Consider the following 57,671-nt stretch of genomic DNA (forward strand, 5'->3'; position numbering starts at 1 on the left):
AGATTAGAAATACCTTGGCATTATTTTCTTCCCCGGATTTAGTCCAATGGAATCAAAGAAAGGTGATTTTACAGCATCCAGATGTTTCAAATCATGGGTTTCAATATGTTGATTGGATGGTAAAAGGAAAGGATATCCTATTTCTTTCAAGAACAGCCTACGATGACGGAGTTGGTGGGGCTCATAATAATCATGATGCAAATTTCCTAACTTTTCATCGTATTAAGAAATTCAGAAAACTTTTATAATCTATTGTTTTATGACATTATGTAAAGGTACAATAGGGAAATACATTCAAATAATTTTATGTGTTTGTTGTTTCGCTTTAAATGCACAGTCTAAAACGCCAAATATACTGTTCATTTATACCGATGACCAGGCATATTGGACTTTGGGAGCATCCGGGAATAGCCAGGCTTTTACGCCGCATCTTGATCTATTAACAAAACAAAGTGCATTTTTTGAAAATGCATTTGTCACCACACCTGTATGCAGCCCAGCTAGAGTTTCTCTGATGACTGGCCAGTATGCATCAGAATATGGGATTTTGGATTTTATTCCTCAGCCTGGCCACAGGTTGTATGATCCTAATAATCCAATTGGGCTAGACCCTGACAGTATCACTTTCCCTGAAGTACTTTCATTAGCGGGATATAAAACAGGCTTAGTAGGGAAATGGCATCTGGGCGACTGGACAGAACCAGGTGCTGATCAGCGATTTCATCCCACTAACCAAGGATATCAATATTTTATGGGTATTACGGGTGGAGGTGAGTCGCCTATAGATCCCAATCTGGAAGAAGACGGGGTCGTCCGTAAAATGAAGGGATTAACAGTAGATATTTTGACTGATAGAGCCTTGCGGTTTTTGGAAAATAATAAAGAGAAAGCTTTTCTACTTAGTGTTCACTATAGATCGCCTCATAGTAAATGGTTACCGGTAGCTGATGAGGACTGGGCTCCCTATGAAGACCAGGATATGGAAATCCCAGATCCTGATTATCCCAATCTGGACATTGTTAAAGTCAAAACCAAGATGAAAGAGTATATGGCCAGTTCCTCTGGAGTGGACAGAAGTGTAGGCAAGCTAATTAAGCAATTAAAGGATTTGGACTTGTCTGAAAACACGATAGTGATATTCACATCTGACCATGGTTATAATATGGGGCATAATGGAATTGAGCACAAGGGGAATGGGTATTGGATCACGAAGGAAGAGCACCCCGCAACCGAAAACCTAGCTATCAATTCCCGCCCAAATCTATATGACCAGTCACTTCATGTTCCTGTAATAATCCGGTGGCCTGGTGTTATCAAACCGGGATTACGAGTAAAGGAGACCTTTACTAATATGGATTGGTATCCAACTGTGTTGGAAATGGCAGGAGCCAAAATTCCCGTAGGAAAGGTTTTGAGGGGGAGAAGTATAGTCCCAATTTTGAAAGGAGAAAAACTTGAAAACTGGGGTAATGATCTTTACGCTGAGTACAGTATGATTAATTATAGTACCGCTTTGATGCGTTCATATCGCACTACTGAATGGAAGTTGGTAAAAGACTTTAAGGATACTACTCGGGATGAACTCTACCATCTGTCCAAAGACCCAGAGGAACGGATTAATTTAATTGGGCAAAATTCAAATGAAATCAATGAAGTTATCAGCGAGTTGACTGAAAAAATCTATAGAAAAATGAAAGAGATTGGAGATCCCTTGTTAAAATCCATTCAAAGACCTTAACCCAAACAATCTGAAAAATCTTATTATTTTTAGTGCAGTTTAAGATTATTTGCTTTATCCTTATTATTTCATTTTAACAATTTTGTCATCTCTGCCGATTCAAAATCGGTTTTGTTGACCCAACCGGCGTTTGGGTTTTCGCCTTTCATTTGGCGCTCATAAAAATTTCGGTCCGCTTCATTTGCGTACAGATACTCATCAAAAACATGCCCATTTCCAAGTATGCGAGGATCCTTTTGTTTTTTTAATTCTTCAATTAATTGTGTTTCTAGCTTGTCCGTAGTATCTGATAATCCGGGCTGGTCTATTAGATTATTAATGCAAAGCGGATCATCGACTACATTGTATAACTCTTTATTGGGGCGTTTCCCAAAACAGAGATCCCAATACTTATTTGCCCCTAATATCCTTCGGTCATTCAATATTTGAGTTTTGGTGGCACCTCCATCCGTGTTTAAATAACCTGTTTCCGGATTTCCTGCAGGCCAGCGGTCTGTCTCAAAATTAAGTACAAGTAAATAATCTCCCTTGCGAATTCCTCTGATTGGATATCCCAAATCATTTGGTCTACCTACATCATGTCGCTCTTTCCCAATTAATACAAAGTCTCTGTCTTCCGATATATTTTCCCCACTATCAGAATACAAAATATCAGTTAAACTTCTTCCTTCAATTGGTTGCATTTGTGAATCAGATTGTTCAATACCGGCCAGCTCAAGAAATGTTGGTGCAAAATCGATAAAACTTACAAAATCATTAATATTACGACCAGGTTGTTTTACTCCATCTTTCCACATAATAGCAAGTGGCAAATGGTTGGAATACTCATAAGCTTGCCCTTTAACACGTGGAAATGGCATGCCGTTATCCGATGTTACGATAACAATTGTATTGTCTAGCATTCCCCGGTCTTCTAGAGTTTTTAGCATTCGCTCCAAATGTGAATCGAAGTATTCTATTTCGAAAGCGTAATCTAGCATATCTGTCCTAACTACTTCATTGTCTGGCCAAAAACCGAATACATCATCAACATCCTCGAGGTTTTTATTGCCCTTGTTTATACCACTGCCATATTCATATTCACGATGGGGTTCGAACCCTCCATACCAAAAACAAAATGGTTCGTCTTCTGATTTCTCATTTAAAAATTCCACAAAATTGGCCGCGTAATCTATATTCGACATTGAATTTGTGGGAGGGGTTGTTTTCTTTTCATTAAATTCTTTTCCCAAAACAAGTCGTTGTTCCCCATTTTTAGTTAATGCCACAGTTGGTGCTAATCCCTTGGCAGTTAAACCAACATGATAGCCGTTCTCACTAAGCGTTTCAGCATATGTCTTAAATTTAGTTGGAAAATAACTCCAATGATTTCCAGCCTCTTCCAATTGCCAGGAATTACGACCTGTTACAATACAAGAACGTGAAGGTGCGCACTTTGCATTGGGAGTATATGCGTTAGTAAAAAGTAAACCTTGCTCAGCAACTCTGTCGAACGCTGGCGTTTTTACCCAAGAGCTGCCATAAGCGCCCATGTGCTTAAAGGTGGCATCGTCGGCAATACAGAAAAGTATGTTGGGAGGTGGACTTTCAACTTGCTTTTTAGCTGGATCGCAACTTAATAGTATTGAAAAAAAGGCAATTGTTGAAATGAAGATAATTTTTGATGTATTCATTAAAAAATAATGTTTTTTCGATCCACTTAAGTTATAACTTTTTTGTATCAACCTGAGTTTGATTAATAATATTTAATCTTTAGGTAACAAAAAAGATAGATTATTAGTAAAGCTAAAGCATTGAAATTGAATTTATTAACCTAAACATCTAGTTGTGATATCTACGTTAAAGTTTCAGAAATTCTCAGTTTGGTTGATGAGTTTTACAAGGAAAATAATGAAATTGTCGATAAGGCCTAAATGGGTGGCGATGGAAGTGGCAAGAATGCTTTACAATATTAGTAAATATGGCTCGGGTTATTTAAAGGGACTAAATGGAGCAGCTTCACTATTGGGATTGTGCGGCCCATATCTTGCCCCTCCCTTCAAACAGTTCAAGGAATTGGAAGTGATCTCTAATAATTTGAAAGTAATTCAATCTAATATCGAAAAAATAGGGCTGTCTGGTCATACTCAGCAGTATATTTAAGGTTTTCGCATTCAGATATAAAAAATTAAACCACAAGCTTTTCAAAATAAACCTACTTTCTTTTGATATTATCAAATAATTAATTATCATTGCTTAATCGATAAAGCAGATAATGTGACGAATACTCATATCCAGTATATCCTCTTATCATTAAATGGCTTTGACGATATAATAAAATTCAGAATTTTACAATTAGCCAACGTTTAAGTAGCGTGAATATCCTACTTTTAAAAAAAATACCAAAACCTAAATAGCCAAACACAATGAACAGTTTAGATTTAATCGTATTCTTCATTTACATAGGAGGAATAGCCCTTTTCGGAGGCTCATTTTTTAAAAAGAGTAGAACCTCCTCATCCTATACCATGGGTAATAACGACATCCCGGGCTGGGTGGTTACCATGTCTATTTTTGCAACCTTCGTTAGTAGTATAAGTTACTTAGCCCTTCCAGGGAATGCCTATCAATCCAATTGGAATGCGTTGGCGTTTAGCCTTTCCCTCCCCATAGCCTCCTTGATTGCAGTAAAGTATTTTGTCCCGTTGTACAGAAAAATAAATAGTCCCTCGGCCTATACCTATATGGAACAACGTTTTGGCGCCTGGGCTAGAATCTATGTGTCCCTTTGTTACTTATTAACCCAGTTAATGCGTATTGGAACCATACTCTACCTTTTGGCCCTTACCCTAAATGCAATTGTAGGATGGGATATGATCACCATAATTATATTTACCGGTTTGGTAGTATCTATATACTCTATGTTGGGTGGAATTACGGCGGTATTATGGACAGACGCCATTCAAGGCATAATTCTAATTGTTGGAGCCTTGGTCTGTGTTGGTTTTATTCTCTTTAATATGCCCGAAGGTCCTGGACAGGTTTTCGACATTGCTGCCCAAAATGACAAATTTGGCCTTGGTAGTTTCAGCCTTAGCTTATCCGAACCCACCTTCTGGGTAGTACTTGTTTACGGTGTATTCATCAACTTGCAAAATTATGGTATAGATCAGAATTATGTGCAGCGTTATATGGCCTCAAAATCTGACAAAGAAGCTCAAAAATCCGCACTGATCGGCGGCTTGATCTATCTCCCTATTTCCATGATTTTTCTTTTTATTGGCACCTCGCTTTTTGCCTATTATGATTCAGCGGCCACCCTACCTGTAGAGCTACAGGATATAAATAAAAGTGATAGTGTATTCCCTTATTTTATTGTTAATGCCCTTCCTGCAGGAATAACGGGACTGATGATCGCCTCTATCTTTGCCGCGGGTATGAGTACTATTTCTACTAGTTTTAATAGTTCTGCTACCGTTTTTCTTACGGATTACTACAACAAATATTTTAAAAAGACCGCCTCCGACAAGGAAGGAATGCGTGTACTTTATATATCATCGGCAATTATAAGTGTAATTGGAATCGTTATTGCCATAGCCATGATTAACGTAAAAAGTGCCCTGGATGCTTGGTGGAAACTATCCTCTATTTTTAGTGGAGGTATGTTGGGACTGTTACTTTTAGGTCTATTCTCTAAAACTAAAAATATCAAAGGTGCCCTTTCTGGAGTACTAGTTGGAATTCTTATCATAATATGGATGAGTCTTTCCGGTACACTATTCGGAGAAGATTCCCTTGGTGCTTCCTTCCATACGTATCTGACCATTGTTTTTGGAACTACAGCCATATTCATAGTAGGCTTCCTCGTATCCATATTCAATAAAAATACCGACGAAATCTATGAGAAGTAAACCAACTATTAGTTTATTTTGAAAATTTAGGTTGGACCTGAACAAAGCATTGTTGTCCCGATTTACGGAAGATTATGCCAATAATGAATTTTAGTAAGAATTTCGTAATTTTAACAACTTGGGAACTTTTGTTTTAAAAAACTATAACCTACTGTTTACTATATAGTTACAATTAAGGTTTGCTCCAACTTACTAATTTTAATCTAAGACTAACATGAAACCTAAAACATCATTAAAGGATATTGCTAAAATTGTGGGTGTATCCATACCCTTGGTTTCATATGTTCTAAGTAATAAAGGAAAGGAGAATAGGGTATCCGAAAAAACTGCCGTAAAGATAAGACAGGTCGCAAAGGAACTTAACTATCATCCTAATTGGAATGCAAGGAGCCTTAAAACCAATAAAACAAGGTCTATAGGAGTAATTGTAGCAGATATTTCCAACCCCTTCTTCTCTAACTTGGCGAGAACCATTGAAGACGAGGCCTTTTCACAGGATTATACAGTAATCTTTGGATCTTCGGACGAAAAGGTGGAGAAATTCAACAAGGTTTTGGATTTTCTTAAAATGAGGCAGGTCGATGGATTTATTATTGCCGCACCAGAGGGATCGAAAGATATTATTGCCGAACTTACCAAAGCGGACATCCCTTTCGTGTTGATCGATAGATTCTTCAATGATCTTAATACCAATTACGTCACGGTCGACAATTTTAAGGCCTCCATGCAGGCAACCAATTATTTGTTGGGAAAAGGAAATAAGAAAATTGGAGCTGTGCTATACGAATCAACTCTGAACCATTATCAGGACAGACACCTAGGGTACCTAGAAGCTCTTAAACAAGCCGGACTGCCAGAGAATACCGAATTCATAAAAAGAATCGATCACAGGTCCTTAAAATCAGAAATGAAAAAGGTGGTAATGGAATTGGTACAGGATGCCGAAGTAGATGCCATCTATTTTCATACCAACACCTTGGCAGAAGAAGGGTTAACGCAAATGTTGAGCTTGGACAGGAAAATACTCAAGAAAATTAATGTGGTCGTATTTGATCAAAATTCATCTTATAACTTCTTGGAAGACCCAATCCCTTATCTACATCAACCTATAAAGAAAATTGGTCAAAAGGCATTGAGGATCCTTGTTGGACAGATAGAAGACCCAACCCAAGCAATTCAACAAATTTCCTTTGAGACCCAACTGGAAACAAGTACTTTAAAAAGGGAATAAAATCGCTCAGTACCAAAACCGAGACTGCTTAAAACAGTATTCCCTTCTCCCACAATGAAAGAAACATTAGCATCAGTTTCCCATTCCAAACTCCTACTATACCAACAAGGCATTAATTTGGCATGACGCCCATCACCATTAAATTAAATGATTTGGAAAATCCTTAACCTCTTCACAACAAATTTGTTCCATTACCTGTTGTAATTCTGTTTTTAAAAGCGATATGGTATGGTCCCCACCTTTAGCACCCAAAGCTGCAACTCCGTACATAAAGGAACGTCCCATAAAGGTAAATTCCGCTCCTCTTGCCATAGTCCTGGCAATATCCGGTCCACCCCTCAATCCACTGTCCATCATCACCTTTATTTGCTTTCCGTATTTTTCGGCAATTCTGGTCAATGGTTTAATCGTAGATTCCCCGGCATCCAACTGTCTACCCCCATGATTGGAAACAATAATACCATCCAATCCCAATTTAATGGCACTTTCAGCATCGGCTTCGTTGGCAACCCCTTTTATCACCAATTTGCCCTTCCACATATCCCTGATAGGTTTTATCTTCTCTTCATTCAACCTTCCTGAAAAGGTCTGGTCCATAAATTTCCCCAATTGTGCCAAATCCAATCCTTTTGGCATATAAGGTTTAAGGGTTTCGAAATTAGGTTGCCCATATTTTAAAGTATTCAATGCCCAACTAGGTTTACCAAGTACCTGAAGAATATTCTTTACCGACATTTTAGGTGGCATGGCCAAGCCGTTCCGAATATCCCTTGGACGAAAACCAAAAGTGGGCACATCGCATAAAATTACCAATACTGGACATTCTGCAGCCTCGGCCCTTTTAATAATATCGTTTCTAACGCTATCCTCTGTTGGATGATAAAGCTGAAACCAGGCTTTACCTTCTGTAATCTCACTAATGCGTTCAATACTACTGGTCGTCACCGTACTTAAAATAAACGGAATATTATGTTCAAAGGCCGATTTCGCCAAAATTTCCGGAGCGTTGGGCCACATAAGTCCTTGCAAGCCAACGGGGGCAATCCCAAAAGGAGCATCGTAAACATGTCCGAAGAGCTCGGTCTTCATACTAGACCCGGTATGTTTACTTAGGTAATAAGGCAAAAGCTCTATGTCCCGTATTTCAGCAGTGTTCTTATGTAGGTTTACATCTTCGTTACACCCACCATCCAAATACTCAAAAGCAAACTGCGGAATCCTTTTTTTTGCTTTGTTCCTTAAATCAACAACGGATGGATATTTAGTATTGATTTTGATTTCTTTTGTATTCTCCATGGATTTTTAATCTACAATTGTTCTTATCTATTACTCTTTGGTACAATCCTTAGTCCCCTAATCCCTTAAACTAAATCTGTTGGGAATAGGTATTTCATTTATTATTTGCTTGCTAATTCTTTGAGTGAAACGCTCAATAACTCTTTCGCCAATTTTTCCAATTCCACTTCATTACCTATAAAGTGAAAAGTCTGATGCGTATGGGTGCTTCTCTCATTGGATTTGAGATCTAATGCGGGTGATGAACTCTCCAATTCATAGAAGGGGCCTAACTGTCCACCATCCTCAAGCGGGCCATCGTTATAGGCATTTGCTGCATCCCCAGAATAGGGAAACTGCTGTAACTCCCATTGTGAATTTACATAATCTGTGACCCCCTCGGGCAGACTAAACTTGGCAATGGTTAGCACTTTATTTTTGGCATCATAACTTCCTAAAACCGGTAACGCCCTTTGTGGGGAGATACCAATTTTTCCACGTTCCTTTCCATCCGCCTTGAAGAATAAAACACTATCATAGACCTGAAGTCGCTCTTTTGGAATCTTCCCAAAATAATCGTCTGTTACCTTGTTCCCTAAAAGGTCATCATCCCCTTTCTTAAAAGGAACAATTATAGTGGTTTCGTCCGAGGAATTAAACATGCTTAAAATCCAAATAGATAGAAGACCTGTTTTCTTTCCCCAACTTTCAGCCCCCATATTAGTAATACTATTTTCGGAAGCAAAGCCCACCATTTTAAGGGTTTCAGGAATTGAGAGTCCAAGAATTCCAGAGGCCTCTTCCTTATCCAAAAGTTTAATATTCCTTTGAACCTTCAATTCAAAAATCGCCCCCGTATAATTCACCAGTTTCATTTCCCTTTCGAAAAAAGCATAATTTTCACTATTGTCTATCAAATGGAAAGTTTCAGTATCCAATTCCTTGGGAACATACCAATTATCAAATTCAAACTCAGTATCTTTTTCGAAGTAAAGGGAATACTGCCCCCCTTCTGGTCCCAACCAAAAGCGTTCTTCCCCACCGGTAGGATTAAAATGCTCGTTTATTTCTCCAGATACAATCAAATCATAATTGATCCAACCAAAGCTTTTTCCTGAATTGCCATTAGCCGTACTCGTCATAACGCGACCTTGAAGTTCAGGGGAAATCAATATGCTCGACTCCCCATTTTTCAGAACTATTAAATCCTTAAAATGTTCCAACAAAAACTCCTTGTCGTACCCAAAAGAACCTTCTGAATAACCTTCCTTTTCTATCTCAATCGAATTAGCACTTTGCTCCTTTTTAGTTTTGCAACTTATTAAACATAGGAGACAACAGAGCATGACTGTTCTAACGATATTTCTAAACTCCAAAAAGTAAATTTTACGTACCATCCTATGATCTTTATTTTCTTTGTCTAAGGTTATAGTTTAAAAACCTTCTCCATCAGCATCCATTTTTCCCCCGGTTTAGCAAAAGGCAATGATTGTTGAAATTTCCCCATTATTTCCTCCCACTTTTCATTTTCTGGGTACTTGGCATCGATTTTCGCCTTTTTTTCAAAGGAAAAGCTTTCATCGGCATCGATAATCATAAACATCCTGGTCTCCACCCGGTAGATTTCCATATCCTTTATTCCCGACTCCCTAAGGCTTTGGAGAATCTCTGGCCAAACTTCCTTATGGTAATCATCATATGCCTTGATCAACTCAGGGTCCTCCTTAAGATCTAAAGCCAAACAATATCTTTTCATTTTTATAATTTTATAGTTGATAATTAATTAATGCCATAATTAAGATTTGCACTTAACTTTAGGCTGCCAGTTCATACTTTTTAAACACTCGTAAACCATACCAGGCTATATATACAAAACAGAGTGTTGGCAGAATAAAGGAAAAATTCACCTCTGTAGCCCCCATAATACGAATATCATTTACGGCGTTTCCTCCAGCATCAATAATCATTCCCTGCAACTTAGGCATTAGAGCACCTCCAACAATTGCCATCACTAGGCCGGCGGCACCAATTTTAGACTCCTCTTCATTAAGTCCGTTCAGCGCAATACCATAAATAGTGGGGAACATTAGGGACATAAAGAATGTAATGCCTACTAGGGAGTACAATCCAAAAATTCCCTCAATGTAAATAGTCCCCAAACAACAGATGGTTGCTGCAACTGCAAAGTACATCAACAGTTTTCCAGGGCTCATAAAGCGTAACATATAGGTTCCAATGGCCCTACCCACCAAGAACAGAATAAAGGCTATAAATTGGTAAGTAGCTGCATCCTCGCTAGACATTCCTATAGCTTCGGCATACTGATAAATATACGTCCAACACATGATCTGGGCACCCACATAAAAAATTTGAGCCACTACGCCCAGCACATATTTTTTGTTTTTTAACAAGCCGCTAAAGGTATCCCCCAAACTTGGGATACCCCCTTCTTCCTTGGCCTGCGGCATTTTACTAATTACAATTAAAACGAAGACGGCCAAAATTACGAGTCCCAATATAACATAGGGATCGCGAATAACCATCAAATCTGTAGTCCTGATCAAGGCTTTTTTAGCTTCATCCAATGAGGAATAATCTGCAATATCATCTGACTGTAAATTTTTAAGTACAAATTGTTGAGCAACCAATAAACCTAACAATAGCCCTACTGGGTTAAAAGCTTGGGCCAAATTTAGTCGCTGTGTAGCGGTTTCAGGAGCACCCATCGCCAAAATATAGGGATTGGCAGTAGTTTCCAAAAAAGCCAATCCAAAGGTAAGGACATAAAGCCCTAAACAAAAGAACCAGAATTGTTCCGTTATAGCAGCTGGGTAAAATAGCAAAGCTCCCCCTGCATAAAGGGCTAACCCAATTAATACACCCACTTTATAGGAGTATTTACGCACAAAAAGTGCCGCCGGCAACGCCATACAAAAGTAGCCGCCATAAAAGGCCATTTGTACCCAAGCCGCTTGGGAATTGGAAAGCTCCAATACTTTTTTAAAAGCCTGTACCATTGGGTCGGTAACCGCATTGGCAAAGCCCCATAGGGCAAATAAGGAGGTAATTAAAATAAATGGAATAAGTACCTTTTTAGATACTACTGGTGGTCTTTGGTCTTTCATTGGATTGTTGATTATTATATTTTATTTAATACTTAAATTTAAAATATTTCTTTAGGTTTTATGAAATTGATCGGTCCAAATGGGTGTAACCCCCATCTACAAATAGTAATTGTCCCGTAGTATGACTAGATCTATTTGAAAGTAAAAAAACAACTGTACTGGCAATTTCTTCGGCCGTGGTCATTCTTTGCCCTAACGGAATTTTATCGGTAATACCTTTTAATTTTTCTTCAGGATTATCAAAAGTTTTGATCCATCGATCGTATAATGGGGTATAGCATTCCGCTACAATAACGGCATTGACCCGAATATTGTAAGGCAGGAGTTCAACAGCCCATTCCCTTGTTATGGCATTGCGCCCTCCATTGGCCGCCGCATAACCGGAAGTCCCTCCCTGTCCCGTTACCGAGGTCTTGGAACCTATATTAACAATGGCTCCTTGGGTTTTCTTTAATTCAGGTAACGCAAAATGAGCCATTAAATAATAGTGGGTAAGGTTACGGTTAATAGATCTTAAAAAATCTTCATAATTGCCATTTTCGAGTCCAATACCGTCATTGATTCCGGCATTGTTGACCACACCATCAATCTTTCCATATTTTTCAATGGTACTTTCCACGGCAAGTCTACACTGCTCCGGATCTGTAAGTTCCGCCATGGCAAAAGAAGCTTTACCACCACTTTTTTCAATATCCGTAACCACGGCCAACATACTTTTATTATCCCTTCCTATTATCACTGGGATGGCGCCTTCAGCTGCCAACAGCACACTTATACCATGCCCGATTCCTTTGGAACCCCCTGTCACTATAATTACTTTATCCTTGAGTTGTAAATCCATGTTTTTATCATTTAATGTCCATTTTTATCAACAAAAAAGACACTCATATTCCTAATCTGTGCTAAACCGTCCGAATCTATAATTTTTATTCGCAATCTACTTAATTTTTCTGTATCAAATTTTTCAATTCTTTTGTTGCCAATGCTCTCTCCACTTGCCAACACATTCCAACGACCTCCTGAATAACCTTCAATTTGATACTTTCTAATTCTTTCTCCCTTTGCTATATCTTCCTGAAGCACCACGTGGTTTACTTCCATGGGTTCCTTCAATCTTAATTCTACAACATTTCCCTTACCGCTTGTGCTTGCCAATGGATCGGAAAATCTTCTTTTGATCTCATCTCCCCATTCCTTTAATCGTTGCACATCCGGTTCTGGTAGAAGTCCATCAGGGTCTGGGGTAAGCCCCATAATTAAAGTAGCATTTCTTCCCACCGATTTATAATACATCTCCATTAAATTTGCTAATGGAAATATGTGGGCCTCATCCCCAGGCTCCCAAAACCATTCGTGTCGGCCATTATAGCCTCGTAAAGGAGCATCGGCCATTGCAGGAACCCAAAATTTACCATGGGCATCCCCTTCCTTAAGCAATTGAAAATTGTTATCTGCAATATTCATTTTAGCGCTTTCCCCTGCACCGGTTGCCCTATAAGGAAAAGTAGACCAGTTTGGATAAGAAACCGTGCCCGATTCAGATCCTCCCCAACGGGCTTCTGCCAATTGCCCATTGTGATAGAACAAACAATTTGGCTGATACTGCCGTACAATTGGTAATACATCCGGAGCACCATTTTTTGGATGGTCCGCGCCACCATCGAACCAAATTTCAAACAATTCTCCATAATTGGTACAAATTTCTTTGACCATTCCTTCTACCATCTCATTGTACCATTGCTGTCGGTTTTCCTTGAAATCACCTTCCCCATTAACCTTAAAGTCGTTCACGCCCAAAAACGAATTCCACCTAATACCAAGATAAATCCCTGGCTTAATGCCATATTTTTTGCATGAAGCCACAAAATCTGCCACAACGTCTCCTTTTCCGTTCCGCCAATTCAGTGCCTTAACACTATATGGGTTTACCTTGGATTGAAACAATGCAAACCCGGTCTCATGGGTGGCCGTTAAAATGGCAAAACTGGCTCCTGCATCCTTGGCTGCCTTTACCCATTGATCGGTATCCAATTTTTCAGGATTAAAAATTTGATAATCCTTTACTGGATCGATTCTATTGTTTCCCTGCCCATATTTTACCCCATCAAATACATGTAGATCATAATGAAACACTACACCAAGCTCTGCCTCTTGCCATGCCAATTGCCGCTTGTTGGGGATCGGGGTTTCAACTTTGACTATAGGAATGAAGACGGTATAGGATTCATCTCCTTTTTTTACTGCTACCGACAATACTTTTGGCTCCCCGTTCTCTTGATAAATAAAAGGACGTTCCATTCTATCTGGGACAATAACAGTCCCATCTGCCAATAATATTTCTTTATTCTTAAGAACAAACTCATTAGCCTTTTCCCAATCTGTTCCATTCTTCGAGGTCACTAAACCTATATAGTTATGGGCATGAAAAACACCGTAGAATCGCTCCCAATCTTCATCATACCAAACCGACATATCCTCGGTATCCATATAATCTATTACCGGTTTTTCCTGAATTGAAAATGGTCCATCTGGATGGTCCGAAATAGCTACCGCTTGGTTCCTAACAAAATTCTTTTCGTTGGGCTTATCGCCTTTGACTATTAGATAATACTTGCCATCCCTGCCCCTAGCAATTGCCGGATTTACGGTAAGTGTAGTAATTGGTCCAGCTGGTTCCACCAAGGGTTTATCCATTCTGATCCAAGGTCCGTTCAAGGAGTTTGATACCGCGACCCCTGTGCGCTGGTTGGGTCGTAAAATCTTCCAGTTGGGGTGGGTATAACCAGTTTTAGCAGTTTCCACCAATTCATCATAGGTATAACCTTTGCCTCCCATATTGGTAGCTATATAGTACAAATAGTACTTCCCCTCAAAATATTTAATTTTTGGGTTGTGTGCAGTTATGGCATCCCAGTTACCCTTACCACTGCCGCGGAGCACAGTCTCCTTATATTTCCATGGTCCAGCCGGATTTTTACTTGTGGCATGGGCGACCTCCGAATGGGTAAGCCACCCATGAAAACCGTATTCTTTTTTCCAACGGGAATAAAAAAGATGATATTTCCCATCCCTCTCCTTGATGATGGAACTCCCCCAATTATAATACCCTTCCGTTTTAAAAATGTTGTCTTCGGAAACTTGGCCAAAATTATCGTAGAGATATAAATCGTCTTCCCCATTTTGAGCAAAACCCAAGGCAAGACCAAAACAACAAAGTAAGAGTAAACTTAGTTTCATGTCTTTTTTACTTATTGTTGGAATTCAAAACCTCATCGGGATAGGCTACCTGCTCTCCAGTATCTTTATGAGAAGGTATTTGAGCTTCCACTTTCCTTAAATAATCCGATAATATCTTTGCCAATTCCCGTGCTTTATCTGGTTGTTCTTTGACCAAATTTTTAGTTTCCCCTATATCCGCCCTTAGGTTAAACAACTCCATTCTTCCGTCAATATAGTAGTAAATAAACTTCCAATCGCCCACCCGGGTACTGCTGGAAGCTCCAATTCCTGGACCTGAAGGCCCCCATTCATTGGGGTAATGCCAAAATAAAGGGCGTTCACCTTGAGAACTGTTTCCTGTAAGCACAGTCACAAAACTAATTCCGTCTACTTGCTGCACTGTTTTATAATTTTTAACGCCTGCCAATTCCAGAATGGTGGGGTAAAAATCCTCAATTATGACTTGTTCCTCCGTCGCCGAATTAGGTGCTATTTTTCCTGGCCATTTTACCAGCATAGGCTCACGGATCCCTCCTTCATGTGCGGAACCCTTGCCACTACTCAAGGGTTTGTTGTGGGTGTGTTTTTCTCCTCCTCTGGCTACAGCGCTGAGTCCACCATTGTCCGACATGAAGAGGATTATGGTATTGTCAGAAAGATTTCTATCATCAAGGTGATCCATAATATCTCCCAAACTTTTGTCCATTCCCTCTACCAAGGCCGCATATTTAGCCTCCGTGGAATCCAACCCTTTGTCATAGTATTTTTGGACAAACCTGTTATCTGCCATTATAGGGGTATGCACTGCATAATGTGCCATATACAAAAAGAAAGGTTTGTTTTTTTCCAATGCGGAATCCATGGCCAGTTTTGCCTCTTGTGTTATGGCCTCCGTTAAAAATATATCCTTGCCATGGTATTTTTCCAATCCTGGTACCGCCCATACTTCCTTACCTTCTTTGCCATTTCCAAAATTTTCGGCACCCAAATAACTCGCTGGAGCTCCGGCCGCATGGCCTGCAATATTTACCTCAAAACCAAGATTTAATGGATCTTCCCCAGGGGTGCCTATAGCCCCTAAATGAGCTTTGCCAGCATGTATGGTATTGTAACCCGCATCCTTCAAGACTTGAGGCAAGGGTGTGGCGTACACTGCCTTCTCTGTACTGGCATCTGGACTCATCCCATTTACGTTCCATTGTGGAAATTGTAGTGTTTTGTGGTTAGTTTCCATGGGCTGCAATTTGTCCTTTTGCAGGGTCCAATTGGTTACCCTATGCCGAGCGGCATTCATTCCTGTCATGAGACTAACACGGGTTGGTGAACATACCGCAGTGGCGTAGGCCTGTGTAAATTTCATGCCCTCTTTGGCCAAACGCTCCATATTTGGAGTTTGATAAAGATCATTGTAAGGTGTTCTTTGGTTCCAGAATGGTACGGAGGTATCCTGCCAACCCATGTCATCTACAAAGAACAGTACAATGTTTGGTTGAGAAGAAACCTCCTGGGTTTTTTCCATTTGCTTTTCCTTACATCCAACCAAGAAAAGTGTAACTGACAAAAACAATAAGAAACATCTGTTCATAAACTTTTTATTTCCTTCTTAATCTAATTACTCTCTATCACAGCACCATCCTCGCGATATAAATCTACCTTACCATCCAATAAAACAGCAAGAACAGTCATATTTTCGTCCAGAACATGTTCTGGCAATTTTATATAGTTAATCCCTGGATAATGGCTCCAGAAAACCTTGCCAATTACTTGATGTGATAATTTAGTGCCCTCACCTACAACCCAAATCCGATTGATCCTGTTTTTTAGCCCACGTATCACCACTTCCCCATTGGAATTACCCTTAACAAACAAATAAAGAATATTCTGGTCCTTGGACAAGGTAGTAGGACCATAAAAATGTTCCTTGGGAATTCCAGAGCGTGTTCCGTAGATAGCCTCTTTATGCTTGTTGGTCCAACGACCCAATCCTTCCAATATGCCTACTTGTTCCTCAGGAATACTACCATCCCCTTTAGGACCTATATCCAGCAACAGATTACCGCCATTGCCAATGACATCAGCAAAAATCCCGATAATTTGATCGGTGGTTTTATAATTGTTATCATTTTTTTGGTAACCCCAGGAATCGTTCATGGTAAGACATAACTCCCAATATTTGTTTTTTGGCCTTGTGATGGGCATTCCTTGCTCCGGGGTGGCGTAATCCCCTTGTTCCCTTAGTCTGGAATTCAAAATGGTATTGGGATTTTTGTCAAATAACATTTGTCGAACCTTGGGCACTTCCCATTCCTCGGAATTGTGTTCCCAATCACCATCAAACCAATACAAGTCCGGGTTGTAGTTATCTGACAATTCCTTTAATTGCCCTTGATATAACTTTAAGAATTTATTCCATCTTTGGGGTTGGTCCATTGCATTGTATCGAATGGAATCTCTAGTAAAATGCGTATAGTCCTTATAGGACCAGTCCGGTAAGGAATAATAAATGCCCACTTTTAAATTATTTTTTCGAAGTGCGGATACAAACGGAGTTATCACGTCCTGTTTGGCCGCCGAACTTTTAACAGCATCAAAATCGCCATATTTGGTGTTCCAAAGGGCAAAGCCATCATGGTGTTTAGAGGTAATTACCGAATATTTGGCACCACTGCGTTTAATTAAATCGGCCCAAGCCTGGGGGTCATATTTTTTTGCGGTGAATCCCTTGGTTTGCTTCAAATAATTCTCGTGTGAAATATAGCCATTGTAAAAGGACCAGGATTCGTCGATCCCATTTACCGAATATAAGCCCCAATGGATAAAAATCCCCAATTTGGCGTCTTTAAACCATTGCATTTTCGCCTCATTATGTAATACGGTATCTTGAGCTTGTTCTTGGGCAAAATTTACCGTTATGGCCAATAGAAAAATGGAGGTAATCAGTTTCTTCATGTATGTAAATATGTAATCTGTTAAATAAATATATTAAAATCCCTAAAAAGGGTTAATCCACTTTTTTTAAATCGGAATCCAACCAAATTTTCTGGTTACTTTCCAAAGATATATTGGTATTGGCTTCACCGTAAACCAATTGGATTTCTATGCTATTTTTGGCCATAAGACCTACTTTCTCCAGACGGCCATTCTTCCAGTCAAGGTCAACCACAATATTACCGCGGGCCACCAAACCATGCATCTTGCCTGAACCCCAGTTCTCTGGCAAGGCAGGCAACAATCTAAGGAATCCTTCGTGCGACTGTAATAACAGCTCCGCTACACCGGCAGTATATCCAAAATTACCATCTATTTGAAATGGAGGATGCTCGTCGAACAAATTATCGGCAATGGAAATCTGCATCAATTTATTGATATTCTCCCGGGCCGACTTGGCATCCAGTAACCGTGCATTGAAATTGATCATCCAAGCCCTGCTCCATCCCGTACCTGCACCCCCGTGCTGAAGTCGGAAATCGATCGTCTTTTGAGCTGCAGCAAAAGCTTCCTTATTCTTTGAGGTAATGGCATCCCCTGGATGAAGTGAGTAGAGGTGCGACATATGGCGATGGCCCTTTTCCGGCTCCTCATACTCCTGGTTCCATTCCAAGATCCTACCATCTTTCCCAATGTTAACCCCTGGGTAAAGATCTTTCAATTTTGCCTTAACTTCCTTAATAAAATCATTATCTATCTGCAACACTTCTGCAGCTTCCAATGTGTTCTCAAAAGCCTCTGCTATAATTTGATGCCCCATTGCCGTCCCTAAGGACATAGCAGCTGGTTTACCATCCTCCGCCAAATAGGAGTTTTCTGGGGACATCTCCGGGTAGGAAATCCATTTTCCACTATTTTCATCTTTCTGAAGCCAATCCAAATAAAACTCGCTAATCGATTTTAGGTATGGATAAGCACGTTCTTGCAGAAACACCTTGTCCTGTGTAAATCTATAATGCTCCCAATAATGTTGGCCCAGCCAACCGCCACCGTGGATCCATGCGCCCCAATAGGGCATATCGGCACGCATCCATGGAGCCGCCCAAAGATCGGTAGCGTGATGTAGTACTGCTCCCCGACCTATACCATATTGCTCCTTTGCCGTAATTTTTCCCCGTTCCAACAACCGATCCCCATAATCGAAAAGAGGCATATGGAGTTCAGAGAGATTGGTTACTTCTGCTGGCCAATAATTCATTTGAAGGTTAATGTTGAGATGGTAATCCGCATTCCAAGGGGCTTCTATATGCTCGTTCCAAATACCTTGAAGGTTGGCAGGATTGGTTCCTGGCCTAGAAGAAGAAATTAACAGATAACGGCCATACTGAAATAATTTTGCTGCCAAATCAGGATCTTCGTTACCATCTTTAATTCTTTGTAACCTTAAATCCGTGGGCAGGGAATCCAGTTCACTACCCCCCAACTCAAAAGAAACCCGGTCATACAAGCTGGAATAATCCGTAATATGCCTGCTCAATATTTCTGAAAAAGTTTGTCCTTTCAAGCCTTTTAAGGTTGCATTATTTTTAGCAACATAATCATCCATGTAAAAGGAAGTATTACAAACGATAAATATAGTTGCCTCCTTTACTCCTTTTAAGGTCAAGGCTCCATTTTTGGCCAATACCTCGCCAGACGTATTTTCTACCTTAAGTCTTGTCTCGAATTTAACGCCATAATCTATCTCCAAGGGTTGGGATTCCTTTTCCCCGCCAAATTGGGTCACCATTCCCATCATACTGATTTCCGAATCGGAGGGGTTTGTTGTAGTTACGGTTTTATGTCCATGATCTTCCGGCCGATCCAATTTTAGGTCAAAATCCATTCCTTCTTTGGCAGTAGTAGTCAAATGGATTACCATGACGTCATCTGCCTTGGAAGAAAAAACCTTTTCGGAATAGGAAGCTCCCTTACTTTTATAGTCCACTTCTATTAAGGCATCGTTTAGGTTTAAAGACCTTCTATAGTCTTCAACATCTTTATCACCTTTAAAATCGATAAAAAGATCACCCATAGTCTGGTGTGACCTGATTACCGTTTTATAGGAAAACTTATCCATATAAGCGGCATCTACCTCGTGAGGTTTCCCTTCCCTTAACAAGGCTCTGAAATGCTCTAAATCTTCTGGGGAACCCTTGGAATTACCCCAATCCGGACCTCCGGGCCACATGGAATCTTCATTGAGCTGTATCCTTTCATTTTGAGGGTCTCCAAAAACCATGGCCCCTAATCGACCGTTACCCACTGGCAAGGCTTCCATCCATTTAGCCGCTGGTTGTGCATACCATAGGCCATTGGCTTCCCTGATATTTTTCTGCTCCTGACAACTGAAATTTATTACCCCAAGAAGTGTTAGTAAAAGCACCTTTATCCTATTCATTTCTAAATTCTTTAATTTTATTTCAACTCCCAATCATCCGTTCTAAAAGCGGACGCTGGTAAGCCCCCTGAATTGAAAAGATTGGGTAATGCCCCATTGGTAAAAGCAAACCGAACGGCCACTGGGTTTTTCACCTTTGAGGAGGACACCTCAACAGTATTGCCATTAATTTTGGCCTTTGCGGGGTAAAGTACTTGATCATCCCCTGCAATATAAAACTCGTGTAACTCCTTTCCTTTTTTCATTAATCCATCATCAGAATGATTAAAATTGAGAACGATTTTCTTGTTCTTAATCTCCATGGAACTGTAGACCGGTCCCGAATAATCCAGCTCCTCTTTTCCATAGGTTTTGGCCAAGGCCCATAGCGCCAATCGGTGTCCTACATCCTGCTTATTGATGGGGTGAATATTCTCTAAATTTCCAATATCATTGGTGACCACCATTCCCGTATTGGCTAAATTATTCATGGTATATAACTGGGCATCCCTAACATGGGCTGCATCCGTTGCTTTAGGGTCGTCATATTTATACGGGGCTATCTGCACAAAATAAAAAGGCAGTTCCTTACCCCATTCCTCCCTCCAGGATTTGATCATCAAGGGAAAGGATTTATAATAGGAAAGAGGGTCTACCCTATTGGATTCCCCTTGGTACCAAATACATCCGGCTATATTGAACTTGGTAATCGGGTGAATCATGGCATTGTAGGCCAAGCCAGGATTGTTGGGCCACCAAGCCACTTCATTTAGTTTTTCCGCCGCTTCTTTTAATTCGGCATCCTCCGTAATCAATTCCTTTGGTAACCAAACCTCTACGGGCGTTCCACCCCAACTGGAATTAATCACGCCTACGGGAACATCTAAGTTTTGGTATAATTCCCTGCCAAAGAAATAAGCTACGGAACTAAACCTCTCCATGGTTTCGGGTGTACACACCTCCCATTTTCCTTTTAATTGATCCTGAGGATTATCCGATATCTGCTGTGCAACTTGGAAAAAGCGTATCTCTGGATAATTGGCGTTTTTTATCTCTTCCTCTACATTTTCCAATCCGTTTTTTGGCGTCCATTGCATATTGCTTTGTCCAGATCCCAACCAAACCTCACCAATAAGGACATTTTTCAACTCCAATTTTTCATGACCTTCCACCATAACGCTATAGGTGCCCCCAGCTTTGGGAGTCGGCAATTGTAAAGACCAAGCCCCTTGGAAAGCCTTGGTGGTAACCTTCTCGTTATTCCAAGTACCATAAACAGTAATCTCCTCACTGGTCGAAGTCGTCCATCCCCAAATGGTAACACTCGATTCTTGTTGAAGGACCATATTATCGGAAAGAATGGAAGGAAGCCATATCTCTCCATAAGTATTCCCGGCCCATAGCCATAGTACTAATAGTATTATCTTTTTCATGTATTTACTGTTTCGTTATATTAATATGTTCTTTGATATATTTTGCCCAAACTTTATACCCCTCCGGCAATAAATGGATACCATCCTGGGAATATAAATCTGCCCTTAAAAACCCATTTTCATCAGAAAACTCACTGATTGCATTGTAATAGAATACATTTTTGTCGTTTCCAAAATCCTTGATCAAGGAGTGAATTTTATTGTATTTGTCCCGTCTATCCGTGTTTGGATCCAGTCCTGTGGGTAGGGGGCCAAATAACATTATTTTTGTAGCAGGCGAAAATTTTTCCTTGGTTACTTCCAAGACATTATGTATACCCTCTGCAATTTCCTCCGCTGTATTATCCTCAAAATTATTTACACCAATGGCCAGCACCACTACCTTTGGTAGAGCAGTTTCATATTTTCCATTATTTAGGCGGTACAATAGGTGTTGGGTTCGATCCCCAGAAATGCCGGCACCGATCCAGTTTAAATCGTTAAAATAAAGATCAGCAGCTTCTTTACCTGGGGCATAGGTGACATTAGGCCTATTTCCACCCCACCCTTGGGTAATGGAATTCCCAATGAGGAGTAAATCAATTTCTTTTGATGTCTGGCACAATGAATCTATATCATTGGCCTGGGCCCACCAATCTTTACCTTCTTTCCACCCTGCAGCGGAACGAAATTCGGCACTCGGAGCAGGTACTATAGCAAAATTCAACTTTTGATCAGTAGCCCTAAGTATAAAATCGACAATCGGACTGGGGTTCTCCAAACTATGGGGATGATGCCCCACTCCATCTTTATAAATAACATCAATAGCACCTCCATTCGCCTTTATTCCAGCTTCAAAAGGCGCTGTATTTTCTTCGATAGGCACAACAACATCTGCTGCTCCACATACGTGCATCATGGGATAACCACCCTTGGCGATAGCCTTTATTTTGTGTATGGGATTCCCTTTAAAATTGGAAATATCCTTTTGCGTATTCAGTGAGTACACCTTTTTAAATGCTTCCCAATCCGAGACACTTCCCTTGCCCTTTCCCAAACCTCCTGGCCAGCTCTTGCCATCCAATACAGGGGCATCGGCATATACACAAGCAACTTTTTTAGAATTTTTTGCTGCCCAATTATAAACAATCAATCCACCACGGCTCATACCCTCCAAAACCACTTTTTTAGATAGCCCGTCTTGCGTCATTAATTTATAAAAATCGTCCCACCGCTTCATTGCCTCGGGACCTCCAAACAAATTAGCTACATCGCAATAGGCGATATGAAAGCCTCTTTCCAATAAAGCGATATCAGTTTGCGGTTCATGTCCCCAGAACCTGGCACGCAATACCCAAGGAGCTCCAGTCGCCACTTTCTTGGGCCGGACAAGTTTGCAGGCGTTCCCCTTATATTCGAAATTGGAAAGAGAATAACCATTAAAATTTTCTGTTTCCAGAGCTTTTATTTCCTTTGATTTTAGCGCATCTATGGTTTCCATTTCCTTTTGCACTACCGCCTCATATAATCGCTTTGCAATCAACGTTGCCCCTAAAGAAGAAGGATGTATCATATCGGGCAATAAACCAGGCTGATTTATGAAAAGCTGATATAAATCCAACACTTCCGAATTGGTCTTAAACGCAACCGAACGGGTAATTGGTGTTATCTTATTTTTGATGACCTCGTTCCATATCCCAGTAGTATCCGTGGTAAATGCAGGTACAGGAAGTAAAAGAATTATCCTTGTATTCTTGTTTTCCTTTTTAAAACTATTGACCAATTCAATATAATCCGCCTCAAAATCGTCTAAATGAACCCGATTCTGCAGCTTACTATCATTGGTGCCCAATTTTATAAAAACAACATCCGGCTTAAATTCCAATGCATTGGAATAGGCCTCTGTTTCCCAATAGGGTTTGTCTCCCTTTTTTAAAAGGGTTCTTCCGCTCACCCCAAAATTCTGTACCTGATATGGGTTTCCTAGCATGGATTGCAATTGTGCCGGAAAGGAATTTTTGTCCTTATTGACTACACCTGAACCATAGGTAATGCTGTTCCCTACGCAGGCAATTTTGATGGGATCCTGAAGGGTAGCTCCAGCGGATTCCGTTATTATAAATAACCCTAATAGTATAAATTGTAGCAGCCTACTAACCATATCATTTTATATATCAAACCCCTTTCCAGGAGGATATTAATTCGTTTTAAATTCCCAAGTTACTTTTTTGTTGTAGCCATAAGGCTTCCCTTTTTCTGGAGCGCTTATGGCACCCCTTAGGTTTCCCTTGCTGTCTCTTTTCACTTGAATGTTGACCTTTGAATATTGACCTTTTTCAAAATCGAAGCTTAGACCATCATCATCATAAAGGGTAAACTCCCCTTCCTTTGTACCATAATGACGGATGATTAGATTTACCTTCTCTCCCAATTTAGGAGCCTGTCTCTGAACGGGTCGCATTGGAATTATTCCGCCATCCCTAACATATAATGGTATTTTTTCCAATCCGGGAGCTACTGTAATCACCTCATTTTCTCCGACAAATTTGCCATCGTAGAAATCGAACCATTTGCCTGCCGGAAGGATTACCTTTCTTTCCTTCTCCCCCTCAAACATCGGAGCCACCAAAATATTATCGCCCATCATGTATTGATCTTTAATTTCACTTTCAACGGCCACCTTATAAGGATTGTCGGTGGAATCCAGTTGACCTTCGGCCACATCGTGGTCATAAGAAAAACCATCCACCAAATTCATGGCCCTAAAGGGAGGCAAGCCTTCAAAATGATATTGGGAAAAGGTGGTGTAGATATATGGCAATAACTGCATTCTTAGATTGGCCACGTCCCTAACGGCTGCTTCCACTTCGGGAAAGGACCATGGTTTGGTACCATCTGCCCAGGCATTAAGCATGGCCATTGGCGAAAAACAAACGGATTGCATTCTGCGCAACCACTCTTCTGCAGTTTTTGAAGCACGTACCTCTGGGGTCCATAACACCCCTATAAAACTACTATTTACTAGGGCCGTTATAAAATCTTTATGACTGTAATAATCGTTATAAATTACATAAGGCAAGGCACTGGCCCCGGCATTGGATGCCCTGACCAAACCGTATGTTCTCTGATTCCTTTCCTTAAACCATTTAGCAGTCATATCCTGGATCAACAGACCGTAAACCTGTCTCATTTGTTCGCCACTATATCCAGAGGGGAATGTAGCGACGTCTGGCCATACCCAAAAATCATACCCATCAACCTCATCTATTTTATAACCGCTGACTCCTAAGTTTAAATGATTTTCAACAAAGTGTGCCTTAAAAATATCACGGGTTTCCTGAAGCATCAAATCTGGAACAATACCATTCCAAACGGTATGGGAAGCTGATAGATCTTTCAACTTTGGGTATAAAGAACCAATTGGAGATACATAGGGATTCAACCATAAATTGGTTCGAATACCTTTGTCAAGTAACTCGCTATTGAATTTTTTCGGATCTGGAAACCTTGTTTCGTCCCATTCAAAGGTGCAAGGGTAGGACATACTGTGCCATCCTGGTTCTACCCCAATAAAATCTAAGGGAAAATCATGGTCTTCAAATTCTTTGGCTTCCTTAATTATATCGTATTGACTATATAATGTTGGTACTCTCTGGGTAAATCCCAGCCCCCATTTGGGAGGAATATAACCACCTCCGTTAAATAAATTATAGCGTTGTACCGCTTCCATAGGTGAGGTCCCACCATACACATAAACATCGGTTCCTTTGGCCGGCACCAATATTTCCACAGCATCCGAATAAGGTTGGGCCTGCCATTGCCGATCGGTATTCCTATCCCTTAATACAGGTTTATCATCCGCATCTACACGAACACCTGTCCCGGCATAAACAGTAATATACCTAGCGGCATCTATTAGCACCCCATAACCTTTGGAGGAAACATAAAATGGAACTGGGGCATGGGTACGCCCATCATCCCTACCACCGTAATGATCAACATGTAATTGCATGATACGGCCCCTTTGATGTACCGTCTTAAAATTGAGTCCCAAGCCATATATTTGCTCCTCCTTGGATAATGGAAATTGCAAATAAGTCTTCCCATCAATGACCTTGGTTTTAATTTTATCCTCTTGAAAAGGGAAAATAGCTGCTGGCAATTTGTTGAGTGCCCCAACCTTGGGCTGCACATCAGCTGCCTTTAACAGGCTAATATCCTCTGGCTCCCCTACACTGGTCTTCCAAATTCCATTTTCAATTTCGGTCCACTCCAACTCCTGTCCATCTACTGAGGAGTGATATATGGTAGTTAGTAGGCACAAAATAATTACATGGAATTTGAAATTCATGCTAATTGGATTTTTAAAGTTACGTTTCCACCACAAATTTGGTGAGAACTTCAAAACCAATGACCCCTCGAATCCGCTCGAGGGGACACTACAGTATTAAATAAAAATTTTCCGGTCGAGCGCATCCCGATAGCTATCGGGAGAGACCTGAACGATTATCAGATTAATTACAAACTTGTCAACTATAATTCGGCAAGAACCAAAATTGGCTTAACCTTATTTACCGCTATATGCCTTTGCAGTCTGCTTGGAGCTTCCGAGTCCTTCGATCCCCAATTCTACCACATCACCTGCTTTTAAGTATTTAGGAGGATTAAAACCTAACCCTACTCCAAAAGGAGTCCCTGTTGAAATAATATCGCCTGGCAACAAGGTCATAAACTGACTGATATAGCTTACTACTTCTTGAATGTTGAAAATAAAATCGGAGGTAGAACTTTCCTGTACCTTTTCCCCATTTAATTTTAACCACAAGTTCAGGTTATTAGGGTCTTTAATTTCATCTTTCGTAGCAATGAATGGTCCTACAGGTGCAAAGGTATCGCAGCTTTTGCCCTTTACCCATTGCCCTTCACGTTCTATTTGAAAAGCCCTCTCACTGTAATCGTTGTGCAGCACATATCCGGCAACATGGTCCAACGCTTTTTCTTCCGAAACATAAGATGCCTTTTTACCAATTACCACGGCCAATTCAACTTCCCAATCTGTTTTTTCACTTCCTTTTGGAATGATAACATCATCATTAGGCCCTACTATAGCAGAAGTTGCCTTAAAGAACAATACCGGCTCTTTAGGGACCGCCATCCCGCTTTCTGCAGCATGTTTTGCATAATTTAGACCCACACAAACAATCTTTGAAGGTCTAACCAAGGGAGCTCCCAAACGGACACTACTATCCACTTTAGGACAGTTGCTTTCATTTTCTGACAACCATTTTTTTAATTGGTCCAGTCCGTCTGTTCCAAAGAAATCCTCATTGTAATCCCTTCCGAAGGCAGATACATCCAATCGGGTGCCATTTTCCAATTGCACACCTGGTTTTTCCTTACCTATTTCTCCAAATCGTATTAGTTTCATCTGTTTCTATTTATTGCGTTACTATTGATATACTTGTTGTATTTGATTTCCAAATTAATCCATCAGTTATAAAAAACTTCCAATTGCTTCCAATCCTTACTTCCATAGCCTTCTGGATCATTCTTTTGCTTTTCTCCTAGATTGCTTCTCCCATTTTCTATGTAGGAAACCATTAATCTGGTCATTGCACTTTCTACTTCATGAAACTGACCATAAACATTATTCTTTTCCTGTGGGTCTCTGCTTAAATCGTACAATTGAAATTTTGGAAGGTCTTCTATCCCTTCCGAATTAGGTTTCGGCGCACTCCAACCACCAGACCCTGGGCAAAAGACCATTTTCCAATTGTCCTTTCTTATAGCAAAACTTCCATTTATAGAATGATGCACTGTAGCCTCTCTCTTATACTCTTTGGAAGCGGGATTACTAAACAAAGGTAACATTGAAAAACTATCCTCTCCTTCGGTATCTGCCAAATCCACCCCCACTATTTCGGCGCAGGTAGCCAATAAATCTGTTGTGCATATGGTTTTGTCCGATTTTGAATTGGGTTTAATTTTAGCGGGCCATTTTACCATGAATGGAACTCGATGTCCTCCTTCAAAAATATCGGCCTTATGCCCTCTTAAAATTCCGTTGGGACTATGCCCCTTGGCAATCATTTCATTGATATCAGCTGCAGGCGAGCAACCATTGTCGCTCGTAAAAATAACAAGGGTATTTTCTTCAATCCCTGCTTCCTTTATTACCGCCGCCAATTGTCCCATATAGGCATCGATCATCATCATAAAATCCCCATAAGGATTTAGATCACTTTTTCCCTGCCATTCTTCTGTGGGGAGAATTGGGGTGTGAGGAGATGGTAGCGCCAAATACAAAAAGAAGGGATCCTTTCCTTTTGATATATTCTTTATATAATTAAAGGATTTTCTAAAAAAATTAGGGGTAACATCATCAAAAATAAAATCGGCAGACGTAGGTCCCTTTCTCCACCATCCATATTTAGTCTTACTTTCAGTTACCGTATCCGGTACCATGGTAGGCATTCCATTTTCCACATAGACATATGGAGCCATATCCAACGAACCACAATGCCCATATGAATATGTAAAACCAAGGGTATTGGGAGCATTACCTACTTTCTTGGAGAAATCTATATTATCAAAATCTCCTGGGTCCCAACCTTCCCCAGATTCCACTTTAGAATCCTTTAGTGCCCAGTCCCATCCCAAATGCCATTTCCCAATAAATGCCGTTTCATAACCTTCTTTTTTAAGCAAAGAGGCGACAGTAGTTCTGCTTTTTGGAATCAAAGCATTGGAATTGCCCGTAAGCACCCCACTTTTAATGGGGCTTCTCCAATTATACCTTCCTGTAATTATTCCATAGCGAGTGGGAGTACAGACCGAAGAAGAGGTATGGGCGTCCGTAAATTGCATTCCCGCCGATCCCAGAGCATCCAGATTAGGCGTACTAATCTTTCCTTGGGCATTGTAAAGACTAATATCACCATAGCCAAGATCATCTGCTAAAACATAAATAATGTTAGGGCGCTTTTCCTTTTTTTCAGAACCTTTAAAACTAAGGCCGTAGACTGCTCCACCGAGCAACAATGCTATTAATATATATTTATATAATGGCTTCATGGGGCTTTATTTTTTTGTTGATATAGCTATCTCTTTTTCCTTCTGATTTCTAAATATAGTAAGATTCAGTTTTCCTTTCCAATTATTATTCTGATAAGACTTCATTAAATCGGCCACCGTATTAATTTCAGCTCCTTCGGCCGCGATGATAACATCCCCAGCCTGAAGTAGCGAGTTTCCAGCAACGCTATGTTTTTCCATAGAAAGAATAAGAACTCCGGCAGTCTTATTGAGGCCGGAGGCCGAACGCTCTGCCATGGTAAGAACATTTTTAATTTTAGCTCCCAACCAGTTAAATGTGGCCGACTTTTCACTGGAATCGCCAAAAAACATGGTGGGTATGGTAGGGGTCTCGGCCAAGGATCTTAGCGCTGTATTAACAACACCAAAGCTATTCATATCAAAGTTCTTAAATCCAATTTTAAAGGCTGGCGATTCTTCCTTTACGGAATAGTTCCCGATTTTTGCGTCGATAAATAAGGCATCACCGAAAATACTATGTTGATCCACCCCTTTACTTTGGCTTTCCAACAAGGTTTGCTCATCTGGAAAAAGGTTATAATCCACTTCCTTGCCCCATTCCTGTAGCCTTATATCCTTGTGTTCCGTAAATACAATATTGTGTTTAAAAACATCCCCACTATTCTTAAACCACACATGTGGGTGGAAACCATTGTTTATCATGATGTTGTTTTCCACGGTACGATAAAATCCTTCCCTCAATTTAATTCCCCCATTTAAACACACATTATTATAAATGTGGTAATTGGATGAACCGTCGTCCAAATCTATATCCCACCCGTGATCGCAACGAAACCTATTATTTCTTATAACAGTTGTGTGAATGGCATCCCATTTGGGCATTTCCGGTTGAACTTCCACAATTTTATTTAAAGTTTCGCGATTGGGGTGCCAAAACCGGTCCCTGCCCCAGGAATTAAACGCACCATGATCTCCGGATTCCAATACAGTGTTAAAAACATCGTTGTGTTCAATTATATGTCCGCCCCAAGTGCCATCACCAATATTAATCCCTGCTCTTGGTACATCATAAATACTGTTATGGCTAACCGTAATATCCATGGCCATGGCAATCTGTACGCCAGCTGTTTGCTTTTCCACCCTTCCAGTGCGATGAATCAAGTTATTATCTGCTACCGAATAACTTGGATACTTATTTGTTTTTGGGCCCCGAACGGTGTCCATTTCCGCTAAGGGAACAAATTCATCATACTGGAACGATGCTGACCTAACTGCTTCGGGACTACCCACAAAACTGATTCCCGACGCCCCAATCTCATGGATATGATTATCAGAAATGTCCATGTCCCTATTGAAGTTACTAACCAAAATAGCATTCCCCCCCAAATTGGTCAATTCACAATTCTGGATACTCACATTTTGAGTCCCTTCAAGAATAATGGCCGCTCCTCTATAAATGGTCCAATCGCTTCTTAACAATGGCTCATATTCTTCCATAAAAGTGCGCTGTGAATGCTCAAATTTTATTCCACTTATTTCAATGTCCGTCACAGGGTTTTCTTCATTACCAATAACTTCCACCAGATGCTTTAGTTGTACTCCCTCTGTTAGGGCATTAGCAAGGTCGACTCCCTCTGTTGGCCAATAATATAATCGGTTGTCCCTATCCAAGTACCACTCCCCCGGAGCATTCAATTCTTCGAATACATTTTCTACCATACGATACTTCACGTGCATTTTTGAGGGCCTATTATTCTGGTATCCACCAGACAATATCAGCTCCCCATTTTCATCTACCCCAGTGGAAACGAAATGGAATCCGCCCCACTCCCCACTATGCATGGCATGGACTATAGCTCCTACCGGATTGGCCCAAGTTTTTATCCTTTCTGGGGATATGGCATCAGCAGCGTGTCCTTGCCAATGTCCCCCATTTTCGTCATAATTGGGATAACGGGCCAATATTTGCTGATTTCCATTAACGAAAAGCTGGTCGAAATCGTCGTCCTTCTGTAATTGTGCTACCCATATATGGTCATTGAACTTTTCCCATTTAGAATTCAGCACTTTGGAACCTTTTACCACTGTTTTGTCCGACCCTTCCCCTATCAATTTCAAAGGTCCAAGTTCTGGTTGGATCCTTATGGGAGAACTAATGCGATGATCTCCTGCCATCAAGTGAATGGTCAAGGTATTTTGAACCCCTTCGTCTCTCAGTTGAGCCACGGTATTGATTCCTTCTTCAATAGAACTAAAAACCAATTCTCCATTTTTAAATTCCTCCCCGTTGGAAGTTATATAAATATCAGATACCGTTGGTGAACACCCTATTAAGAAAAGGGCAATTACGAAATTATATAACGCTATTTTTTTCATTAACTATTAAAAAGATATTTTGTCCAAACTCTTAATTCAATAAAAAATCCAATTCTGCAATAGCTGCGGTTTTCCCATTCCCAGCAATTTCCTTGGATTCAATTCTGATATATCTGGTATTTAATTTAGACTGGAACATTAGTGTTCTGGTCGTTGGATCATTTTTTAGGTTTCCGAATCTAAAATCCTCAGCATTGCGCCAAGACTTACCGTCCTGACTAATTTTTACGACACCTCTTTCTATCATCCCTTCGGACGAGGTAGTTTGCGGTGTGTAGTTAAATCCAGTTACAGCATATTCCTTTCCAAGATCTATATCGATATAGTGGACTTTTGAATTTGCCTCTGAACTCCAGTAGGTGTTTTGATCGCCATCAAAAGCATTTTGACCAGCATTTTCTTCATCAACACTATCCACGCCAAGAACTTTCCAATCCTTTTTTATAATTCCGAAAAGCTGTGAAGCAATACTTCCCAATTGTCCATTCACTTCTGATACGGCCTTCACCTCTCCAGAAGGTATTTCAAAAGCTTCATTATAAATTGCAGAGGCCGAGGTAGGCTCGCTACCGTCAGTAGTATAATGAATTTTGTAGCCAGAATTTATATTTCCCATAACATCTTCTCCATGGGGTTTCCAACCAAAAGTGTCCTTTTTGGGCGATATTGTTACAGAGCCGTCCACCGATCTTTCAATACTAAGTTGTGGCGGCCTTGCCTTGTAATAATGTGCTGATATATTTGCGATAGCCGGATAAAAGCGCGATTCCAAGATTCTAATCCGTAATTTTTGGGTAGTAACTTCTGGGAATCTTAAAATTCGTTTATATCCAATATTGGTGCCCGTGGCAATTTCCTTCCAAGCATTGTCCACCCAAGCGTCCAAAGCGTGTTTTTCTACCCGTTCACTATGCGTATCAATAGCCTCTTGAATTGCCAATCTATTGGTTGTGATCGGTGCATTGGTTTCAATAACGATCTCCTGGCCACCTTCGCCAATCAATTCAAAACTGGTTAAGTCGTCATCCAAAACAGCTTGCGGTCCATTGGCTCCGGACAGCAAATTTACACTGTAAGTTTCGTTGATCCGTTGACCAACCTCTTCCAATACGGTAACATCTCTTGGAGAAAATTTCCCTTCCCTATTGGGTGGAATGTTCAACAAAAATGTAGAGTTACCGCCAACCGATCTTTCGTACATATCGAACACATCATCTGTACTACGGACTTTCTGATCCATGTCATCCCTATAAAACCAGCCTTCGCGAATGGAAGTATTGGTTTCTGCCTGTTGATAATGAAGGTATTTTCCCTTGTATATTTCTTCCCTGCTCCCCAAGGACTCCTCTGTTAAATCCGGGAAGCTGATCATTTGATCAGGATCTTCCTGATAGGGAATCACATTCCATTCCGTATCCCTAGTTCCACCAGATTCATTACCGCACCAACGAATATCCTCTTTCCCAAAAATAACCGCCTTTGGCGCCAAAGCTCTGATTAATTCTTTCCAGGCAAGATAGTTATAGGTCTGACCACCCTTTCTTTTTGGGTGTGCACCATCAAACCAAACCTCATGTATAGGTCCGTATTCGGTAAGCAGCTCAAACAACTGATTTAAGAAATACTCATTGTAATCATCTACCTTAAAGGTAAAAGTGCTACTGTTTTCAAAGGGCCTTCCTTCAACTGCCCGTGGAATGGTTCTTTCGGTATACTCACTTAAATTTCCATATAATCCTTCCTTGTTCTCTATCTGGAACAAATCGGCAGGGGAAAGATACACCCCTAGTTTAAGACCGTATTTTTTGCAGGAGTCGGCCAATTCTTTTAATACATCACCTTTTCCATCTTTAAATGGAGAGGCCATAACTCCGTGCTTAGTATATCTACTTTGCCACAGTACAAACCCATCGTGGTGCTTGGCAGTGAAAATTACCATTTTCATTCCTGCATCCTTCATGGCCTTACACCATTGGTCGGTATCCAAATTTTGCAGATTAAATATCTTTGGATCTTCCATGCCATCACCCCACTCCATTCTTGTAAAAGTATTGGGGCCAAAATGAATAAAGGCTATAAACTCGTTCTTTAAAGCATCATACTGGTTTGGAGTTGGCACTACATGGGCAGCCTTGAGCATAATGGTATCATTACCATCCGTTTCATTGACTTTAATGGTATTGGACACTGGCATCACCAAGGCATTAGGCTCTGATTTCGGGGAACAGGCCGCTAATAATAATGTGATGGCTAGGTATTCAAATAATTTATTCATTTAATTCTAGTTGTTTCTTCATGATTCCTGACCCTGCTGGAGGGGCTATTTCTGGATTCTTAAAATGGAACTAAAATATCAAATTGACATCTAGCTCCATTTTCAAATTGGCCCAACAACAGATGTTTAAATTAAACCTATCCGTTCAATTTTATATAACCTCCATCGATTGGAAAATCGGTTCCCGTAATAAAAGAAGCCTCATCCGAACAGAGGTAAACTGCTAAATTAGCCACCTCCTCTGGTTTTCCCATTCTACCTATAGGCTGGGATTGGGAAAGCTTTTCGAACATTTCTGCTTCTTTCCCTGGGTAATTCTTATTGATAAAGCCGTCTACAAAGGGCGTATGAATCCTAGCAGGAGAAATAGTATTGCACCGAATACCCTTATCCAAATAATCCTTTGCTACAGAATAGCTCATAGTAAGTACCGCTCCCTTGGACATAGAATAGGCAAATCGGTCCGAAATACCTACAGAAGAAGCAATGGAAGCCATGTTTAAAATAACCCCACCTTTCTCCTTCATCTTACTTATAACGGCATGCATACAGTTGTAAACCCCCTTTACATTTACATTGTAAATGCGATCCATATCCGCTACGGCAGTACCTTCCAAATTTCCCACGTGGGCTATTCCGGCATTGTTCACCAAAATATTTATATACCTATCTGCTCCAATTGCGGAAATAATTTCCGCCACCTGTGCATTATCGGAAACATCACAAGCGTGAAAAGTGGCCTTTCCACCCTGAGCTTCAATTTCCCCAACAACACGCTCTCCATTGTCTGCATTAAATTCCAAAATGTGCACATCGGCACCTTGGCCAGCAAATGCTTTGGAAATAGCTTCGCCAATACCACTGGCGCCACCTGTAACTACGGCTGTTTTGTTTTCTAAACTAAAAAGTGACATATTATTCTTATTTACGCTATTATTTTATCGCCTATTTATTTGGCAAGAACTTCATCCTTCCAAATTTTACCATTCGGAAAACTATAATCCTCCAGGGATTGTTCTTTCATAGTAATACTATAACCAGACATTGAAGGTGGCATATATGCCCCATTCTTTATAACCACTGGATCATAAAAATGTTCATGCAAATGATCTACATACTCTATAATACGATTCTCCATGGAACCACTTATTGCTATATAATCGATCATGGAAAGGTGCTGCACATATTCACATAGTCCGACCCCTCCCGCATGTGGACAAACAGGAACTTTAAATTTAGCTGCCATTAAAAGGATGGCTAAAATTTCATTTACCCCTCCTACCCTACAACTATCTATCTGACAAATACCAATGGCATTGGCCTGCATCAATTGCTTAAACATAACTCGGTTCTGACAATGCTCCCCAGTAGCTACTTTTATAGGATGCACCGCTTTAGCTATTTTTGCATGTCCTAAAATATCATCTGGACTAGTGGGCTCTTCAATCCACCATGGATCAAACTTTTTAAGTTCCGCCATATTGGTTATAGCCTCATCCACATCCCATTTCTGATTGGCATCCATCATTAATTTTAAGTCAGTACCAATCTCTTCCCTGATAATTCCAGCACGGCGCATATCATCCTCCAAATCTGACCCTACTTTTATTTTCATATGCTTAAAGCCAGCCGCTTTGGCCTCTTTGCATAATCTCCTCATTTTGTCGTCAGAATAGCCAAGCCATCCTGCAGAGGTAGTATATGCAGGATACCCATCCTGTAATAGTTTATTGATGCGCTCCTGTTTGGTAGCGGCTTTACTCTTAAGCAGTTCCAATGCTTCTTCCGGCGTAATGGCATCCGTAATGTAAGTGAAATCTATACAGGACACCAACTCTTCCGGCGTCATATCTGCCAAGAGTTGCCAAAGAGGTTTCTTTTCTACCTTGGCATAAAGATCCCAAACGGCATTGACCACTGCACCTGTAGCCAAGTGAATTACCCCTTTTTCAGGGCCTAACCAACGCAACTGACTATCGCCGGTAATCATTTTCCAAAATGCTCCCATGTTAGCGGTAAAACTACCTAACGATTTACCTTTTACCAATGGTGCCAAAGAATGAATTGCCGCAGCACATAGTTCATTGCCCCTACCTATGGTAAAAGTCAACCCATGCCCTTCTAACCCATCGGGGTGATTTGTTTTTAAAATTACATAGGCCGCGGAATAGTCCGGGTCTGGATTCATGGCATCTGATCCATCCAACGATTTGCTGGTAGGAAATCGGACGTCTTTAACTAAAACATCCGTAATAATTATTTTGCTGTTCATTTGGAATAATATTAAAGAAACAAATCTAAATCCAACCCCTTTTTATAACCACCACTAGAAGCACCAATTGTGATACTTTTTTAACCGAAAATGTGATTATTGTTAATTTTGAGTATGAAGTTTAACATAATCTGAGGGAGACATACCTGTAATCGACTTAAAATGACGGTTGAAATTTGAAATATTATTAAAGCCAGACTCGTAACAAACCGGAGTAATGTTATTCTTATTCTCTATAAGTAATTTACACGCGTACCCAATCCTTATTTCATTTAAGTAACGTGTAAACGTTTTTCTATGGATCCGCTTAAAGAACCTACTAAAGGCCGAAGGGTTCATTTTGGCAATTTCTGCCACATCCTTTGAACCTATAGGTTGGTTGAAATTTTTGAATACAAACTCATAAATTTCATCCAAACCTTTATTATCTGTTTTATTAAAGGAATTTAAAAATCCAGGGCTAGACATTAACTGATATTCCTCATGATTGGCCAATTTATACAAAATTTCAACCAACTTAATTGTTTTTTCAAATGGCTCAAGGCTGTGCAATTTCTTAATTCTTTCAATAATTTTATTGTCGATATTTGAAAATTTGATTCCTTGTGCCGCCCTTTTTATCAACTGTAATATAGGTTTCATCTCTATGGCTTCGAAAAATCCCAAACCTAAAAAATCCTCCTTAAAATGAATAGCAATGGCTTCGGAAACCAAGTCTGAATCAGCTTCAAAATACACTTCATCATTTAGCCACATGTGCGGTAGGTTTTTACCAATCAGCACTAGGTCACCTTCTGAAAATTTCTCAATCCCGTCTCCGATAAAACGGGTTCCTGTACTTTTTGCAATGTAAACTAATTCTAATTCCGGGTGATAATGCCAAATTTTCAAGAAATGGGAATAACTGTTTTGTGTAACAGTAAAGGAACTGTTCTGAAGACTGGCCCTATTAAGAAGGTGTAATTTCATAAAAAAAAGATAAATAACGAAAAGCTTAATGAGATTTTAAATATACATCTTTTTTTACACGGATTAAAAATTGGCAAAAAAAGTATTGCTAAATGTTCAATTATTAGTTGAAATGAAAGAAAATACCTCTTAATTTCGGTCGTTACCTTTTAGGTGTTATTTATTTTTTGGGAAGAACGTACCATAAGTTTTATAAAAAAAATCTTTTAATTGTTTTCGTAATGTCAGGACAACCATTAAGCCAATTGTTAGCTTCCTTAATAAAAGGAAACAGGGCGGCATTCAAGGCTGTTTTTGAACTGTATGAAAAAAGGCTATATTATTTCATACACTCGATCACGAAGTCGGATTACGCTACTGAGGAGATATTACAGGAAGTATTTATTAAAATTTGGACAAAAAAAGAGACAATTGATCTTGAGTATTCTTTTGATGCCTTCCTATTTACAATTGCAAAAAATTCAACATATAACTATTTAAGAAGTATTGCCAACCAAGAATCACTAAAGAAAGAATACTGGAAAAACATTAGCTTTTTAAATGAGGAAACAGAAAACACTATTTTACTCGGTGAATACGAGGACATAGTAAATGATATCCTTCAACAAATTCCCACTCAAAAGCGAAGTATTTTTGTTCTATCCAAACAACAGGGCAAAAGCAATGAGGAAATAGCCAATCTTTTGGGAATAACACAAAAAACGGTGAAAAACCACCTTTGGAAAACACTACAAATCATCAGGACGGAATTGAAACCTTATATGGCAGACAGCCTATATTTTTTTCTAATAAGTCTACTGCTTTTCGTCTAATCTGTCTATTTCGCAAAAAATACATTCTTAATTTGGGACTTTATCATTTTTGAGGTGTATTACTTATATAGCCCATAATACTACTATTAAAATACTGTAAATGCAGAACGAGAACAATTTGGATAAACTCTTCCAAAAATTGGTAGACAATACCATTTCCAAAAAGGAATTGGATTGTCTAACAGAGCTTATTATTAGCGCTGATCTGGATATAATAAAAAATGAAATTTGGGCCAAACACTGGGAAAATGTAAAAAAGGGAAATTTGCCCCTCAAAAAAAGGAAAAAACAGGATTCCACAATTCTATTGCAGAATATACTTTACAAAATAGAAGACCTTGAAAACAAAAAAAAAATTAGGAAAGTAGTACCCAGCTACAATCGAAATTATTGGTCCGGCATTGCCGCGACCCTAATCCTATTGGTGGGTGTTTACTTTTTTAATCAAAAGAACACTATATCAGCCTCAGTGCCAATTACTATTGATAACAACCTAAATTCTGATGTAATAACCTTGCAATTGGACAACGGTAGTGTTGAGACCATCTCAGAAAATGGGGAAAGAAAAATTACCACTGAAAGCGGAAATCTGATTGCTTCACAACAGGGAAATTCATTACAATACACTGGTGCTGAAACTCAAAAAAAGCTGATCTACAATACTTTAAATGTGCCCTATGGTCGCCAATTCGACCTCGTCTTATCAGATGGCACCAAAGTAAAAATGAATTCTGGAAGCTCCATTAGGTACCCAGTGAATTTTCTGCCAGGAGAAGAAAGGAAAGTGTTCCTAAAAGGAGAGGCCTTTTTTGATGTTGCCAAAGATATAGCTCACCCATTTATCGTAAATGCGGACCAAATGAACATAAGGGTATTAGGTACCCAATTTAACTTATCGTACTATCCGGAAGATGAGGACATCAATACGGTATTGGTGGAAGGTGCCGTAGTCCTGTACAAAGAAGGTGCGGACATAAAAACACATTCTGCATCCCAACTAGTACCTGGACAAAGTGCTTCCTGGAACAAAATCAACAATACAATGACCATAAAGGAAGTAGATACGGATATATATACCGCATGGAAAGACGGATATCTAGTATTTAAAGCTGCCCCCTTTTATAGTATTAGGACAAAATTGGAACGACATTTTAATATTACCATCGAAGATAAAAGTGGCCGATTGGAAAATCAGATATATACGGCCACATTTAGACATGAGACCATAGAAGAAATTCTAGAAGCTTTCAAAGAGGATACTCCCTTTGAATATATTAATGAAGGTTCTAAAATTATAATACTCAATATCAATACTAATTAAAAAAAAAGGAAGCCAATGAAAACCAACTAAAACAAGTGCACTAGAAAAATCACTTTTACAAAAAAACCGGAAAATGTTGACGCATTTCCCGGCATAAGAAAGTGACATCAACAAACGAAATGCTTAATCACCAAAACTTTACAAAAGTATGAAAAAATTAAATTTAGTCAGGCCTTTCCATGTGGATTGGCTAAGCAAACATCATTTAAAGATGAAACTAACTACACTTTTACTAATAGTTTCTCTTTTTAAAATTCAGGCCAATACATACGGACAGAACACAAAAATTACATTAAACCTTAAAAACGTGAGTGTTCAACAGGTTTTTAATGAAATAGAATCCCTTTCGGATTTTAGGTTTCTGTACAACCATGAAAAGGTGAATTTAAAGAGAACTGTTTCCGTTAACGTGAATAAAGAGCCTATATCAAATATTTTGGAAGATTTATTTGAAGCAACGGATATTTATTTCAGCGTCAAGAACAAGCAGATTATTTTAAAAACGGGCAAAACAATTAAAGCCATTGCCCCCTTAAATAATACTGTTGAACAACAAACTGTAAGCGGAACCATTACCGATGCTGACGGCACCCCCTTACCTGGGGCAAACATTGTGGAAAAAGGAACCACCAATGGGGTTACAGCCGATTTTGACGGTAATTTTTCACTAGATGTAGCCAATCAGAATACAACCCTAGTTATTTCCTACATAGGATTTGCATCCAAAGAAATTCCTCTGAATGGACAAACTACTATTTCGGTTAGTTTGGAAGAAAGTGCCGCTGGATTGGATGAGGTAGTCTTGATCGGGTATGGTACCCAGAAGAAAAGTGACCTTACCGGTGCCGTGGGCTCAATTAAATCAGAAGAATTGGCGGAAAGACCCGCATCCTCATTGAACCAGGCCATGGCCGGTAAGGTGGCAGGTGTGAACATAACTTCTGGCTCTGGAAGACCAGGGGGTAGAACAGTTGTACGAATCCGTGGTAATACCTCAGTAAGTATCGCCAATACCCCACTCTATGTAATAGATGGTGTTATCCTAAATGCGACCGGTTTATCTAACGGAAGTACCCCTATAGATTACCTGAATCCCAATGATATTGCATCCATTGAAATCTTAAAGGATGCTTCCGCGACAGCCATTTATGGTGCCAGAGGTGCCAATGGTGTAATTCTGGTGTCTACCAAAAAAGGCACTACTTCAGGTGAAACCCGTCTTAATTATGATGTGGATTTCAGTATAGGAACATTACCTAAAAAGCTTGATCTGTTAAATTCTGAAGAGTTTCTTCGCGTTGAGGAAATTGCATATGCCAATGCCGAAAAATTTGACCCGGATGGATGGGCAGGTGGAAGATATGCCGACCCTAGATTAAAAAGAACCGACCCTAGACTCTTTGATGGAAGTGGCAACCCACTTTATGATACCGATTGGCAAGATGAAGCTATTAGGGACGCTATTACCCAAAATCACCAACTTTCATTTACAGGTGGTAACCAAAAATCCAATTTTGGACTGTTTATGGGTTTTAGGGATGAAGAAGGACTTATAGTAGAATCATGGCTGAAGCGCTATTCAGGTAGATTTACTTTGGATACGGAGGTTAACGACTGGTTAAAAGTCGGAGGTAGCCTAAGCTACAACGACCAAAACGAAAAGCAAGTAGACCAACTTGGAGGTGGTGGGATCACCACAATGCGTCAAGTTTATGAGGCCCTACCTATTATACCGGTCCGTTATGAAGATGGCACTTGGGGATCTAACATACACTATCCAGGAATGGAAGGTGGTGGTAGCCCAGTGGCGGTTGCGAACGATCGTAGATATTTCCTCAAGACCCAGACCGTTTTGGGTAGCTTCTACGGCGATATTAAATTCAATAAGAACCTTCAATTACGAACTACCTTAGGAACCAATATCATTAACCAAAGAAACGATTATTACGGAGGTAAGGACCTAAGATATATAGCCTTGCCCGATGGTGCTGCAAGTGTCTCAAACTCACGTTATAATTCTTGGCAATTTGAAAACTATTTGACCTATAACAAAGATTTTGACAGCAATAATTCCTTAACGGCCATGGCAGGACTTTCCTGGCAACATGTTGATCAATTCAGTTCACTGGCATCTACACGAGGGTTTGCCGACGACTTTTATGGCTTTAACAACCTTGGTGCAGGGTCTAACCCCCAGACACCAACGTCGAGCAAAACTGCTTACGGGCTAAACTCCTATTTTGGACGTGTCAACTATAACTACATGAACAAATATTTGTTTACCCTTACAGGTAGAGCTGACGGATCTTCTAAATTTGGACCGGAAAATCAGTTTGCCTTTTTCCCATCAGCTGCATTGGCCTGGAGGGCTTCCGAAGAGGATTTTCTCTCACAGAACGAAACCATTTCCAATCTTAAAATTAGGGCTAGTTACGGTGCAACAGGTAACTCTGAATTACCAGCTTACCAAGGATTGGCCGGCTTGTCCAATGGTTCGGTAATTTTTAATGGCTCACGCTCCGCTTATACTGTCGCAGGTCGTATGGCCAACCCCGATTTAAAATGGGAAAAAACGGAACAGGTAGATGCCGGTGTTGAATTGGGTCTCTTTAATAATCGTATCGGGTTGGAGCTTGATGTGTACCGAAAGTTGACTTCCGATATGCTCCTTAATGCTCCGGTTCCCTCTTCAAGTGGTTTTACCAATGTATTTAGAAACGTTGGAAGTTTGGAAAACAAGGGTGTTGAAATTAGTTTGAATACTGTCAATTTTGATAATGAACTATTTGGCTGGAGCAGTAACTTCAATATTTCAATTAATAAGAACGAAGTAACTGCACTTTCAGGAGGTTCCGATATTTTCTTGGGGTCTACATTGATTCGCGTTGGCGAACCGGTAGGTACCTTCTTCGGATATATTGATGAGGGTACATGGAACACGGATGAGGCAGCCCAAGCAGCTATATATGATAGATTGCCAGGTGATATCAAATACCGTGATCTTAACAATGATGGGGCCATCAATAGCGATGACCGTGCCATCATTGGGAAAGGTATTGCCGACGGTTTTGGAACCTTTTCAAATACCTTCAGATATGCCGATTTTGAACTATTGGTAGACTTGCAGTTTCAATATGGCAATAGTGTAATGTACCGTGACGAACACTCTGCTGAAGACCGTCAGACAATTGCCAATAGCTTCGCGACAGTTTTAAATGCGTGGACTCCGGATAATCAAGATACCGATATTGCCCAAATAAGACCAATTGCTGCTGGATATGATACCAATAACGATTCAGGGAAATTAAAGGATGGTTCCTTTTTAAGAGGAAGAAACTTGATGCTTTCCTATGTCTTCAAACCTGAATTGGTGGAGCGTTTACACTTGAATCGTCTTAGGGTATATACCTCGGTGCAGAACTTTTTTGTAGCAACGAAATATCCGGGGTACGACCCTGAAAGTTCGAATGGTGGTGGAGCTTTCGATCAAGGATTCTCCCTATACGATTATCCGAGACCACGAACCTTTATGCTAGGATTAAATGTTGGACTATAACCATATAAAAGATAAAAAAATGAAAATCTATAGAAACTTTATAAGAGCTATAGCCGTCGTAACCGCAATATCAAGCATAACGGCATGTAGTAATTTTTTGGATGAAGAAGATGAATCCAACTTCACAACCGACACCTACTTTACCACGGCTGCGCACGCCCAAAGTGCCGTTAATGGGGCATATGAACCATTAATTTCAATTACCAACAGTGGTTTTGGCGGAGGTACATGGATGATGTTAGAGTTTGCCACAGGCTTGGCGAACACCTCCTTGGGACAGGCCACCAATATTTACTTGGTAAAGGATTTAATTAATAATTCGGACAATGGATATGGAAGCAGTTTCTGGACCGGATATTATTTAGGCATCTCAAGGGCCAACTTGGCAATTGAAAAAATCCCCGAAATAAATATGGACGAAGCTTTAAAGCAAAAGTATTTGGCGGAAGCCAAATTCTTTAGGGCCTATTATTATTTTGGCTTGGTAAGAATGTTCGGAAACATTCCTATCATTACCAATTCGGTAGATTTGGGCTCGGAGCAATTATTCCCTGAACAATCTTCGCCAGAAGCGGTCTATGACTTAATTGTTAGCGATCTTACGGCAGCCGAAAGCGCTGGCTTAGCTTGGAGAGATCTATCTGGTAGAGTATCTTTGGGCGCAGTTAAAACCCTATTGGCAGATGTATATTTGACCATGGCAGGCTACCCGCTCCAAAAAACAGAGAATTACGCGCTTGCCGCCGCCAAGGCTAAAGAGGTTATGGATTCTGACGTGTTTGCTCTTTTTGATACCTATGACGAGTTGCATGACCCTGCCACCAAAAACACAGGGGAATACATCTTTATGACCCAATTCGCGGCAGGTATTCAAGATGGAAACTGGCAGCCGGGAATTTTACCATATAACTTGGGAATTTCGGCCTATTCAGCCCAAACCGGTGGTATCTTTTCAACGAATGAGTTTGTAGCTTCCTACGAGGTGGGCGACAAACGGGCGGAAGAAAAGCAATTCTATTTTAACAGCTATACTTTAGATTCCGATCGCAACACCAGTGTCAATCTGGGAGCCCCGTATATCTTTAAACATTTTGATATTGAAGCACAAGAAGGAAGTGCCCAATCAGATTTGAACTGGTGCCTCTATCGCTATGCCGATGTATTGCTGATGTATGCGGAAGCAGCGAACGAAGCTGAAAGCGGACCCTCAACAGCATCTTATGGTGCAGTCAATCTAATTAGGCAACGTGCTGAAATTGGTGATTTGACAGGTCTTTCACAGGCCGCCTTTAGAGATGCAGTACAGATAGAGCGAATTCATGAGTTGAGTTTTGAAAATAAGACATGGTATGACATGGTGAGATGGAGAAAAGCATATAACTCTGAAACCAACACATTGGAAGATTTTGTGGGCCATAACTTCTCTTACTTACCAAATAAAGCGCTAACCGCGAGAGAACTTTTGTTTCCGATACCAACATCTGAAATGCAGAACAACCCTAATCTAGCACAAAATACGGGTTACTAATTTAAGCTGACTTTTGGAATACTCAAAAATGGTATTCCACATAGGCCAAGAAGCTATTAAGTACTTATTATTCATTTCTTGAAAGCCTAAAAAGCGTCAAGAAATAAGGCAAATAAACAAGACACGGGCAGGAATTTTCTCCCCGTGTCTTTGTTTATATTATAGAGCTGCTATCCCCAATCCACTGTACATTTGTGCCGGATAGGTGATTATATAAACCTGTCTCTATTAAAACAGCTTAACGCTGTGTTTAATGTAAAAAAGCACTATCATCAACATCAATTGAACTAAACTGGTTAAAATAGCTAGTAAAACACCGATTATACAGGACAGGAATCCCTGGCTTACCTCTTTCTCTTATTAATCTACATTAAATATATATACCATAATCTAAGCTATTGTATAAAAAATGCAAAAATAATATCAGTGTTTGTCAGTTAATTGGTAGCACACAAGAGACTAACCTATTATCTTGCATAAGATTTCAATAGCGAAATTGATTGCTAAAATATTAGAGTTTTAAAATTTTAGGTTCACATTAAATTCCTCTAGGTGAATCTGATAAAAGTTGAGTTGAGTTAGTTTTGAAAAATCCGGATACCGTTTAGGTTCCGGATTTTTTTTATAGACTGAAAGACTAAATGAATGTGCCATTATTACCTTTGCAGTCTTCTATAGGATTTGGGCGTAGCACCAGTAAACTTCTTAAAAGTGGTTGCAAAATATTGGGAGGAACCAAAACCTAGACCAAATGCCACCTCAGTAATCGTTTTGGTGGTCAGCAAATCTACTTTTGCCTGTTCAATCTTTTGTCTATTCACATATTCCTTTGGGGGCATTCCAGATTCCTTCTTAAACCAAGCCTTAAAGTACCCCGTGGACATTCCCACTAAATTGGCCATTTCATCCACATATATAATTCTAAAGAGATTGGTCTGTATATATTTATCCAGTGTATTTAATTTCATGGATGGCGAACTATGCTGTTTTTTTTGGGAAAGGATAACGGTTTCCAACAATAATTGGGTAATTAATTGATCTACCATTATTCTGGACAATAAGGAGCTCCTATATCCCAAATGTCCCACCAATTTTTCCAAAATATATTTTAGTTGAAAGGAACCTTTAAATATATATTCGGATTTATCTAGTAGTGCATCTAGCAAAAATTCCGACTGTTTTTTGGGCATGTTACAAAGTTTCCCACTGGAGCTATCCACGATTATCTGAAGCCAAAATAATTCTCCTTTATCTTCAGGAAATTCCCCCGTACTGTGCACGGTATCCGGAGGCACCACAAAAATATCATTTCCGTTAAGTTCGTATAATTGCTCCCCAATCTGGTAATATTGTTTCCCCTTCATACAAAAACAGATTTCTAGAGCACTTTGGTGTCGATGTCCTTTCAAACCAGGTTTTACCTCCTTATAGCGATAGTGACCAAAGGACAAACCCCTTTTTATGCCAAAATCTCGCAGATTAAATACCTTTCTTTCCTGTGTAATTAAATCCATAAAAAATGTACAAAAAAGTAATATAGTATAAAATTAGAAGACTTTAGTATATTTAAATTACATATTTGGAATCTATAAACTTGAAATATGGAAACAAAAAAAACAAAGTTCAAAAAGGACGGATATATTAAAATTGAAAGCCTACTTTCCCAAGCGGAAGTGGACGCACTTAGGACCATATACGATGAATTATTACAGGACAAGGTCAAAACAGCCCATTTGCGGAGCGACCTAGCTGGCGTAGAAGTCGATCCCAACAAAAAAATTGAACGTATTACCCAAATAATGAGACCCAGTAGCCTGGTTCCGGAATTGCTGAAAACCAGCACTTATAAAAAAGCTTCACAATGGGCCAAAGACCTTTTAGGGGAGGACATGGACCTAGATTTTGACATGATGATCAATAAAGATCCAAACACCAATACACCAACTCCATGGCATCAGGACGCCGCCTATTGGATTAATATGCCAGACCAAAGATCCGCTAGCTGTTGGATTGCTTTGGATGAGGTGTTCGAAGAAAATGGTTGCATGTGGTTTATTCCCAAAACAGAGGGAAGACCAATTCTGCCACATAAAAACATGCCAAACGGAGGGGCCCTATTTTGCGAAACCGATACCTCAAAAGCCCAAAGTATCCCCTTACTTCCTGGCGGATGTACCTTTCATGACGGACATACCCTTCATTTTAGCCAAGGCAATTCCACAGCAACACAGCGTAGAGCATTGATTTTAAACTTTAGACCCAAAAAAATGATCGATTATGAAAGGGAACAGGGGGTAGATCATACCGGGGAAAGAAAACAGAGAAATTAAAATAATGTAAGATATGATTCTTAAATTAATATACCCCCGTTGGGGAAGTTCAGATTTATCTTGGTCCGTATTTCTAAATAAAGTAAAGCAGGCCGGGTACCATGGTGTAGAAATAGACCTTCCTTTAAATGGTGTTAAAAAGAAAGAAATTTGTTCCATGCTAGTGGATTTGGAAATGGATTTTGTTGCCCAACATTGGGAAACACAGGAAGTAAATTTTGAAAAACATCAAGAAAAGTTGAAACGGCATTTATACAATCTAGTGGAAGCCGAACCCCTGATGGTGAATTCGCATACGGGTATGGATTTCTTTACATACGCCGAAAATGCCACTTTGATTGAAATGGCCCATAAAATAGAACTTGAGACTGGGATTATGATTGCCCACGAAACCCATCGTTCCCGATTTTCATTTGCCGCCCACGCTTGTTTGCCCTTTTTAGAAGAATATCCATTTCTGAAACTCACCTCCGACTTATCACATTGGTGTTGTGTGGCAGAATCTTTATTGGAAAATCAACCTAGAGCAGTGCAAAAAGCTATTGAACATACTTATCACATCCATGCCAGGGTAGGTTCATCCCAGAGCCCACAGGTATTAGACCCTAGGGACGAAAATTATAAAAATGAACTTGATCGGTTCAAGGAATGGTGGGGTCTGATGATTGAAAATGCCTTAGAAAAGAAGCGCCCATTTATCACGATCACTCCCGAATATGGTCCACATCCCTACACTCCTTACAAGACCAATACTAAAATACCAATGAACGACCAATGGGAAATCAATGAATTTATTCGAAAGGAGATTATAGAAAACTACACGAAATAAGTACTGATTTCTTTAGACTTAAGATCAACACAATTTTTATGAAGTACACATTGCAAATTTTATTACTCATCTTAATTATTATTTCCTGTAATCCTTCATCACAACGGGAAACTCCAGAAGTAAAAGCCGCCCAAGATGTTCTTAGTAGAGCCTTAGGGCCTGAAAATGCCTCCAAATTTATATTTAATTTCACTCGAAAGGATACCTTGGATACATACACCGTAAAGGTAGAAAACAATAAAATAGTAGTAACTGGAACTTCGCCCACGGCATTGACCAGAGGAGCGTATGATTATTTAAAAAATGCCACACATTCCATCATAAGTTGGTCTGGAAACAATATCCATATTCCAGAAATAGTACCCACATACGACAAAACAACTACCACCCCATTTAAATATCGCTATTACTTAAACACGGTTACCCATGGCTACACTACCCCGTATTGGGGCTGGGAACGTTGGGAAAAGGAATTGGATTGGATGGCCCTTCACGGAATGAATATGCCCCTAATAGCTGGCGCACACGAGGCAATTTTACGGCGAACCTTTAAAAAATTGGGATTAAAGGAAGATGAAGCTTTGGATTATTTCTCGGGACCTGCCCATTTCCCTTGGAACAGAATGGGGAATATTGGGAGTTGGGACGGTCCTCCTCCTCTTTCTTTCTTTGAAAAACAAATTAAGCTGGCCCATAAAATGCAGGACCGAATGAGGGAATTGGATATGCATCCCATTGTTCATGCCTTTGCTGGTTTTGTGCCCAAAGGATTGCAAAGAATATATCCAAATGAAGAATTAAGGGAATTAGGCTGGGGTGGATTTGACGAAAAAGTACAGATTCTATCACCAAAAAGTGAACTTTTTAAAAAAATTGGAAAACTATACATCCAAGAATGGGAGAAAGAATTTGGGAAGGGTGAATTTTATTTGGCAGATAGCTTTAATGAAATGGACGTCCCTTTGTCCAATAATCCAGAAGTGGCCAAAGAAGAACTGGCCAGCTATGGTAAGGCCGTCTATGGACCCATAGCAGAAGCCAATCCGGATGCAGTCTGGGTAATGCAGGGATGGACCTTCCCCTATCATCGCGATAAGGACGGCAATTTGTTCTGGACTCCCGAAAGATTACAGGCAATGATGAGCGGAATACCGGATGATAAATTACTGATCCTCGACATGGCCAATGAATACAATGCTCTTTTTTGGAAAATTCCCTATTCATGGAAAATGTACGATGGCTTTTTTGGCAAACAATGGATATATTCCTTTATCCCCAATATGGGTGGCAAGGTACCTTTGAACGGGGTATTGGATTTTTATGCGAAAGCTCCAGAGGAAGCCATTAATTTTAAGGATAAAAAAAACCTTGTAGGCTTTGGCTTTGCTCCCGAGGGAATAGAAAACAACGAAATGATCTATGAACTATTGGCCGATTGGGGCTGGAGGGAAAAAGCAATAAATTTGGATGACTGGATAAAAAACTACTGTTTGGACCGTTACGGAGGTTATTCCGAGTCTTTAAAAGGAGCTTATGATTTGCTTCGGAATTCTGCATTGGGAACTTTTACCGACCATCCAAGATTTAAATATCAATTTAGGCCTGGTCAGGGCAGTGCTACAGTACACTATTCAGATGACTTCAAAGAAGCAACAAAACTTTTTTTGGAAGCCTCCAATGACTTTGATGATAAGGAATTATACAGCTATGATGCCATAGAAATTGGGGCTCAGGCGATTGGACTTAAAATCGATTCCATATTAACTGAGGCCGAAAGTGAAAGCGACGAAAATTTAAAGTACCAAACCTATCAGAATGCCATAGACTTAATGTTAAAGTTGGATAGGATACTGGCTTCGCACTCCAATCACAAATTAAGTAACTGGGTGGACATGGCCAGGAATTTTGGGGATACCCCGAGGGAAAAATTATATTACGAAAGCAATGCCAAAAGATTGATTACTACCTGGGGCGGTGGTGTTAACGAATATTCTGCCCGTACATGGAGCGGATTGATCGGGGATTACTACGCCCAAAGGTGGCAATTATGGTTGGACGCCAAAAAACAAGATAAGGATTTTGATATATTGAAATGGGAAGAAGGGTGGATAACTTCAGAATGGAAAAATAACACAGTGCCATTTGAAGACCCCATTGCGGCAATAAAAGCGGTACTATATAATCCAAAATAATTGTACAATGGAGAATAGACCCAGACTTGGTCTTTCAACAATCCCATCCTCACTTATAAATTGTTGAGATAAAAAATACCGAGACCTAATTTCTTAATAAATACTGGGTCAAAATAGTATCTTAATTTGGCAAAATATTACAGCTTAAAATTGAAAATTATTTTCGAACATCCATTTTTAACAGTCATTGAGATATGCTACCTAGTTGTTGGTCGATAATCTTTCAGAATTTAACGTATAGTTAAGAAATTTAACCGTCAATACGGTCAAAACTCAAGCCGTAATTACTAACTAAATATCAAAAATAATATGAACAAGAAGATCCATTTCTTTTTAATGGCTTTAACCTTACTCTGTTTTAATGGAGTTATGGCACAAAGTAAAGCAATATCCGGCAGTGTTACGGATGCAAACGATGGAGCTCCCTTACCTGGAGTAAGCATTGTGGTTCAAGGAACTACAAATGGTACGCAAACAGATTTCGATGGAAATTTTACTATTGAGGCTTCTACAGGCGACATACTTGTATTCTCTTATATAGGAATGAAAACACAGTCTGTAACCATTGGAGTTTCTAATAGCATTAATATTTCAATGCAAGAAGATGCCAGTCAACTGGAGGAAGTGGTTGTAACTGCTTTGGGTATAAAAAGAGAGGAAAGAGCTCTTGGGTATGCAGTATCTGAAATTAAAGGTGATGATATTGCCCAAGTGGCACAAATCAACCCTATAAATGCCATGCAAGGAAAGACTGCAGGGGTGCAAATTAGCACAACCTCTGGAGGAACATTTGGAGGTACCAGAATAACGATCAGAGGTAATTCTACTTTCGATCAGAATACCCAACCCATCTTCGTGGTGGACGGAGTAATCTTGGACAATGATATTAGTGGTCAAAATGGTGCAGATTGGGGTAACCAACTTAAAAACCTCAACCCTGATGATTTTGAATCTTTTTCGATTTTAAAAGGTGCTGCAGCTTCGGCACTTTATGGGTCCCGTGCACTGAACGGAGTAGTAATAGTTACTACCAAATCCGGGAAAAAACGCAAGGGACTTGGAGTTAGCGTTAACCAGACTGTTGGTGTACGAACAGTTTATGACACCCCAAATTTCCAAAATCAGTATGGTTCAGGCCTTACTGCAGGTGGGTTTAGCTTTGTAACTAACGGACCAAATACGAGAACAAGAGACGATGCACATGACACTAGCCAGTTTTTCACCTATGACTTGGCCACTGGTCTACCATCCATGGCTTTTGATTCCTATGAAGAACATGCTGCCAGTTGGGGACCCCGTTTTGATGGCCAGGAAATTATAGACTATGATGGTTCTAGATCTACATGGTCTGCACAGCCAAATAATTACAAGGAATCTTTTGATACTGGTTTTATAAGAAATACCAATGTTGCCATTGATGGAGGTAGTGAAACAAGTAGCTTTCGACTATCATTTTCCAATTTTTCCGAATCAGGGGTAGAATTAAGGAACGATTTTGACAAGAATTCTTTAAGTTTCAAAGGATCTCATGATTTGATAAAAGACAAACTTACTGTTAATGCCGTAATGCATTACACTCGCTCCAAAGCAAAGAATCCTTTGCAACCAGGTGGACTTACCTCATGGTTTCACGACGGTTTCCCAAGAAACTATGATGTGAACAAGTGGAAGAATAATTATTTGGACGTTGACGGTGGAGTTCCACACCCAAATGGAGACAACTACAATTTTACCAGAATGAGCAGAATTTGGGCCCATGCTCTTGAAGACGATAATATCCGTACAGAGGGTTCATTTATCTCGAATATTAACTTGAATTATAAGATTTCGGACAATATTACAGCAACTCTTGATGGAAATATTAACCAATATACCTATAATCAAGAAACTAAGACCTTTGCAGACAATAGAGATCGACTGAACGGGTCCTACTCATTTGGAAACGGAGAAAAATTTCAACACAGTTTTTCTGCCAAGTTGTTTTTCGACAAACAGATTAATGATGATTTTAGAATGGATTTGTTGTTAGGTGGAGAATTATGGACTTCTAAAGAACAAAGTCAATATGCCAACACCACTGGTGGATTTAAAATTCGTGATTTCTATTCTTTGGCCAACTCAAAAGATGCACTCAATGCAGGTGGCGGTATTGGACCAAGAAAAAAAATCAATTCAGTTTACGCCTTTTTCAATACTAGTTACAAAAGGGAACTTTATTTTAGTGCCACGGCTAGAAATGACTGGTCTTCTGCTTTGGTTTACCCAAATGGTAAAGGCAACAACTCTTATTTCTACCCATCAGCCAGCTTAGGCTGGGTAAGCTCGGAAACCTTTGATCTACCGGATTTCATTTCCTTTGCCAAATTAAGAGCCTCCTATGCCATTGTTGGTAATGACACCGACCCTTACAGGTTATCTACTGGATTTGTCGCTGATAATTTTAGCCAAAATCCAGACTTAAATATGTTTAGGTTCGAAGATAATACGGCAGTCTCTGTAAATTTGAAACCTGAAAAGAAATATTCATTTGAAACAGGTTTGGATCTTAGATTCTGGAATAACCGAATTGGTTTGGATGTAGCCTATTACAAGGACAATACTAAAAATCAAATTATCCCATTACAGGTTCCATCAGAGTCAGGAATCGATAATCAATTGATCAATGCTGGTAACCTTCAAAATCAAGGGATTGAAGCAGCATTAAATTTAAAGATAGTAGATAACCCAGATTTTAGTTGGGACATAGGGGCCAATTACACTCATAACCGGGATAAAATTATTGAATTGGCACCAGGAATAAACGAATTTAGATTATTCGGAAATCCAGATGACTCCAACTCGGCTACAGCTTCTTACGCATATGTTGGAGGCAACTATGGTGACTTGGTTACCAGAAGAGGCTACGATTATTATGATGGCGCAAACAGTGCAAACCAAGGTATTCCCGTTTTGGCAAATAGAAACGGTTGGTCTGTGGCTTATCCAATTGGGATCCAGAATAAGGACTCCCTATACGTAATGGGTAACATGCAAGCAGATTGGTATGGTGGCATGAACACCTCTGTAAGATATAAAAGATTACGTTTAAGTGCTATTGTAGACGCTAAATTTGGTGGTGAAATTTATTCAGCAGATGCAAGGTACGGTTTACACCAAGGTGTTTTGGAAAGTTCTTTACCCAATAGGGATGCTTCCCAAGGAGGTATTACTTGGACAAGCGAAGGACAAGGACAAAACTTTTTTGGAAAGACCTATGAGGACGGGTATATACCTAACGGAGTCTTTCCTGATGGAACAACCGTTACCTCTGGACCTTCCGACAATAGGTCAAATGTTGACGTTGGTGGCTTAACATATCAGCAAGCATACGACCAAGGTCTGGTAGAACCTACCCATTGGTCTGGATATGTTTATAGATGGACTTCCGCCAGTACTGGTACCCCTATTACGGGTGTTTACACTTCTAGCTGGGTAGCCTTAAGGGAGGTAACTTTGACATACGATGTGCCTTCGGAAATTTTGGACAAACTTCTAGTAAAAAGTGCTTCGTTGGCACTTACAGGACGGGATTTAGGATTTATCTATAATTCGTTACCCGATAATATAAACCCTACACTAAGTAGTAATGCAGCCGCGAATCCACTTCAACAAAAGTCTTCGCCCTACATTAGATCTATTTCATTTTCGTTAAAACTCAATTTCTAAATTTGAAAATTTACAACATGAAAAAAGTAATATATATATTAATCGGCCTGTTTGTTTTTACCGGTTGTGACGACGATTTTGCAGAAATCAATACGAATCCCGACATAGGGGTGCCGCCACCAGAAACTTTGTTCACTTATGTTCAAAAAGAAATGGTTACCTATAAAAATGGCGGTGAATGGTATCACGAAAATCATCAGAAAATGACCTGGGCCCAGTACTTGGTGCAGGGAAAAGCCAATGATAGTGATATTAATACTATTCTACCTGGAAGTAAATATGGGACATTCTATGTAAAAATAATGAACCATTTAACTGAGATGAGACTTCAGATTTCCGAACTATCGGAAGAAGAACAAAAATTCTATCAAAAAATGGTAGCGGCATCTGATATCCTTCAGGCCTTTTTTGCTCTTAGAATTACGGACCAGTATGGTGACATTCCTTACTCGGAAGCAGCTGATGGCCGTAGGGAAGGTAAATTGGACCCCAACTATGACAAACAGGAAGCGGTTTTAATACAGCTTGTTGCTGAACTAAATTTGGCCATTCAAAAAATGGACGAAAATATCTCCAGCAGCTATAATTTCGCCTCTAATGACATTGCTTATGAAGGAGATATCACGAAATGGATTAAATGCGCCAATGCAGTTAAATTAAGAATTGCAACTCGTTTACTAAGTCAAAATGAATCAAAAGCACAGGAAATTATTACCAGTGTGGCCTCAGATGGTAGATTGTTTGAAAGTGAAGATGACCAATTCACATTTGATTTAGGAGGTACCTACAGAGGTTCTCCAGGAGCAGATTTTGAATGGAAAGGTGTAATGTGGTCTGCAGAACCCATGGTGGAATTCATGAAAACTACCTCTGACCCCAGATTGAGAATATTTTATGAACCCAATGGATACACTCAGGAAACAATAGATGCGTTTGCTGATCCAACTACTATTTCTCCAGCTGTAGATATAACTAATGACAATGCGGTATTGTATACTACCGCTGATGGCGAAGATATATTTGGATATCGTTTTATTGGATTGCCCGCCTTTAGAAACGATCCCAATATCGGAGTTCCCGACTACTATTTATTTGCAGACCAACCCAATTCAGTGGGGACCAATGCAACCATGTTGTCAAAATACAACAGAAGATTGATTCAGGAATGTAATTTTCGCTATGGTGGACTACCACAACCTGAAGGCAATTATGTGGATGTAATGATATCCTATTCAGAAGTTTGCTTTATGATGTCCGAATTCATACTTAAAGGCTATACCACTGGTGATGCAGCAGACTGGTATGGAAAGGGAATGGAATCCTCATTGAGAACCTATAATATGTTAGGTGAGAGGCAAGATTTGATTATGCGAGTAGCCAATAAGGAATACCCATATTTGCCAATCAGTGAGGATGAAATAACCAATTACATGGCCAACCCATCCTTACAGTTGAATGGCACAGATGATTTGGAAAAAGTTTACATCCAACAATTTTTAAATTTTTACCGCCTTCCAGAGGAAGGGTGGATACTTTCTATGCGAACTGGATATCCCAAATATGGTTCTTCATTGTTGGCAAGATCTGCCACTGATAACCCGGAAATACCTTTTCCAAGAAGAATACCTTCCCCGGAACCAGGTGACCTCAATGTTGCTAAATGGCTGCAGGCGAATACTGACCAAGGGTTTACCAGCCCTAGGGATGAAACGCCAAGTGTATTAAATTCCCAAAGACTTTGGTGGGACAAAAACAACCCAACCATTGGTAGTGGAGGAAACTAAAATAACTCATTGACAAAAAGGGCAGTATTTATTTATTGCAATGGTTGGCCAACAAGATTGGCCAACCATTTTTTTTGTTAAATAAAATAAATTAAGTGCCTACAATTCAATACCAAAACATCAATAACACATTACAATCAGCAAAAAAAGTATCAAAATTAGTCTGGGCAGTGGTTGCCCTATACTAGGATCCAAAGTATATTGGTATTCCTAAAAAGGATTAAAATTTCAGCAACATATATCCATGAAATACTTAAAAATATATTTACCGCTATTCTTGTTATTCTCCGTGGCCACCTATTCCCAACAATCCACCTCAGGAGTACTATCCCTTTCTGAATTAGATGTTGAAAAACCGGAACAACCTTGGTGGTCTGCCCAAAAGAACTTGGCCATCAACGGAATGCCCATTAGAATTAGTGGAGAATCATTTAAAAATGGTATTGGGACCTTGTCCGGAAGTAAACTATATATTTTCCTTGATGGGAAGAGTCAAAATTTTAAAGCCCAGGTAGGAATTCAGGATAAGCAGGATTTTCCGCAAAACGTAAAATATAATACACTAAGCGATGGCAATAAATTATTCTATACCCAAAACGAAGAGGATAAAACATTTGTAGCCATTGCCAACTCAGAAGTCAACATGGGCAATGGCAGTGTTAGATTCGTAATAAAAGGAGATGGAAAATTGTTGTGGAAAAGTAAAAAAATTATTGGTGGAGGTAAAACCATGGATGTTAATATAGACCTCATAGGCATACAAGTTTTAGAACTCAGCGTTGAGGATAATGGTGATGGTGTCTCAGGTGACCATGCCGTTTGGGCAAATGCAACCATCAACTTTACCAACTTTAAACCACAATTGGTTGATGCCAGCTATCTAAATAAACTTAAAACGGTTGATGCCAATTTTAATAACAGCATTAAACCTTTCATACAAAAGTTACCCTATGGCCAAAACATTTATAAAGGAGGGGTAAAAGAAGATTGGCTAATAGAAAAAATAAGACTGCCTTCCATGGTCTACCAACAGGCCGATGGAAAGGAAATTGTAATATCCAACGGCCTGGTCAGCAGGACTTTCCGACTTACACCAAATTGTGCTACGGTTGGATTTACCAACCTTGTAACTGGCGAATCACTGCTCCGTGGTGTTAGTCCAGAGGCCATGCTTACCATAGACGGACAGGAATATACCGTTGGTGGTTTGGACGGACAAATAGAATATGGCTATTTAAAAGAGGAATGGTTAGAGCAGATGTGGACTCCGCCAGGATCTTTTCAACTTACCGATTTTAAGATTGATGAGATTCAGGACCGTATTAATTGGCCCAACAAAAGATGGTCTTCCAAACCGAAAATTCCAACACAGGGAAAGCATATTATTTTCACCTATGCCCATCCAGGATTTCAAGGCCTATCAGTGAAGGTGCATTATGAAATCTATGATGGCATTCCTTTGATCAGCAAATGGTTCACCATTGAAAACAGTGGGTCAAAATCCGTTGTTTTAAACAATTTTAAAAGTGAAATCCTGGCCATGGTGGAGGCCGAAAGTGCTGTGGAAAAACAAAAAGGCTGGGAGACCCCCAACATTCATGTGGAAAGCGATTTTGAATTTCATTCCATGTCCATGAAAAATGCCAACAAAGTGGTACACTGGGAAAAAGATGCCCGCTATACTTCTCAGGCCAGTTATTTATTATCCACTCCCTGTTTGTTGGAATGCAAACTTCCCATTGGTCCAAATGAAACCATTGAAAAAGATTCCACTTTTCAATCCTTTAGAGTCTGGGAAATGCCCTTTGATAGTTTTGATAAACAGCGCAAAGGCCTATATACCAATGCTATGTATTCCTTAATAGCCCCATGGACAACCGAAAATCCTCTATTTTTACATTTGACTACGACGGATGATACCAAAGTAAAGGCAGCTATTGACCAATGTGCCGAAACGGGTTATGAAATGGTGATACTAAGTTTTGGCAGTGGCCTTAACATGGAAGACCTGTCCGATATCAATATCAACAAATTTAAAGCCTTGGCAGATTATGCCCATTCCAAGGGTATAGAACTTGGGGGATATTCCCTATTATCCAGCAGATGGATCAGTGAGGAAGTAGATGTTATTAATCCCGAAACAGGGAAAAGAGGTGGTGTAATTCATGGCAGCTCCCCTTGCCTAAATAGCCAGTGGGGAATTGACTATTTTGAAAAATTAACGGCCTTCTTCGAAAAAACCGGCTTTGATCTTTTGGAACACGATGGTTCCTACCCAGGTCAATTATGTGCCTCCACCTCACATGCAGGTCATAAGGGTCTGGAGGATTCCCAATGGAAATCTTGGAAACGAATTACCGATTTCTACAAATGGTGCAACGAAAAAGGAATTTCCCTAAATATCCCAGATTGGTATTATCTTAGTGGCAGCACTAAAAATGGCATTGGTTATAGAGAGGTGAACTGGTCATTACCACGTGAACGACAATTGGTACTAGGGCGACAAAATATGTATGACGGAACTTACGACAGGCTTCCTAGTATGAGTTGGACCTTTGTTCCCCTAACAGAGTACCATGGTGGAGGGGCCGAAGCGACTATAGAACCATTGGACACCCATTTAGAAGCCTATAAGGCTCATATGGTACAAAACTATGGCATGGGGGTTCAGGCGTGTTATAGGGGTCCTCGTTTGTACGATACCGATAAAACTAAGGCCTCCGTTATAGAAGTGGTAGATTGGTACAAGAAATACCGCCAGATCCTCAACGCTCCCATTGTTCACTTAAAGAGGGCCAATGGAAGGGAAATTGATGGTGTTATGCACGTTGACCCCGATTTAAACGAAAAGGGACTCGCAATGTTCTTTAACCCTACTAACGAGACATTGTCCCAAACCATAAAACTCCCCCTATATTACACAGGACACGCCAATGAAGTCAGCATTAAGGAGAAGGAAGGAAAAAGAATAAACTATGAATTGGCAAGGGATTATTCGGTAGAATTGGAAGTGGAAATTCCCGCCAACGGCAGCACTTGGTATGTAATTTATTGAGCAATAAAATAACACATATGATGACTAAAATAATGTACCTCCTAGCCATAATTTTCGCCATGGCCAGTTGTAATTCTGAACCAAAAAAAGTGGAACTCGACCGACTTCCCAAATACAAACTTAGCTTCAATAAATTGGCCACCACTTGGGATGAAGCCATTCCCTTAGGAAATGGCACAGTAGGAGCCTTGATTTGGCAAAAAGACGGGAAACTGCGATTATCCTTGGACCGGGCTGATCTCTGGGACCTGCGCCCTATGGAGAACCTAAACTTTAAGGATTTCGGATTTGATTGGGTCAAGGAACAATGGGACAAGAACAGTTACAACAAAGTGCAAGAACGCTATGATGTTCCTTATGACAATTCACCCGCA

General features: G+C 39.9%; 37 protein-coding genes (2 of these 37 cut by a window edge). 16 read left to right on the plus strand and 21 right to left on the minus strand.

What is annotated here, in order from left to right:
* Together CWD90_RS08570 and CWD90_RS08575 are read left to right on the plus strand one after the other, a co-directional pair.
* A protein-coding gene (locus CWD90_RS08570; RefSeq protein ID WP_103475531.1) for a sialidase family protein crosses the window boundary here: on the plus strand, positions 1-248 show its final stretch. The gene continues 931 nt to the left of window position 1, outside the view; 248 of the gene's 1,179 nt are visible here — the last part of the coding sequence; its start codon lies beyond the left edge, outside the window; the stop codon is at positions 246-248.
* A gap of 11 nt (positions 249-259) precedes the next feature.
* Complete coding sequence (locus CWD90_RS08575; RefSeq protein ID WP_103475532.1) at positions 260-1,738, plus strand: sulfatase family protein; 1,479 nt, start codon at positions 260-262, stop codon at positions 1,736-1,738.
* A 68-nt stretch (positions 1,739-1,806) separates the two neighbouring features.
* Here the strand turns inward: CWD90_RS08575 and CWD90_RS08580 are convergent, their stop codons facing one another.
* Positions 1,807-3,411 (minus strand): sulfatase family protein, encoded by a 1,605-nt coding sequence (locus CWD90_RS08580; RefSeq protein WP_103475533.1) that lies wholly within the window; start codon positions 3,409-3,411, stop codon positions 1,807-1,809.
* Between the two features lie 217 nt (positions 3,412-3,628).
* Between CWD90_RS08580 and CWD90_RS08585 the strand changes: the two genes are divergently transcribed.
* From CWD90_RS08585 to CWD90_RS08595, 3 genes are all read left to right on the plus strand, one after another.
* A complete protein-coding gene (locus CWD90_RS08585) occupies positions 3,629-3,880 on the plus strand; it encodes a hypothetical protein (protein ID WP_157941181.1) in 252 nt (83 codons plus the stop codon).
* Between the two features lie 263 nt (positions 3,881-4,143).
* A complete protein-coding gene (locus CWD90_RS08590) occupies positions 4,144-5,628 on the plus strand; it encodes a sodium:solute symporter (RefSeq protein WP_103475535.1) in 1,485 nt (494 codons plus the stop codon).
* Positions 5,629-5,842: 214 nt separating this feature from the next.
* Positions 5,843-6,859, plus strand: coding sequence for a LacI family DNA-binding transcriptional regulator (locus CWD90_RS08595; RefSeq protein ID WP_103475536.1), 1,017 nt, complete (start codon positions 5,843-5,845; stop codon positions 6,857-6,859).
* A 138-nt stretch (positions 6,860-6,997) separates the two neighbouring features.
* Here CWD90_RS08595 and CWD90_RS08600 read toward each other — a convergent pair whose 3' ends face one another.
* The 19 genes from CWD90_RS08600 to CWD90_RS08690 form a co-directional block, all read right to left on the minus strand.
* The gene (locus CWD90_RS08600) at positions 6,998-8,155 is read right to left on the minus strand and encodes an alpha-hydroxy acid oxidase (RefSeq protein ID WP_103475537.1); all 1,158 of its coding nucleotides are present in this window, start codon (positions 8,153-8,155) and stop codon (positions 6,998-7,000) included.
* Between the two features lie 101 nt (positions 8,156-8,256).
* Complete coding sequence (locus tag CWD90_RS08605) at positions 8,257-9,531, minus strand: DUF6786 family protein (protein WP_205161221.1); 1,275 nt, start codon at positions 9,529-9,531, stop codon at positions 8,257-8,259.
* 29 nt (positions 9,532-9,560) lie between these two features.
* A complete protein-coding gene (locus CWD90_RS08610) occupies positions 9,561-9,890 on the minus strand; it encodes an L-rhamnose mutarotase (protein ID WP_103475538.1) in 330 nt (109 codons plus the stop codon).
* A 58-nt stretch (positions 9,891-9,948) separates the two neighbouring features.
* On the minus strand, positions 9,949-11,259 hold the full coding sequence (gene fucP / locus CWD90_RS08615; protein ID WP_103475539.1) for an L-fucose:H+ symporter permease: 1,311 nt from the start codon (positions 11,257-11,259) through the stop codon (positions 9,949-9,951).
* A 58-nt stretch (positions 11,260-11,317) separates the two neighbouring features.
* Positions 11,318-12,100: an L-fucose dehydrogenase gene (locus tag CWD90_RS08620; protein ID WP_103475540.1), complete on the minus strand. Its 783-nt coding sequence runs from the start codon at positions 12,098-12,100 to the stop codon at positions 11,318-11,320.
* A gap of 11 nt (positions 12,101-12,111) precedes the next feature.
* On the minus strand, positions 12,112-14,496 hold the full coding sequence (locus tag CWD90_RS23445; RefSeq protein ID WP_239986491.1) for an alpha-L-fucosidase: 2,385 nt from the start codon (positions 14,494-14,496) through the stop codon (positions 12,112-12,114).
* Positions 14,497-14,503: 7 nt separating this feature from the next.
* Positions 14,504-16,063, minus strand: a complete 1,560-nt coding sequence (locus CWD90_RS08630) for a sulfatase (RefSeq protein WP_103475541.1) — start codon at positions 16,061-16,063, stop codon at positions 14,504-14,506.
* A 23-nt stretch (positions 16,064-16,086) separates the two neighbouring features.
* Positions 16,087-17,427 carry an alpha-L-fucosidase gene (locus CWD90_RS08635; RefSeq protein WP_103475542.1) on the minus strand — a complete coding sequence of 447 codons (1,341 nt, stop codon included), beginning with the start codon at positions 17,425-17,427 and terminating at the stop codon, positions 16,087-16,089.
* A gap of 52 nt (positions 17,428-17,479) precedes the next feature.
* Entirely contained in the window at positions 17,480-19,846 is a 2,367-nt protein-coding gene (locus CWD90_RS08640; RefSeq protein WP_103475601.1) for a glycoside hydrolase family 95 protein, read from the minus strand.
* Between the two features lie 17 nt (positions 19,847-19,863).
* Positions 19,864-21,258 (minus strand): sialate O-acetylesterase, encoded by a 1,395-nt coding sequence (locus CWD90_RS08645; RefSeq protein ID WP_103475543.1) that lies wholly within the window; start codon positions 21,256-21,258, stop codon positions 19,864-19,866.
* Between the two features lie 4 nt (positions 21,259-21,262).
* A complete protein-coding gene (locus tag CWD90_RS08650; RefSeq protein WP_103475544.1) occupies positions 21,263-23,398 on the minus strand; it encodes a GDSL-type esterase/lipase family protein in 2,136 nt (711 codons plus the stop codon).
* Between the two features lie 36 nt (positions 23,399-23,434).
* Positions 23,435-25,588: a glycoside hydrolase family 31 protein gene (locus CWD90_RS08655; protein ID WP_103475545.1), complete on the minus strand. Its 2,154-nt coding sequence runs from the start codon at positions 25,586-25,588 to the stop codon at positions 23,435-23,437.
* Between the two features lie 216 nt (positions 25,589-25,804).
* A complete protein-coding gene (locus tag CWD90_RS08660) occupies positions 25,805-26,665 on the minus strand; it encodes a fumarylacetoacetate hydrolase family protein (RefSeq protein ID WP_103475546.1) in 861 nt (286 codons plus the stop codon).
* Positions 26,666-26,727: 62 nt separating this feature from the next.
* A complete protein-coding gene (locus CWD90_RS08665) occupies positions 26,728-28,311 on the minus strand; it encodes a sulfatase family protein (protein ID WP_103475547.1) in 1,584 nt (527 codons plus the stop codon).
* A 6-nt stretch (positions 28,312-28,317) separates the two neighbouring features.
* Entirely contained in the window at positions 28,318-30,669 is a 2,352-nt protein-coding gene (locus CWD90_RS08670) for a PDZ domain-containing protein (RefSeq protein WP_103475548.1), read from the minus strand.
* A gap of 31 nt (positions 30,670-30,700) precedes the next feature.
* Positions 30,701-32,863 carry an alpha-L-fucosidase gene (locus CWD90_RS08675; protein ID WP_205161227.1) on the minus strand — a complete coding sequence of 721 codons (2,163 nt, stop codon included), beginning with the start codon at positions 32,861-32,863 and terminating at the stop codon, positions 30,701-30,703.
* A gap of 218 nt (positions 32,864-33,081) precedes the next feature.
* On the minus strand, positions 33,082-33,858 hold the full coding sequence (locus CWD90_RS08680) for an SDR family NAD(P)-dependent oxidoreductase (RefSeq protein WP_103475550.1): 777 nt from the start codon (positions 33,856-33,858) through the stop codon (positions 33,082-33,084).
* A 35-nt stretch (positions 33,859-33,893) separates the two neighbouring features.
* Complete coding sequence (locus CWD90_RS08685; RefSeq protein WP_103475551.1) at positions 33,894-35,216, minus strand: L-fuconate dehydratase; 1,323 nt, start codon at positions 35,214-35,216, stop codon at positions 33,894-33,896.
* A 102-nt stretch (positions 35,217-35,318) separates the two neighbouring features.
* Positions 35,319-36,185 carry an AraC family transcriptional regulator gene (locus tag CWD90_RS08690; RefSeq protein ID WP_103475552.1) on the minus strand — a complete coding sequence of 289 codons (867 nt, stop codon included), beginning with the start codon at positions 36,183-36,185 and terminating at the stop codon, positions 35,319-35,321.
* Positions 36,186-36,406: 221 nt separating this feature from the next.
* On the opposite strand from CWD90_RS08690, the gene CWD90_RS08695 reads away from it, so the two are divergent.
* From CWD90_RS08695 to CWD90_RS08710, 4 genes are all read left to right on the plus strand, one after another.
* Positions 36,407-36,997, plus strand: a complete 591-nt coding sequence (locus CWD90_RS08695; protein ID WP_103475553.1) for an RNA polymerase sigma factor — start codon at positions 36,407-36,409, stop codon at positions 36,995-36,997.
* Between the two features lie 100 nt (positions 36,998-37,097).
* Positions 37,098-38,318, plus strand: coding sequence for a FecR family protein (locus CWD90_RS08700; protein ID WP_103475554.1), 1,221 nt, complete (start codon positions 37,098-37,100; stop codon positions 38,316-38,318).
* A gap of 148 nt (positions 38,319-38,466) precedes the next feature.
* Positions 38,467-41,874 (plus strand): TonB-dependent receptor, encoded by a 3,408-nt coding sequence (locus CWD90_RS08705; protein WP_103475555.1) that lies wholly within the window; start codon positions 38,467-38,469, stop codon positions 41,872-41,874.
* A 19-nt stretch (positions 41,875-41,893) separates the two neighbouring features.
* Positions 41,894-43,402, plus strand: a complete 1,509-nt coding sequence (locus CWD90_RS08710) for a RagB/SusD family nutrient uptake outer membrane protein (protein WP_103475602.1) — start codon at positions 41,894-41,896, stop codon at positions 43,400-43,402.
* Between the two features lie 656 nt (positions 43,403-44,058).
* On the opposite strand, the gene CWD90_RS08715 is transcribed toward CWD90_RS08710, so the two are convergent.
* The gene (locus CWD90_RS08715; protein ID WP_103475556.1) at positions 44,059-44,916 is read right to left on the minus strand and encodes an AraC family transcriptional regulator; all 858 of its coding nucleotides are present in this window, start codon (positions 44,914-44,916) and stop codon (positions 44,059-44,061) included.
* 87 nt (positions 44,917-45,003) lie between these two features.
* Between CWD90_RS08715 and CWD90_RS08720 the strand changes: the two genes are divergently transcribed.
* The 7 genes from CWD90_RS08720 to CWD90_RS08750 form a co-directional block, all read left to right on the plus strand.
* Positions 45,004-45,732, plus strand: a complete 729-nt coding sequence (locus CWD90_RS08720; protein ID WP_103475557.1) for a phytanoyl-CoA dioxygenase family protein — start codon at positions 45,004-45,006, stop codon at positions 45,730-45,732.
* Between the two features lie 13 nt (positions 45,733-45,745).
* A complete protein-coding gene (locus CWD90_RS08725) occupies positions 45,746-46,561 on the plus strand; it encodes a sugar phosphate isomerase/epimerase family protein (RefSeq protein ID WP_103475558.1) in 816 nt (271 codons plus the stop codon).
* Positions 46,562-46,599: 38 nt separating this feature from the next.
* Positions 46,600-48,753: an alpha-N-acetylglucosaminidase gene (locus CWD90_RS08730; RefSeq protein WP_103475559.1), complete on the plus strand. Its 2,154-nt coding sequence runs from the start codon at positions 46,600-46,602 to the stop codon at positions 48,751-48,753.
* A gap of 309 nt (positions 48,754-49,062) precedes the next feature.
* Positions 49,063-52,458: a SusC/RagA family TonB-linked outer membrane protein gene (locus CWD90_RS08735; protein WP_103475560.1), complete on the plus strand. Its 3,396-nt coding sequence runs from the start codon at positions 49,063-49,065 to the stop codon at positions 52,456-52,458.
* A 17-nt stretch (positions 52,459-52,475) separates the two neighbouring features.
* On the plus strand, positions 52,476-54,242 hold the full coding sequence (locus CWD90_RS08740; RefSeq protein ID WP_103475561.1) for a SusD/RagB family nutrient-binding outer membrane lipoprotein: 1,767 nt from the start codon (positions 52,476-52,478) through the stop codon (positions 54,240-54,242).
* A gap of 244 nt (positions 54,243-54,486) precedes the next feature.
* A complete protein-coding gene (locus tag CWD90_RS08745; RefSeq protein ID WP_103475562.1) occupies positions 54,487-57,297 on the plus strand; it encodes an NPCBM/NEW2 domain-containing protein in 2,811 nt (936 codons plus the stop codon).
* Positions 57,298-57,314: 17 nt separating this feature from the next.
* On the plus strand, positions 57,315-57,671 hold the beginning of the coding sequence (locus CWD90_RS08750) for a glycosyl hydrolase family 95 catalytic domain-containing protein (RefSeq protein WP_205161222.1). The gene runs 1,941 nt beyond the window's last position; only the first 357 of its 2,298 coding nucleotides appear in the window; it begins with the start codon at positions 57,315-57,317; the stop codon falls past the right edge of the window.

The sequence above is a fragment of the Arenibacter catalasegens genome (assembly GCF_002909235.1).
GTDB lineage: Bacteria > Bacteroidota > Bacteroidia > Flavobacteriales > Flavobacteriaceae > Arenibacter > Arenibacter catalasegens.

Excerpts from the sequence above, each read along its gene's own strand:
- CWD90_RS08575 (WP_103475532.1), top strand. The coding sequence starts at position 260 with ATGACATTATGTAAAGGTACAATAGGGAAATACATTCAAATAATTTTA.
- CWD90_RS08580 (WP_103475533.1), bottom strand. The coding sequence starts at position 3,411 with ATGAATACATCAAAAATTATCTTCATTTCAACAATTGCCTTTTTTTCA.
- CWD90_RS08585 (WP_157941181.1), top strand. The coding sequence starts at position 3,629 with ATGAAATTGTCGATAAGGCCTAAATGGGTGGCGATGGAAGTGGCAAGA.
- CWD90_RS08590 (WP_103475535.1), top strand. The coding sequence starts at position 4,144 with ATGAACAGTTTAGATTTAATCGTATTCTTCATTTACATAGGAGGAATA.
- CWD90_RS08595 (WP_103475536.1), top strand. The coding sequence starts at position 5,843 with ATGAAACCTAAAACATCATTAAAGGATATTGCTAAAATTGTGGGTGTA.
- CWD90_RS08600 (WP_103475537.1), bottom strand. The coding sequence starts at position 8,155 with ATGGAGAATACAAAAGAAATCAAAATCAATACTAAATATCCATCCGTT.
- CWD90_RS08605 (WP_205161221.1), bottom strand. The coding sequence starts at position 9,531 with ATGGTACGTAAAATTTACTTTTTGGAGTTTAGAAATATCGTTAGAACA.
- CWD90_RS08610 (WP_103475538.1), bottom strand. The coding sequence starts at position 9,890 with ATGAAAAGATATTGTTTGGCTTTAGATCTTAAGGAGGACCCTGAGTTG.
- fucP (WP_103475539.1), bottom strand. The coding sequence starts at position 11,259 with ATGAAAGACCAAAGACCACCAGTAGTATCTAAAAAGGTACTTATTCCA.
- CWD90_RS08620 (WP_103475540.1), bottom strand. The coding sequence starts at position 12,100 with ATGGATTTACAACTCAAGGATAAAGTAATTATAGTGACAGGGGGTTCC.
- CWD90_RS23445 (WP_239986491.1), bottom strand. The coding sequence starts at position 14,496 with ATGAAACTAAGTTTACTCTTACTTTGTTGTTTTGGTCTTGCCTTGGGT.
- CWD90_RS08630 (WP_103475541.1), bottom strand. The coding sequence starts at position 16,063 with ATGAACAGATGTTTCTTATTGTTTTTGTCAGTTACACTTTTCTTGGTT.
- CWD90_RS08635 (WP_103475542.1), bottom strand. The coding sequence starts at position 17,427 with ATGAAGAAACTGATTACCTCCATTTTTCTATTGGCCATAACGGTAAAT.
- CWD90_RS08640 (WP_103475601.1), bottom strand. The coding sequence starts at position 19,846 with ATGAATAGGATAAAGGTGCTTTTACTAACACTTCTTGGGGTAATAAAT.
- CWD90_RS08645 (WP_103475543.1), bottom strand. The coding sequence starts at position 21,258 with ATGAAAAAGATAATACTATTAGTACTATGGCTATGGGCCGGGAATACT.
- CWD90_RS08650 (WP_103475544.1), bottom strand. The coding sequence starts at position 23,398 with ATGGTTAGTAGGCTGCTACAATTTATACTATTAGGGTTATTTATAATA.
- CWD90_RS08655 (WP_103475545.1), bottom strand. The coding sequence starts at position 25,588 with ATGAATTTCAAATTCCATGTAATTATTTTGTGCCTACTAACTACCATA.
- CWD90_RS08660 (WP_103475546.1), bottom strand. The coding sequence starts at position 26,665 with ATGAAACTAATACGATTTGGAGAAATAGGTAAGGAAAAACCAGGTGTG.
- CWD90_RS08665 (WP_103475547.1), bottom strand. The coding sequence starts at position 28,311 with ATGAAGCCATTATATAAATATATATTAATAGCATTGTTGCTCGGTGGA.
- CWD90_RS08670 (WP_103475548.1), bottom strand. The coding sequence starts at position 30,669 with ATGAAAAAAATAGCGTTATATAATTTCGTAATTGCCCTTTTCTTAATA.
- CWD90_RS08675 (WP_205161227.1), bottom strand. The coding sequence starts at position 32,863 with ATGCCAGTGTCCAATACCATTAAAGTCAATGAAACGGATGGTAATGAT.
- CWD90_RS08680 (WP_103475550.1), bottom strand. The coding sequence starts at position 33,858 with ATGTCACTTTTTAGTTTAGAAAACAAAACAGCCGTAGTTACAGGTGGC.
- CWD90_RS08685 (WP_103475551.1), bottom strand. The coding sequence starts at position 35,216 with ATGAACAGCAAAATAATTATTACGGATGTTTTAGTTAAAGACGTCCGA.
- CWD90_RS08690 (WP_103475552.1), bottom strand. The coding sequence starts at position 36,185 with ATGAAATTACACCTTCTTAATAGGGCCAGTCTTCAGAACAGTTCCTTT.
- CWD90_RS08695 (WP_103475553.1), top strand. The coding sequence starts at position 36,407 with ATGTCAGGACAACCATTAAGCCAATTGTTAGCTTCCTTAATAAAAGGA.
- CWD90_RS08700 (WP_103475554.1), top strand. The coding sequence starts at position 37,098 with ATGCAGAACGAGAACAATTTGGATAAACTCTTCCAAAAATTGGTAGAC.
- CWD90_RS08705 (WP_103475555.1), top strand. The coding sequence starts at position 38,467 with ATGAAAAAATTAAATTTAGTCAGGCCTTTCCATGTGGATTGGCTAAGC.
- CWD90_RS08710 (WP_103475602.1), top strand. The coding sequence starts at position 41,894 with ATGAAAATCTATAGAAACTTTATAAGAGCTATAGCCGTCGTAACCGCA.
- CWD90_RS08715 (WP_103475556.1), bottom strand. The coding sequence starts at position 44,916 with ATGGATTTAATTACACAGGAAAGAAAGGTATTTAATCTGCGAGATTTT.
- CWD90_RS08720 (WP_103475557.1), top strand. The coding sequence starts at position 45,004 with ATGGAAACAAAAAAAACAAAGTTCAAAAAGGACGGATATATTAAAATT.
- CWD90_RS08725 (WP_103475558.1), top strand. The coding sequence starts at position 45,746 with ATGATTCTTAAATTAATATACCCCCGTTGGGGAAGTTCAGATTTATCT.
- CWD90_RS08730 (WP_103475559.1), top strand. The coding sequence starts at position 46,600 with ATGAAGTACACATTGCAAATTTTATTACTCATCTTAATTATTATTTCC.
- CWD90_RS08735 (WP_103475560.1), top strand. The coding sequence starts at position 49,063 with ATGAACAAGAAGATCCATTTCTTTTTAATGGCTTTAACCTTACTCTGT.
- CWD90_RS08740 (WP_103475561.1), top strand. The coding sequence starts at position 52,476 with ATGAAAAAAGTAATATATATATTAATCGGCCTGTTTGTTTTTACCGGT.
- CWD90_RS08745 (WP_103475562.1), top strand. The coding sequence starts at position 54,487 with ATGAAATACTTAAAAATATATTTACCGCTATTCTTGTTATTCTCCGTG.